Genomic DNA, 46,366 nt, shown 5'->3' on the forward strand with positions numbered 1-46,366 from the left:
CGTCAGCCGGAGCCTCCGAAGAGGCTTCCGTTGCCGTTGCCGTTTCCTCTGTTGCTACCGGTACTGGTCGTCGCCGACGGCGAGGTGGTCACACCGCCGGTGTCCGTACCACCGGTGTCGGTCCCGCCCGTGTCGGTCCCGCCGTTGTCGTTGTTGTTGCACCTGAAGTCGAACTTCCTGCAGGTCTCGGTCGGCGTCGGCGAGGGAGACGTCAGGGTCGCGCTCGGGGTCGGGCTCGGGCTCTCGGTCGCGCTCTCGGTGGCCGAGGGCGTCGGCGTCGGGCTCGGGGCCTCGTTGATGACCGTGCCGATCTCCTCGGGCACCGGGAAGGGTTCTGCCTTCTCCCCCTTGAGGGCCACCTTCATGTAGTCCCGCCAGATCTGGGACGGGAACGAGGCACCGTGGATGGTCTCCTCACCACCCGTGCCGTACATCTCCAGGAACTTCCGGTTCTTCTTGGTCTCGTCGTCGTCCAGGCGGTACATGCCGATCGCCGTGGACAGCTGCGGGGTGTACCCGACGAACCAGGCCGACTTGTTGCCGTCGGTCGTACCGGTCTTGCCGGCCACCTCACGGCCCGGCAACTGGGCGTTGGTGCCGGTGCCCTTCTCGACCACGGTCTTCAGGACGTCGGTGACGTTGTCGGCGACCTTCGGGGTGAAGGCCTCCACGACCTTCGCGATCTTGTCGTGCTGGAAGACGGTGCCGTCCTTGCTGGTCACCTTCTCGACCGAGTACGGGTCCCGCTGCTTGCCGCTGGCCGCGAAGGTGGCGTACGCCCCGGCCATGCGGATCGCGCTCGGGGAGGAGGTGCCCAGGGAGAACGAGGGGAACCTGGAGCTGGCGAGGCTGGACTCCTTGATGCCCGCGCGCAGGACGGAGTCCTTCACCTTGTCCAGGCCCACGTCCATGCCGAGCTGGACATAGGCCGAGTTGACGGACTCGCGCATGGCCTCACGCAGATCGATCTGGTAGGTCGGCGGGTTGAGGGACTGCCCGCCGTCGTTCGTCTGCAGCCACTCCTGTCCCTTGTCGTCCGTCCAGTCGGTTCCGTCGAAGTCCTTGATCTTGAGCTTGTTCTTGCCGCTGTACAGGCTCTTCGGCGAGACGACGGTGCGCTCGTCCTGCGCCTGGGTCGGGTCCCCGTCGGGGTCCCTGACGCCCCAGGACATGGCGGCGGCCAGCACGAAGGGTTTGAACGTCGAACCCACCTGGGCACCGGTCTGGTCGGCGTTGTCGGTGAAGTGCTTGGTCGCGTCCACGCCGCCGTAGATGGCCTCGATCGCACCGCTGTCCGGGTTGACCGACGCCCCGCCGAACTGGACGTACTTGTCGGTCTTCGGCCGCAGCTTGGGCTTGATGTTGGCCTTCTGCACCTTCTGTACCGCAGCCTTGAGCGCGTCGACCTTCTTCCTGTCGAAGGTCGTGTGGATCTGGAGGCCGCCCTGGCGGAGCTTGGTCTCGGTGATCCCGGTCTTGTCGCTGTTGTTGACCAGGTACGAGTTGACCAGGTCGACCAGATAACCGACCTGCCCGCTCAGCGCGGCGTTCGACCGCGGGGACTGGATCGCGGGGAACTTGGTGTACTTGGCCCGCGTGGCCGCGTCCAGACGGCCGTCCTTGACCTCTTCGTCGAGGATCCAGCGCCAGCGCTCCTCGGCGCGCTTGCGGTTCTTGTCCTGCGTGGCGTTGACCGGGTCGATCGACGGGGCGCCGGCGGGGTCGTAGTACGTGGCGCCCTTGAGCACCGCCGCCAGGAAGGCGCACTCGCTCGGGTTCAGCTTCGTGGCGTCCTTGTCGAAATACGCGTGCGCGGCGGCCTGGATTCCGTAGGCGTTGCGCCCGTAGTACGCGGAGTTCAGGTAGCCCGCCATGATGTCTTCCTTGGGCACCTTGGCCCCGACCTTGATCGAGACGAAGAGCTCCTTGAGCTTGCGGGAGACCGTCTGCGACTGGTCCTCGAGCATCGCGTTCTTCACGTACTGCTGGGTGATGGTGGAGCCACCCTGCGTCTGGCCGCCCTTGGCCATGTTCACGAAGGCGCGGGCGATGCCCATCGGGTCGACGCCGCTGTCGGTCTCGAACGTCTTGTTCTCCGCCGACATCACCGCCCACCGCATCTCCTTGGGGATCGCGGCGTAACCGATGATCTGGCGGTTGGTCTCACCGCCCGTGGCGACCATCTCGCTGCCGTCGGCCCAGTAGTAGACGTTGTTCTGCGCCTTGGCGGTCTTGCCGATGTCCGGAATGCCCACGAGCGCGTAGCCGACGCCGGCGGCCACGACCAGGCTGCCGGTGAAGCCGATGAACAGGCCCGTCACGAGCTTCCAGGACGGCACCCAGCGCGCGGCGCCGTACCGGCCCGCGCGCGGGTAGTCGATGATTCGTTTCTTGTCGGGCTCGGGAGCGCGGCCTCGGCCACGTCCGGGACCCCCCGGACCCTGAGGACCACCGCGTCGGCCGCCCCCTCCTCCGGAGCCGCCGTGGCCCGCGCCGTCGGCGGCTCTGCGCCGGCCTCCGGTGTTTCCGCGCTGCGTGGCACGGCGTGCATCGGCACGGCTGCCGAACGGGCTCTCTTCACCTCCCGGACCGTACGGATCGGAAGGAGACCCGGTGACGTCTCGCGGTGCCTCGCGGCGGCCTGCGGACGGGCCTGCCTGCGGCTGGCCGCGCCGGGCCGCGGCACGTCCGCCGCCCTGCGGCTGCGGCGGTTTGCGACGGTGCTCGCTCATCGAACGACTACTCCTCGGGCAGGCGCACCCTTGCGCGCCTGGAAACGGCGGCTGGTTTCCGGTCCCCCCGAAGTACGGATGTGGTCGATTGCGCATTCACCCGTACTGCACCAAAGACGTTGACGTTCTCAGACGTCACTCGGTTCCCGGTGGTGTCCATCCCGCACAGAGTACGCACCGCCAAAACTCACCTAGCACAGAGTTCATACCAAATCAGGCAACTTGCTTCGTATGAATCGGTGATGTGATGCCGTTCACTCTCCTCCCACTTGTCGCATCATCAGGCTCGTTCTATCGTGCTGATGTATCGAGTCGATACATCAGCACGGCATAAGGACCACGCCGACGAGACAGCGACAGGGAGGAGGCGACGATGAGCCGGCGTGCCGGGATCCTCGAGTTCGCCGTACTCGGCCTGCTCCGCGAGTCCCCGATGCACGGTTATGAGCTGCGCAAACGACTCAATACGTCACTGGGTGTGTTCCGTGCCTTCAGTTACGGAACGCTCTACCCCTGCCTCAAGACGCTGGTCACCAACGGCTGGTTGATCGAGGAAACAGGATCCACACCCGAAGACGCCCTGACGGCAACGCTGGCGGGACGTCGCGCCAAGATCGTCTACCGATTGACGGCGGAAGGTAAGGATCACTTCGAGGAGCTTCTCGCGCAGACGGGGCCCGACGCGTACGAGGACGAGCACTTCGCGGCTCGCTTCGCCTTCTTCGGGCAGACGTCACGCGACGTACGCATGCGCGTACTGGAAGGTCGCCGCAGCCGTCTGGAGGAGCGCCTCGAGAAGATGCGCGCCTCGCTGGCGCGCACCCGGGAGCGCCTCGACGACTACACGCTTGAGCTCCAGCGCCACGGAATGGAGTCCGTGGAGCGCGAAGTGCGCTGGCTGAACGAGCTCATCGAGAGCGAGCGGGCCGGACGGGACGTCAAGCGTCCCGGCCTCGAAGGCTCCGCTCAGCAGGACAACACATCTGGAGAGACGGGCGGCCTGCCCCGGCACCGGGACAGCCCCCGGCCGGATCCGTCCGACGACACCGCCACGTGAGACCCCGTTCGGGGTTTCACCGATAGACACAGGGAGCAACCGGAATGGGTTCGGTTCGCGTAGCCATCGTCGGCGTGGGCAACTGCGCCGCCTCGCTGGTTCAGGGCGTCGAGTACTACAAGGACGCCGACCCGGCGACCAAGGTGCCCGGCCTGATGCACGTCCAGTTCGGCGACTACCACGTCGGTGACGTCGAGTTCGTCGCCGCGTTCGACGTCGACGCGAAGAAGGTCGGCCTCGACCTCTCCGACGCCATCGGTGCCAGCGAGAACAACACCATCAAGATCTGCGACGTCCCGAACAAGGGCATCACGGTCCAGCGCGGTCACACCCTGGACGGTCTCGGCAAGTACTACCGCCAGACCATCGAGGAGTCCGCCGAGGCGCCGGTCGACGTCGTCCAGATCCTCAAGGACAAGCAGGTCGACGTCCTCGTCTGCTACCTGCCCGTCGGTTCCGAGGACGCGGCGAAGTTCTACGCCCAGTGCGCCATCGACGCCAAGGTCGCCTTCGTCAACGCCCTCCCGGTCTTCATCGCCGGCACCAAGGAGTGGGCGGACAAGTTCACCGAGGCTGGCGTCCCGATCGTCGGCGACGACATCAAGTCGCAGGTCGGCGCGACCATCACGCACCGTGTGATGGCGAAGCTGTTCGAGGACCGCGGTGTCCGTCTCGAGCGCACCATGCAGCTCAACGTCGGCGGCAACATGGACTTCAAGAACATGCTCGAGCGCGACCGCCTCGAGTCCAAGAAGATCTCGAAGACGCAGGCCGTCACCTCGCAGATCCCCGACCGCGAGCTGGGCGAGAAGAACGTCCACATCGGTCCCTCGGACTACGTGGCCTGGCTCGACGACCGCAAGTGGGCGTACGTCCGCCTCGAGGGCCGCGCCTTCGGCGACGTCCCGCTGAACCTGGAGTACAAGCTCGAGGTCTGGGACTCCCCGAACTCGGCCGGTGTCATCATCGACGCCCTGCGCGCCGCGAAGATCGCCAAGGACCGCGGCATCGGCGGCCCGATCCTCTCCGCGTCGAGCTACTTCATGAAGTCCCCGCCGGTCCAGTACTTCGACGACGAGGCCTTCGCCAACGTCGAGAAGTTCATCAAGGGCGAGGTCGAGCGCTAAAGCACACTTCCGTGCTCGCTGTCGAGGGTCCCCGGGCTTACTGCCCGGGGACCCTCCTCGTATGTGAGGCTGTGCCCCATGGCCGTCATGCGTGACCTGCGCGTTCTCCTGCGCTTCCGGGGATTCAGACGCCTGCTCGGGGTACGGCTGCTGTCCCAGGGTGCCGACGGCGTCTATCAGATCGCGCTGGCCACCTACGTGGTCTTCTCACCGGAGAAGCAGACCTCGGCGGCCTCCATCGCCTCCGCGATGGCGGTGCTGCTCCTCCCGTACTCCCTCGTCGGCCCCTTCGCGGGCGTCCTGCTGGACCGATGGCGGCGGCGGCAGGTCTTTCTGTACGGCAATCTGCTGCGTGCGGTACTGGCGTGCGTGACGGCCGTCCTGATGCTGGGCCAGGCACCCGACTGGCTCTTCTACACCTCCGCTCTCTGTGTCACCGCTGTCAACCGCTTCGTCCTGGCCGGGCTGTCGGCCGCGCTGCCCCGTGTCGTCGACACGGACCGGCTGGTGCTGGCCAACTCGCTCTCCCCGACCGCCGGAACCCTCGCGGCCACCGTGGGCGCGGCTCTCGCGTTCGCCGTGCGGCTGGTCGTCGCGGACTCCGACGCGGCGGTGGTCCTGGTAGGAGCCGCGCTGTATCTGGGCGCGGCCCTCGCCTCGCTGCGTATCGCCCCGGAGATCCTCGGACCCGACCAGGAGCTGGTCCGCCCGTACCTGGGCACGGCGCTCGCCGGCACCGCACGAGGTCTCGCCGCAGGTGTACGCCATCTCGCGGAGCTCCCACGGCGGGAGGCGGCCTGGGCTCTGATGGCGATGACCCTGATGCGCTTCTGCTACGGCGCCCTGACGGTCATGGTGCTGATGCTCTGCCGGTACGCGTGGGCGTCCGGCTCGAACGGCGGGCTCGCGCTCCTGGGACTGGCCGTGGGTGTCTCGGGAGCCGGCTTCTTCGTCGCGGCCGTGGTGACCCCCGGAGCGGCCGGACGACTGGGCCCGGGCCGGTGGATCGCCGTCTGCGCCGGCGCCGCCGCGGTCCTGGTCCCCGCGCTCTGCCTTCCGTTCACCCCCGGGCCCACACTGGGCGCCGCCTTCATTCTGGGCGTGACCACACAGGGCGCGAAGATCGCCACGGACACCATCGTGCAGTCCGCCGTGGACGACGGTTTTCGCGGCCGGGTCTTCTCCCTCTACGACGTCCTGTTCAACGTCGCCTTCGTCGGAGCGGCCGCAGTGGCCGCCCTGATGCTGCCTCCTGACGGGCGGTCCGTTTCCCTGGTCCTCACCGTGGCGGCGGTCTACGCATCAATTGCGGTTGCTATGACCCGCTTTGAGCTTCAGTAAGTGTCACATCAGGGCTACAGAGCCACTTCTGACTACTGCGTTGTCACAGGGGCCAGATAACTTACGTGCGTCTTACTTTCGTGTCACGCACCTACGTTCCAGGGGGACCCCCAGTGACAACTCCGCCGCCGCCCCAGAGCCAGAACCCCTACGCGCAGGGGCAGCCGCCCCAGGGTGGCAACCCCTTCGCACAGGGTCAGCCCCCGCAGGGATACCCGCAGCAGCCGACCGCAGGTTACGCCCCGGTCCCGCCGGCGCAGCCGAAGCGCAAGATCACCTTCAAGCTGGTCAAGAACGTCGTTACCGTCGTCGTGGTGGCCGTCGCGGTCATCGGTGGCTACATAGCCAGCCGCGACGACGCCAACACGGCGGCGGTCGGCGACTGCATGCACCGTGGCAACAGCAGCAGCACCAATCCCGACCTCGAGGTCGTCGAGTGCAGCTCGTCCAACGCGCAGTACATCGTGCTGGCCAAGGTCGAGGGCTCGTTCACCTCGGCCGCCGCGGACAGCAAGTGCGAGGAGAAGGCCAAGGACTTCCAGTACTCGTACACCGAGAGCGGCGACGGCAGCGACTTCCTGCTCTGCCTGAAGGACTACTCGAAGTAAAGCAGCTGCGGAAAGGGGCGGTGTTTCACGTGAAACACCGCCCCTTCGCATAGCCCCGCACCGGTGTTTCACGTGAAACATCGACGCAGGGCCGACCGCTCAGCCCTGCTCGGTCCACCACTCCTTGAGCGCCGCCACCGCGGCGTCATGTTCCATCGGCCCGTTCTCCAGGCGCAGCTCCAGCAGGAACTTGTAGGCCTGGCCGATCGCGGGACCGGGGCCGATGCCCAGGATCTCCATGATCTCGTTGCCGTCGAGGTCGGGCCGGATCGCGTCGAGCTCTTCCTGCTCCTTGAGCTGGGCGATGCGTTCCTCCAGCCCGTCGTAGGCACGGGAGAGCGCGGTCGCCTTGCGCTTGTTGCGTGTGGTGCAGTCGGAGCGGGTCAGCTTGTGGAGACGGTCGAGGAGCGGCCCCGCGTCGCGCACATAGCGGCGGACGGCGGAGTCCGTCCACTCGCCGGTGCCGTACCCGTGGAAGCGCAGATGCAGTTCGACCAGACGCGAGACGTCCTTGACGAGATCATTCGAGTATTTGAGCGCCGTCATCCGCTTCTTGGTCATCTTGGCGCCCACCATCTCGTGGTGGTGGAAGGAGACCCGCCCGTCCTGCTCGAAGCGGCGCGTCCGCGGCTTGCCGATGTCATGGAGCAGTGCGGCGAGCCTGAGCGTCAGATCGGGCCCGTCCTCCTCCAGCGCCATCGCCTGCTCCAGAACGATCAGCGTGTGTTCGTAGACGTCCTTGTGCCGGTGGTGCTCGTCACGCTCCAGCCGCAGCGCGGGGAGCTCGGGGAGCACGTGCTCGGCGAGCCCCGTCTCCACGAGCAGCGTCAGGCCCTTGCGCGGGTGGGCGGACTTGATCAGCTTGTTCAGTTCGTCCCTCACACGCTCCGCGGAGACGATCTCGATACGCCCGGCCATGTCCGTCATGGCCGCGACGACCTCGGGTGCCACCTCGAAGTCGAGCTGCGCGGCGAACCGCGCGGCGCGCATCATCCGCAGCGGGTCGTCGGAGAAGGACGCCTCCGGGGTGCCAGGAGTACGCAGAACACGGGCGGCCAGGTCGTCCAGGCCGCCGTAGGGGTCGATGAACTCCTTCTCCGGCAGCGCGACGGCCATCGCGTTCACCGTGAAGTCGCGGCGCACGAGGTCTTCCTCGATGGAGTCGCCGTAGGAGACCTCCGGCTTGCGCGAGGTCCGGTCGTACGCCTCGGAGCGGTACGTCGTGATCTCGATCTGGAACGACTGCTCCACGTCGCCCACGCGGGCGTCCTTCTGCGCCCCGACCGTGCCGAAGGCGATCCCGACCTCCCAGAGCGCGTCCGCCCAGGGCCGGACGATCTTCAGTACGTCCTCGGGCCGGGCGTCCGTCGTGAAGTCCAGGTCGTTGCCGAGCCGGCCGAGGAGTGCGTCCCGGACCGAGCCGCCGACCAGGGCGAGAGAGAACCCGGCCTCCTGGAAACGGCGGGCGAGCTCATCGGCGACAGGGGACACCCGCAGCAGTTCGCTCACCGCGCGGCGCTGCACCTGGCTCAGGGCACTGGAATTGTCTTCATTGGCGTTCGGCACAACAGAAAAGGGTACGTGGCCGGGGCGGCGGGGAGCGCCTGGATAAATCCCACACCTGCCCGACATCTTTTCGCAGGGCAGAATACGCGCACATACAGGACAGTCGGCGCTCATGCCCGATCTTGCGGACCACTCCGTGGCACTTACTCTCAGCGCACCTCGTTACCATGCGTGGACGCACATTCCGACGACCACTGACGACGACGAGGGACGGGCGAGCGCGTGGCCGAGGCGGCAGACTTCCAAGGGACCAGTCCCTCACCTGCCCGCCGGTGGCTCCGGCGCGGCGGTGCACTGCTCGCCGGGGCGCCGCTGCTGGCCGGGCTGCTCCAGCTGCCCTTGAGCACGCCCTCCCAGGCCGCCGAGAAGGCTTCCGCGGCCACCGCCGCGGGGTCGTCCGGCCCGGTGGACGTGAACCTCGACTCGCTGAGCCCCAGCGCCCCCACCGACGGCGACACGATCACGGTCTCGGGCTCGGTCACCAACACGGGCAAGCAGACGGTCACGGACGCCCACGTGGGCATCCGCGTGGGTCCGTCCCCCCTGAACACCCGCACCGCCATCGACACCGTCGCCAGGCGCACCGGCTTCCAGCCGGGCCTCGACCCGCTGGAGGTCGGTGGCAAGTACGTCGTGAAGGTCACCAGGCTCGACGCGGGCAGCTCGCAGCGCTTCAGCATCTCGGTGCCCGCCAAGGACCTCGACCTCGGCTCCGCCGGGGTCTACCCGCTCGGTGTGTCGCTCACGGGCCGGACCGCCTCTCAGCAGTGGGACCAGGTCCTCGGCATCGAGCGGACGTTCCTGCCCTGGCAGCCCGAGGCCGCCGAAACGAAGACGCGGACGACGTACCTCTGGCCGCTCGTCTCCACCGTCCACCTCACGGCGGAGACCGGTTCGGACGCCCAGCAGACACCCGTCTTCAAGAACGACGACCTGGCCGAGGAGATCTCCCCGGGCGGGCGCCTGGACCAGCTCCTGTCGCTGGGCAGCCAGCTCGACGTCACCTGGGTGCTCGACCCGGACCTGCTGGCCTCCGTCGACGCGATGAGGGGCGGCTACCGGATCCAGCAGGAGAACGGCACGACCGTCGCCGGGAAGAACCAGGCGGTGGCCAACGCCTGGCTCGACAAGCTGGAGAAGACGGTCCAGGGCCAGAGCGTCGTCGCCCTCCCTTTCGCCGACCCCGACCTCGCATCGCTGGCCCACCACGGCAAGGACGTCACCGGTTCCCTGAGCCACCTCAAGGACGCCACCGACATGGCGGTCCGCACAGTGGACACGATCGTGCACGTGAAACCGAGCACGGAGTTCGCGTGGCCCGCGGACGGCGCGGTGGACCCCTCGATCATCAAGGTGGCGACATCGGCCGGCGCGGACAAGGTGATCGCCCGCAGCGACAGCCTGCGCGAGACGGGCGGTCTGTCCTACACGCCCAGCGCCGCCCGCCCCATCGGCGGCGGAACGACGGCGGTGGTCGCGGACGAACGGCTGTCGACCGCGTTCCAGGGCGACATGCTGAAGGCGGACGACTCGACGCTCGCCGTCCAGAAGTTCCTCGCACAGAGCCTGATGATCAACCTGCAGGAGTCGAAGAACGAGCGCAGCATCGTCGTCGCCCCGCAGCGCACGCCCACGGCGAGCCAGGCACAGTCCATGGCCGAGGGGCTGCGCGCGCTCCAGCAGGGGAACTGGTCGCAGTCCCAGGGGCTGACCGAGGCCGCCAAGGCCAAGCCGGATCCCGGCGCCACCACGACGGTGCCGCCCACGTCCTCGTACCCGTCGGCGCTGCGCCACCGGGAACTGCCGCGATCGGCGTTCGAGAGGATCCAGGCGACCCAGGCCAAGCTCGACAAGTTCCGGATGATCCTCACTGAAGAGTCCCGGGTGGTCACCCCGTTCGGTCTGGCCATAGACCGGGGGATGTCGGCGTCCTGGCGCGGCCGGCCCGCGGAGGCGGCGGACTTCCGGCAGGGGGTGGAGACGTACCTCGACGGGCTCATGGGTCTGGTGCACCTCATCCAGAAGTCGGACGCGAAGCTGTCCGGGCGCAGCGCCACGATCCCCGTGACGGTCCAGAACAACCTCGTGCAGGGTGTCGGCCATCTGGTGCTGCGCCTCACCTCACAGCAGCCCACCCGTCTCAAGATCGGCGATGCCCCCTACGACGAGCAGCGGATCCAGGTCGCGGGCGAGCACAGCCAGTCGGTCAAGTTCACGACATCCACCAAGGCCAACGGTCCGGTGCAGGTGGTCGCCCAGCTCTACACGGAGGACGGACAGCCGTACGGGGACCCTGTTCCCTTCGAGGTGAAGGTCACCGAGATCACCTCGACGGTGATGCTCGTCATCGGCGGCGGCGTCCTGCTTCTCGTACTCGCCGGTTTCCGGATGTACACGCAGCGTAAGCGCGCGGCGGCCCGGCAGGCCGAGGAGGACGCGGAGAACAGCCCCGAGACAGGGGGCGGGAGCAAGGACGCGGAAGGCACCGTGGACACTGACTCCACCGAAGACTCCGAGGCGGGCCCCGAACGGGCTTCCGAACCGGAGTCCGGGGCAGACGACCCGGAGCAGCCGAGTGACCCGTCACCGGACACCGCACCGGAAAACGCCGACCCGTCCGGCACGGGTGAGAGAGTGGACCGTTGAGCGATGTCGTGGCCGGTGGGCCCGGGGACGATGAGGTGGGGTAACCATGAACGCGCCGTACGACGGTGACCGCGGCCAGGGCGCGGGATCCTCGGGCTACCCCGAGGACTACCCGGACCGGGACGCGGGCCGCCCCGGCCACCCCGAGGGCACGCCGGAGACCGCTCAGATGCCGCCGGGATCTCCCGCGGACATGTACCTCCAGGACGCCTACGACCAGGATCCGTACCGGGCTCAGGACCTCTCCGCCCAGGACCCGGTGTCGGAGGCGCTCTACGACCGTGCCGCGCACCCTCCGCCGGCTCCCGGGACGTACGCCCCCCAGCAGCCGCTGTACGCACAGCCGCCCGCGTCGCAGTACGCACCCGACCCGCGGCTGTGGGCCCAGACGCCGCCTCCGGAGCCGTCCGGGCCGACGCGCCACCTGCCGTACGGGGACGACGCCCGGACCACCCAGTACGTGGGTGTGGACGATCTGGTCACCCAGGCCGGCGAGGAACAGCATGAGCCCGACGCCTTCGCCCACCTCTTCCGCGATCAGCAGCAGGGCGGCGTCCGCCAGTCCTACGGCTCCTCCGGCTCTCCGGCGGTCCCGGCACCGGCCCCCGAGCCGGCTCCGGCCGACGCCCAGCCGCCCGCGGCCGCTCCGGCGAAGTCCGGCGGCCGTGCTTCCGGCTTGCTGAAGTCGAGCGCCGTGATGGCGGCGGGCACGCTGGTGTCCCGTCTCACCGGCTTCGTCCGGACCATGATCATCACAGCGGCACTGGGCGCGGCGACACTCGGTGACGCCTGGACCGTCGCGTACACCCTGCCGACGATGATCTACATCCTGACCGTCGGCGGCGGCCTCAACTCGGTCTTCGTGCCCCAGCTGGTGCGCTCCATGAAGGAGGACGACGACGGGGGCGAGGCGTACGCCAACCGCCTGCTGACGCTCGTCATGGTGGCCCTCGGTGTGATCGTCACCGCCGCGGTCTTCATCGCGCCGCTGCTGATCCAGCTGATGTCGTCGTCCATCGCGGACGACCCCGCAGCCAACAACGTGGCGGTCACCTTCGCCCGGTACTGCCTGCCCACGATCTTCTTCATGGGCGTGCACGTGGTCATGGGACAGATCCTCAACGCCCGCGGGAAGTTCGGCGCGATGATGTGGACCCCGGTCCTGAACAACATCGTCATGATCTTCACGTTCGGCATGTTCCTCTGGGTCTACGGCACCGCCCGCCACTCCGGGATGACGGTGACCAACATCCCGCCGGACGGCGTCCGCCTGCTGGGCATCGGCACCCTGCTCGGCCTGGTCGTGCAGGCCATGGCGATGGTCCCGTACCTGCGCGAGGCCGGCTTCCGGTTCCGTCCGCGCTTCGACTGGAGGGGCCACGGCCTCGGCAAGGCCATCAAGCTCGCCAAGTGGACCGTGCTCTTCGTTCTCGCCAACCAGGCCGGCGTCCTCGTCGTCACGCAGCTGGCCACGGCCGCGGGCAAGGCCTCGGGCAAGAACGGCGCGGGCATCATGGCCTACGCCAACGCCCAGCTGATCTGGGGCATGCCGCAGGCGATCATCACGGTCTCCGTCATGGCGGCCATGCTTCCGCGGATCTCGCGGGCGGCCCACGACGGAGACCCGGGAGCCGTCCGTGACGACATCTCGCAGGGCCTGCGGACCTCGGCGGTCGCGATCGTCCCGGTGGCCTTCATGTTCCTCGCCCTGGGCATCCCCATGTGCACCCTGCTCTTCGGCTCCAGCGGCATCCAGTCCGCCGAGTCCCAGGGCTACGTCCTCATGGCCTTCGCCCTCGGCCTGATCCCGTTCTCGGTGCAGTACGTGGTCCTGCGCGGCTTCTACGCCTACGAAGACACCCGCACCCCCTTCTACAACACGGTCATCGTGGCCGCCGTCAACGCGGCCGCCTCGGCCGTCTGCTACCTGGTCCTGCCCGCGCAGTGGGCGGTCGTCGGCATGGCCGGCGCGTACGGACTGGCGTACGCCGTGGGCGTCGGAGTGGCCTGGCAGCGGCTGAGCAAGCGGCTGGGCGGCGATCTGGACGGAGCCCGCGTGCTGCGCACGTACGCGCGTCTCTGCCTGGCCTCCGTCCCTGGCGCCGTGGTGGGCGGCACCGTAGGCTTCGCGATCACCCGGTTCCTCGGCCACGGCGCGATCGGTTCGATCGCGGCGCTCGTCGTCGGGTCGATCGCTCTGCTCGGCGTCTTCTACGTCGCCGCGCGCAAGATGCGCATCGAGGAACTCAACTCAATGGTCGGAATGGTCCGCGGGCGCCTGGGGCGCTGAAGCGGGGGCAGGCGCACAACCATCGTCCGTCGCCGTGTGTCGTGCATAGCGTCGGACTGTGGGCACAATTGGTTTCTGCGTCGGACAGCGCGCAATGGATGGGGAGGCAGGGACGACGGTGGCGGAACGGAGCACGGCTGCCGTCGACGTGGCAGACAACAGCGGTGACGAACCGCTGACCGCCAAGGCGGACCAGACCACGTCCGACGGGGTGGCCCATAACCGGGAGCGGGAAACGGACAGCGAAGAGGCACAGGGGAGCGGCGGGACCGAGAGTCCCGGAAAGGCCTCACCGCCCGAACTGCACAGCGGGCACAAACTCGCCAGGCGTTACCGCCTCGAAGAGTGCGTCACCCGACTGGACGGTTTCAGCAGTTGGCGCGCGATGGACGAGAAACTTCGCCGTGCCGTCGGGGTGCACCTGCTGCCCGCCGATCATCCGCGTGCCCGCTCGGTACTGGCGGCGGCCCGTTCCTCCGCCCTGCTGGGTGATCCCCGGTTCGTCCAGGTCCTGGACGCGGTCGAGGAGAACGACCTCGTCTACGTGGTGCACGAGTGGCTGCCGGACGCCACGGAACTCACCGCCCTGCTCGCTTCGGGTCCCCTCGAGGTGCACGAGGCCTACCAGATGGTCAGTCAGGTGTCGGGGGCCATGGCCGCCGCGCACCGTGAGGGCCTCGCCCATCTCAAGCTGACTCCGGGCGCCGTGCTGCGCACGTCCACCGGTCAGTGGCGCATCCGCGGGCTCGCCGTGAACGCGGCCCTGCGCGGCATCAGTTCGGACACCCCGCAGCGCACCGACACGGAAGCGATCGGCGCACTCCTGTACGCCGCCCTCACTCAGCGCTGGCCGTACGAGAACGACGCCTACGGCCTCTCGGGGCTGCCCAAGGGCGTCGGTCTCATCGCACCCGACCAGGTGCGGGCCGGTGTGCACCGGGGCCTGTCGGAGCTCGCCATGCGCGCGCTCGCCAACGACGGCGCGACCGCCTCCCGCCACGAGTCCCCGTGCACCACGCCGGAGGAGCTCGTGAAGGCGATCGGCGAGATGCCCCGCATCCGCCCGCCGGAGCCCGCGTTCACCGCACCGCCCGAGTACCAGCGCACGACGTACCAGCAGGGCACGTACGGCCGTCAGGCGCCCCGTCCGGGCGCCACCCAGCCCTTGCCGACCCCGCCGCCTCCGCTGCAGAGCCGTACGGGCACAGCCTTGAAGTGGGCCGTCTCGGCTCTCCTCATCGCCGCCCTGGGCCTCGGCAGTTGGCAGCTCGCAGACGCGCTCATGGACCACGACAAGTCCGACGACACCAAGAAGACCCAGACGACGGACGGCAACGAGAAGGGCGACACCAAGCCCGCGCCTGTCAGGCCGATCGCGATCAAGGGCGCCCAGGAGTACGCGGTCGAAGGCTCTCTTCAGGCTGCCGACGACGTGGACAAGACCTTCGACGGCAACAGCACCACGTTCTGGCGAACCAAGACGTACACCGCTGGACCCAAGCTGGCGCCGTACAAGCCCGGTGTGGGCATTGTCTACAACCTGGGTTCGGCCCAGTCGCTCAAGAACGCCTCGATAGGACTTCGCTACGCGGGTGATCACACCACGATCCACCTGTACGCCGCCGGCGCGCTGTCGCCCACGACGTCCGTCGACGGCATGAAGGAGATCGGCACCGCCACCACGAGCGGCACCACCCTGAACCTGAAGGCGTCCAAGTCCGTGAAGACGCAGTACGTGCTGCTGTGGCTCACCGATGTGCCGAACGCTCCCAGCGACGGCTACAGCGGCGCAGGCTGGAAGCAGGCGATCACGGATGTGAAGTTCACCGGCTGACACTCGTCGACGGAGGGGAGGGGGTCCGATGGCCGATGAAGCCGAACAGGGCGAGACAAGCGATCAGGACCTCCTGGCCCGCCACGTCGAGGGCGACCCGGACGCCTTCGGCGAGCTCGTACGGCGCCATCGCGACCGCCTGTGGGCGGTGGCCCTGCGAACGCTGGGAGACCGCGAGGAGGCCGCTGACGCGGTCCAGGACGCGCTCGTCTCGGCTTACCGGGCCGCCCACACCTTCCGGGGCCAGTCGGCCGTCACGACCTGGCTGCACCGCATCACGGTGAACGCCTGCCTGGACCGGGCCCGCAAGGCGGCCTCCAGGAAGACGTCCCCCGTCGATGACACCCAGCGCCTGGAGCAGCTTCTCGAACCGCACGAGTCCGCCGCCGCCCCGGCCGAACGCAATGACCTCCACCGTGAGCTCATCGGCGCGCTGGGCACGCTTCCCGCCGACCAGCGCGCCGCCCTCGTCCTGGTGGACATGCAGGGCTACCCCGTGGCGGAGGCGGCCCGCATCCTCGATGTCCCGACCGGCACCGTGAAGAGCCGCTGCGCACGCGGCAGAGCCAGACTCCTTCCCCTCCTCACCCACCTCCGCGCGAAGAACCCGGGTGATGAAAAGGCGAAGAAGTCGGGCGACGGACGGAACCGGACGCAGGGGACATCCGTCCCACCCGCAGCGGGACCTCACGAGTCAGGACCCCGCGGCGCCGGGCCAAGCGATTCAGCTGCTGTGAAGGGCGGAGGTGGGCGAGCGTGACATCCACGACGGACAAGGCCGGGCACCCGGACGTCGCGGAAATCTCCGACCTCACCGAAGGTCTGCTCTCGCCTTCCCGCACCGAGGACGTCCGACAGCACCTCGACGGCTGCGCGCTCTGCGCCGACGTGTACGACTCCCTGGAGGAGATCCGCGGTCTTCTCGGCACCCTGCCGGGTACCTCACGCATGCCCGACGATGTGGCCGAACGCATCGATGCCGCCCTGGCCGCGGAAGCCCTGCTGAGCGCCACGGCTCCCGATGAGCCGACCGACGCCGCTGCCGACCGTGCTCATGTTTCACGTGAAACATCGACCGCCGTCGGACTCTCGGGACATCCTCGTGGGGCCACCGGCCCCGGTCGTCCCCGTCGAGCACGTCGTGGGCGCCGCAGGACGGCTCTCCTCACCGCCGCCTTCGCGGCTGCGGCTCTGGGGCTGGGTGCGCTTCTCGTCCAGTCCCTGGGGGGCGACGACGGAGCGGGCAAGTCTGCCCAGACGGCGCCCCGGCACGAGTCGGGGGCCCCGGGGACCTTCTCCGAGAAGACACTGCAGGGCGAGGTCTCGGCCCTTCTCGCGAAGAACAAGAAGTCGGATGACAGCTCGGCCAGCGGCAAACCCTGGGGAGTCGAGTCGCAGGACGCCGGAACCGACTCGGGCGGCGTGAAGACGTTGATCACTCCCACCCCCGCTGTTCCTCAGTGCGTCGAGCAGGGAACCGGAGACCCCGGAGCCCTCCTCGCCGCCAAGGAAGGCTCGTTCCAGGGGAAGAGCGTCTATCTCCTCGTGGTGTCCGACAACTCCGACACGACCAAGGTCACGGCCTACATCGTGGACGCGTCCTGTCAGAAGCAGTCCTCTCCGTCGCCTGGCAAGCTGCTGCTGACGCGGTCGTACGCGCGTTCCTGAACCCACCCGCCGCAGGCTTCGGGCACATCGGCCCCGCCGTCCCCCGCGTCTCATCAGAACGCCTGACGGCTCGAAGCGCACTCGAAGCACACTCGAAGTGCAAAGGCTCACCGCCCCGATATCACCAGGTGCCCTTGTCCGCCCCCCGGGTCTTCGTGTGCCCTGACACAGCGGGAATTGAAGCCCCTTAGGATCCGTTGGGTGGGGTGAGAGTACTGAGAGATGCTCCACCAGTACGCAGCAGTCTCCAGAGACGAGGAATCAAGCCGTGAGCGACGTCCGTAACGTGATCATCATCGGGTCTGGTCCCGCCGGCTACACGGCGGCGCTCTACACCGCGCGCGCGTCGCTGAAGCCGCTGGTCTTCGAAGGCGCCGTCACCGCAGGCGGTGCGCTGATGAACACCACCGAGGTCGAGAACTTCCCCGGCTTCCAGGACGGCATCATGGGCCCTGAGCTCATGGACAACATGCGCGCCCAGGCCGAGCGCTTCGGTGCCGAGCTGGTCCCCGACGATGTCGTCGCCGTCGACCTGACGGGCGAGATCAAGACCGTCACGGACACCGCCGGCACGGTGCACCGGGCCAAGGCCGTGATCGTCACGACGGGCTCGCAGCACCGCAAGCTCGGTCTGCCCAACGAGGACACGCTCTCCGGGCGTGGCGTCTCCTGGTGTGCGACCTGTGACGGCTTCTTCTTCAAGGACCACGACATCGCTGTGATCGGCGGCGGCGACACCGCGATGGAGGAAGCCACCTTCCTCTCGCGCTTCGCCAAGTCCGTGACCATCGTTCACCGCCGGGACAGCCTTCGCGCCTCCAAGGCGATGCAGGAGCGGGCCTTCGCCGACCCCAAGATCAAGTTCATCTGGGACAGCGAGGTCGCCGAGATCAAGGGCGACCCGAAGCTGGCCGGTCTGACGCTGCGCAACCTCAAGACCGGCGAGACCTCGGAGCTGCCGGTGACCGGTCTGTTCATCGCGATCGGTCACGACCCGCGCACCGAACTCTTCAAGGGTCAGCTCGACCTGGACGGCGAGGGCTACCTGAAGGTCGCCGCGCCTTCGACCCGCACCAACGTCACGGGTGTCTTCGGTGCCGGTGACGTCGTCGACCACACATACCGTCAGGCGATCACCGCGGCCGGTACCGGCTGCTCCGCCGCCCTCGACGCCGAGCGCTACCTCGCCGCCCTCGCGGACAGCGAGACCGCGGCCGCCACCGTCTGATCACCCCTTCCTCCCCACCGCAGAAACAAGTTAAGGAGCCCGCCGTGGCCGGCACCCTCAAGAACGTGACCGACGCCTCCTTCGAGCAGGACGTCCTCAAGAGCGACAAGCCCGTCCTGGTGGACTTCTGGGCCGCCTGGTGCGGTCCGTGCCGCCAGATCGCCCCGTCGCTCGAGGCCATCGCCGCCGAGCACGGCGACAAGATCCAGATCGTCAAGCTCAACATCGACGAGAACCCGGCGACGGCCGCCAAGTACGGCGTCATGTCGATCCCGACCCTGAACGTCTACCAGGATGGCGAGGTCGCCAAGACCATCGTCGGCGCCAAGCCGAAGGCCGCGATCGTGCGCGACCTCGAGGAATTCATCGCCGAGTAGTCGTCGACGGCCGCACACGCGGCGTGTGTTTCACGTGAAACACGAATGGGCCAGCCCGCTCGGGCTGGCCCATTCGCTTTACCCCAGAGATGCCGGGCTGCCGGAAGGACGTCGGCTACCGATCGCGAATGCCGCGGCCGACCGTCACAGAGGACGGAGCGCGGGCTCCTTCTGGACCGCTCCGAGAAGCCGGTCCAGGGCCAACTCCACATCTTCTTTCCAGGAGAGGGTCGTCCGCAGTTCCAGCCGCAGACGGGGGTATCTGGGGTGAGGGCGCACGGTCTTGAAGCCCACCGCGACAAGGTGGTCGGCGGGGAGCACACAAGCTGGTTCCTTCCACCGGGCGTCTCCGAAAGCCTCGATCGCCTTGAACCCCCGGCGGAGCAGATCCTTGGCCACCGTCTGGACCATCACCCGCCCCAGCCCCTGCCCCTGATAGCCCGGCATGATGAACGAGGTCATGAGCTGAACCGCGTCCGGGGCCACGGGGCTTGTGGGGAACGCAGTGGAGCGGGGGACATAGGCCGGTGGCGCGTAGAGCACATAGCCCACCGGTACATCGTCCACGTAGGCGATCCGGCCGCAGGATCCCCAGTCCAGCAGAACCGAGGAGATCCAAGCTTCCTTCTCCACGGCGCTTGTGCCCGCCTTTACCGCGGCTTCACCGCTGACAGGATCCAGTTCCCAGAAGACGCACGCACGACAGCGGTTGGGAAGGTCCGGAAGGTTGTCCAGCGTGAGCGGTACGAGCCGGCGCCCCATGAAGGATGTTCCTCGCTTCGTTCGCCCGCGGCGTCACGGGCGGCTGTCAGATGGCTCCGCTCTCTGAGCAAGCTGCCGACGAACCCGCCGACCGCTCCCAGGCCCAGAGCTGCGGTCACCAGTCCGGTACGGCTCACGGTCTGCATGACCCCCGCCTCCCCGATGAAGGTGTTGCCAGGTGGATGCGCCATACCCATCGCATCGTATCCACGATGCGATTCCGTCGATACCGCCAGAAAGCAAAGAGCGGGCCGTGTTCCGGCACACGCCGGGCACGACCCGCTCTTCTGGTGGACCGATCGGACACCGATCCACCAGGAAGCCGACTCAGCCTTCCGCGTCGTCGGAGTCGTCGTCCAGAAGGCTCTTCTGAAGGACCGGTCTCTCGCCCGGGGCGAGAGAGCCGAGAATGCGTTCAAGGTCTTCCATCGAAGCGAACTCGACAGTGATCTTGCCCTTCTTCTGCCCCAGGTCGACCTTCACCCGGGTCTCGAAGCGGTCCGAGAGCCGCGTCGCCAGATCACTCAGCGCCGGAGAGAGCCGGCTGCCGGCTCGCGGGCCCTTGGCACGCGGAGTCGTCTGCGGACGCGATCCCATGAGGGTCACGATCTCTTCCACCGCCCGCACCGAGAGACCCTCGGCGACGATGCGATGAGCCAGGCGGTCCTGCTCCTCCGAGTCGTCGACTGCCAGCAGGGCCCGCGCATGCCCCGCGGAGAGAACCCCGGCAGCCACACGGCGCTGAACCGCCGGCGAGAGCTTCAGCAGACGCAGGGTGTTGGAGACCTGGGGACGCGACCGTCCGATACGGTCCGCCAGCTGGTCGTGCGTGCAGTTGAAGTCCTTGAGCAACTGGTCGTAGGCCGCCGCCTCTTCCAGTGGGTTCAGCTGAGCCCTGTGGAGGTTCTCAAGGAGCGCGTCCAGGAGAAGCTTCTCGTCCTCCGTGGCTCGCACGATCGCGGGAATGCTCTCGAGCCCCGCCTCACGGCAGGCGCGGAAGCGGCGCTCGCCCATGATGAGCTCGTAGCGTCCGGAACCCACCTGCCGTACGACGACGGGCTGGAGGAGCCCGACCTCCTTGATGGAGGTGACAAGCTCAGCAAGAGCGTCCTCGTCGAAGATCTCACGCGGCTGACGCGGGTTCGGCGTGATGGCGTCGAGGGGCAGCTCGGCGAAGTGAGCGCCGACAGGAGCCTGAAGCGTCTCCAGTGCTCCGTTCGACGCCACCTCCTCTGTTTCATGTGAAACAGACGTCAGCGTGGTCACCTTGGCCGCCGCCACCCCGCGTTCCGCTGTGAGTATGGGGTTGGCAGTCGGCGAGGAGGGGGTCCCACTCGCCGAAACACCCGGCCGTTCACCTGTCGGAGCCGCAGGGATCAGTGCGCCAAGGCCTCGCCCCAGACCCCGTCGTCGGTCACTCACTGGATCCCCTCCACCATGTTCTGATCGTTCTGTCCGCCCACATGGGCATGGTGCGCGTCGTACACCACTCCGACTCCTCGGAGGGCGATTTCGCGCGCGGCCTCAAGATACGAGAGAGCACCGCTCGAACCCGGATCGTAGGTCAGAACCGTCTGCCCGTAGCTCGGGGCCTCCGAAATACGGACCGAGCGCGGAATGCTGGTCCGCAGTACCTCCTTGCCGAAGTGGCTGCGCACCTCCTCCGCGACCTGGGACGCGAGGCGTGTCCGGCCGTCGTACATGGTGAGCAGAATCGTCGAGACATGGAGGTCGGGGTTGAGGTGCCCTCGTACCAGGTCGACGTTGCGCAGAAGCTGCCCCAGGCCTTCGAGCGCGTAGTACTCGCACTGGATGGGGATGAGCACTTCCGCACCGGCGACCAGCGCGTTGACCGTCAGCAGGCCGAGCGACGGCGGGCAGTCGATGAGGATGTAGTCCAGCGGCTGTTCGTACGCCAGGATCGCCCGTTCCAGTCGGCTCTCACGGGCCACCAGCGACACCAGTTCGATCTCGGCACCGGCGAGATCGATGGTGGCGGGGGCACAGAAGAGACCCTCGACATCAGGGACCGGCTGAACGACTTCGGAGAGCGGCCTGCTGTCGATCAGCACGTCATAGATCGACGGAACCTCGGCATGGTGATCGATCCCCAGCGCCGTGGAGGCATTGCCCTGAGGGTCGAGGTCGACCACCAGGACCCGGCCACCGTGCAGGGCCAGAGAGGCAGCAAGGTTGACCGTGGTCGTGGTCTTACCCACCCCACCCTTCTGGTTGGCGACCACGATGACTCGGGTCTGCTCGGGCCGTGGCAGGCCCTCGCCGGCGCGACCTAGCGCCTCCACGGCCAGTTGGGCAGCACGACCGATGGGAGTGTCGTCCATCGGGGGCGGTGTTTCACGTGAAACACCCTCCCCCATCGACTCGGTACGGGGACCGGGGACCGGATCGGTCATCGGTCCCGCGATGTTGGCGTCGGACCGCAAGGATTCACTCTCCTCGACTTCAGGCTCGCAATGAACAGAGCTTCCCATGCCATTGGAGTCATGAACCAGCGAGGACCGCTGTTCTGTGGAGAAATCCACCTCTGTGGACAACCCCGCACCCCCTCTGAGTGACCCAAGAGGCTTCCGACCACGCGGTTCAGCCGCGGCGCGGCCACGACCGATGATGCCGTGCAACAGTGAGCGACGTTTCACGTGAAACACGATGCCGAGCCGCCCAGATCAACGCGGCACGACACTCCGATATGCACGGGTTTGGCATCTTTTGTCGAATCAATCTCGATGGCGAGGCCTGTTCGATGGGAGTGAGAAACAACTCCTGGCCCCGAACAGAAAACTCCCGGCCCCCGTAGCACGGGGAACCGGGAGTATCGATACTCACATCGACCAGAGTCAGCGCCGACGGCGCGTCCGGCCCGTCCTGGCGGCCTTGGCACGCTTGGCCGCGAAGCGCACACCTCCGGGGCTCTCGCCCACCTCCACCCGCACCACGGTGGACATCGGATCCACGATGCCCTCACCCACCTGCAGGATGGAGGTCTCCACGGCTCCGAGCTTGCTCAGCGCCGTGGCGGAGGCCTTCAGCTCCTCCTCGGCGGTGTCGCCCTTGAGAGCCAGCATCTCGCCGTACGGGCGCAGCAGCGGAACACCCCACGTCGCGAGCCGGTCGAGCGGGGCGACCGCCCTGGCGGTCACCACGTGTACCGGCTGTAGCTTCCCCATGACCTCCTCGGCGCGACCACGCACGACGGTCACATGGTCGAGACCGAGCAGTTCCACGACCTCGGTGAGGAAATTGGTCCGGCGCAGCAAGGGCTCAAGCAGCGTGATCTTGAGGTCCTCCCGGACGAGCGCCAGGGGAATGCCGGGAAGCCCCGCACCGGACCCGACATCGCACACGGTCACGCCCTCGGGCACGACCTCGGAGAGCACCGCGCAGTTCAGCAGGTGCCGCTCCCACAGCCGGGGCACTTCACGCGGGCCGATCAGCCCACGCTGCACTCCCGCCTCGGCCAGCAGTTCCGCGTACCGGACCGCGTCCGCGAAGCGATCACCGAATACCTCACGCGCCTGCTCGGGCGCGGGGGGAAGCTCCGCTGCCTCCGTCACGGGGGACCGTCCTTCCGTACCGCTTGAGCGCACTGAGCGCTGATCACCAGGACTATCAGGCTGACAAAATTCGGCCCCGTCTGCGCAACAGACGGGGCCGAAGGAACGTACGTACCGATCAGGCGGGGAGCACGACGACGAAGCGCTGCGGCTCCTCGCCCTCGGACTCGCTGCGCAGGCCCGCGGCCTTGACCGCGTCGTGCACGACCTTGCGCTCGAAGGGCGTCATCGGGGCCATCTTCACCGGCTCGCCGGAGCTCTTGACCTCGGCGGCCGCCTTGGCGCCCAGCTCGGAGAGCTCCTCGCGCTTCTTGGCCCGGAATCCCGCGATGTCCAGCATCAGCCGGCTGCGGTCCCCGGTCTCCCGGTGCACGGCCAGGCGCGTGAGCTCCTGGAGCGCTTCCAGCACCTCGCCGTCGCGGCCGACCAGCTTCTGCAGGTCTCGGCCACCCGAGTCGCTGATGATCGAGACAGCGGCGCGGTCGGCCTCGACGTCCATGTCGATGTCGCCGTCGAGATCGGCGATGTCGAGCAGACCCTCGAGGTAGTCCGCCGCGATCTCGCCCTCCTGCTCCAGGCGGGTCAGGGTGTCGCCCTCAGCGGCGGCGGAGGTGGTGCCTTCCGTCACGGGATGGACTCCTTCTTACTTCTTGGACGGGGACTTGGGCCGCTGCGGACCCTTGCGCTGTCCGGACTGGGCCTTGCTGCGGGTACCGGTGCCGGGCTTGTTGCCGCTGCCGGCGGCCGGCTTCGCGGCGGAGGGCTTGGTGTCCTGCGGCTCGTCGGACTTGCTCAGCGAGGTCTTCGGCTCCGGCTCGTCCGCCGGTGCGCTGCTGGACGCCCCGCCCGACTGACGCTGCGCCTTGGTCTGGCGCTTCGGCTGCTGGCGCTTGGGGGCGGCAGCAGCGGTGGTCGTGGTGCCGTCCTCGGACTCGACGACCGCGGCGCTCTCGCCGGCCACCACAAGACCGTCGGGCTGGGCCACGAGGCCCGCCTTGGTCAGGCTGTTGATGAACTTGCGCTCGGACTCGTTGCGGTCGCGGCCCTTGATGACGATGGCCTTGACGATCGCCTTCTCACCGCGGCCACGCGTCTTGCCGTGCTGGGTGACGCGCTTCTCCAGGCGCTCCAGGTACGCGGTCTGGGCCTTCGAACCCGGGGTCGGGTTGTTGCGGATGACATACATCTGCTGGCCCATGGTCCACACGTTGGTGGTCAGCCAGTAGACGAGGACACCGACCGGGAAGTTGATGCCGAAGACGGCGAACATGATCGGGAAGACGTACATCAGCATCTTCTGCTGCTGCATGAAGGGCGTCTTCACCGTGGTGTCGACGTTCTTCGTCATCAGCTGACGCTGGGTGTAGAACTGCGAGGCCGACATCAGAACGATCATGATGGCGGTGACGACCCGGACGTCGGTCAGCGTGGCGCCGAGCTTCTCGACCGTCGCGGCGCTGTCGGTGAACTTCGCCGCGAGCGGGGCACCGAAGATGTGGGCCTTACGGGCGCTGGCGAGCAGCTCCTCGTTGATGACGCCGATCGTCGTGCCCGTCGCGATGCCGTTGAGCACGTGGTACAGGGCGAAGAAGAACGGGGACTGCGCCAGGATGGGAAGGCACGAGGAGAGCGGGTTGGTACCCGCGTCCTTGTACAGCTTCATCATCTCTTCGGACTGGCGCTGCTTGTCGTTCTTGTAGCGCTCCTGGATCTTCTTCATCTCGGGCTGCAGCGTCTGCATCGCCCGAGTGGCCTTGATCTGCTTCACGAAGAGCGGGATCAGGCAGATACGGATCAGAATCACCAGGGACACGATCGACAGGCCCCAGGCCCACCCCGTGTCAGGGCCGAAGATGGCGCCGTACACCGTGTGGAACTGGACGATGACCCAGGAAACGGGTGTCGTGATGAAGCTGAAAAGACTGGCAATCGTGTCCACTAATCAAGCTCCTTGAGCATGGGACGGGGTCTCGGCGGCCGGGCCCGGGGCAGTGGCGTCCCCGGTGGCCGGTTCGGCGGCGGAGGTCCCGCCCTTGCGTGCACGCCAGGCGTTACGCAGCAATTCGTGCCACCGCGGACGCTTGCGCTGCGGAACATGGTCCACACCGCCCAGCGACCACGGATTGCACCGGAGGATGCGCCAGGCGGTCAATGCCGTTCCCTTGATCGCACCGTGCCGGTCGATGGCTGTGTAGCCGTAGCGGGAGCACGACGGGTAGTACTTGCAGACCGGCCCGAGCAACGGGCTGATCGTCCACTGGTACAGCTTGATGAGAGCAAGCAGTGGGTACTTCATCGCGCGCCCCCTCCCAGCAGCCGCTGCAGAGCGGCGTCCAGGTCTCGGGCCAGCTGTTCATGGTCGGCGTCACCCGCACCGGGCAGCGCTCGTACGACTACCAGGCTACCGGGGGGCAGCAGGGCGACTCGGTCGCGCATCAGATGGCGAAGTCTGCGCTTCACCTTGTTGCGTACGACCGCTCCGCCCACGGCTTTGCTCACGACGAAACCCGCACGCGTCGAGGGAGCGCTCTCCCCAGGCGCGTGCGGGTCCGGTGCACCGCTGCGTAGATGGACGACGAGAAGCGGGCGTCCGGCCCGGCGTCCTCGGCGTACCGCGGTCGCGAAGTCTTCGCGCCGCCTCAGCCGATGCTCGGTAGGCAGCACGAGATCATGACCTGTGAGTAATCAGGCGGACAGGCTGGCGCGACCCTTGCCACGGCGGTTCGCGAGAATCGCGCGGCCGGCACGGGTGCGCATCCGCAGGCGGAAGCCGTGGGTCTTGGCGCGACGACGGTTGTTCGGCTGGAAGGTGCGCTTGCTCACTAGGGGGCTCCAGAAAGAATCGGTGGTGGCGGGGTGCCGCCCTGGCTGTCACCGTGCGCCCACGAGGAAACTCGCATTACGCCCGAGTGCACCGCTTCCCGATCACTCTTCGCGATCTGTGCCCATCGGAGGCAGGCGGCAGCAGCCATCGACAACTCGACCTGGTTACGGTACGCGCGGCTACGCCATCCGGTCAAACCAACCCTCGGCGGGGGACACTGTCCACAGGCTGGGGACAACAACTTGAACCGCACCGGTCGGCCTGACTACCGTGGCGGAACTCCGATTCGTTCCCTTCTCGCCGCCCCAGCGGTTTTGTTCCTCCCCGCCCCAAGCGACTGACTTCCCAACCTGTTCCCAGAACCACACGTTCGTGGGACCCGTGAGAGAGCGTGCCCCGTGGCTGACGTACCTGCCGATCTTGCCGCAGTGTGGCCACGCGTACTGGAGCAGCTTCTGGGCGAGGGCCGCGGCCAGGGCGTCGAGGTGAAGGACGAGCACTGGATCAAACGCTGCCAGCCCCTGGCGCTGGTCGCGGACACCGCTCTGCTCGCCGTACCCAACGAGTTCGCCAAGAACGTGCTGGAAGGCCGTCTCGCGCCGATCGTCAGCGAGACGCTGAGCCGCGAGTGCGGCCGCCCCATCCGCATCGCCATCACCGTCGACGACTCCGCGGGCGAGCCCTCCGTGCCCGCCCCGCCCCGCTACGAGGAGCCCGAGCTCCCCGCCGGACCGGTCCAGGGCCGCGACCCCTACGAGAACCAGGGCCGCGACGACCGGAACGCGTACGACAGCGGTGCGTACGACGGCGCACAGGCCCGGGACGACCGCAGCCCGTACGAGGGGCCGGGACGGGACGAGCGCGGCCCGTACGAGGGTCAGGCCCGGGACGAGCGCGGCGCCTACGACAGCCAGGGCCGCGACGACCGCGGCGGCTACGACGGCGGCCAGGGTCGCGACGACCGCGGCACGTACGAGCCGCAGGTCCGCGAGGAGCGCACCCCGTACGACTCCCGCCGTGACGGCTACGAGGGGTACGGCCGCCACCGCGCCGAACCTCTGCCCGGTGCCCCGGGCGACCAGCTGCCGACCGCCCGTCCCGCGTACCCGGACTACCAGCGCCCGGAGCCGGGCGCCTGGCCGCGCCACTCCCAGGACGACTACGGCTGGCAGCAGCAGCGTCTCGGTTTCCCCGAGCGGGACCCCTACGCCTCGCCGCCGCAGGACTACCGCCCCCAGCCGATGGACCGCTCGCCCTACGAGCAGCAGCGCCAGGACTACGACCAGCGCTCCGACCGCCGTGATCTGCCGGACCCCTCCGACAGCGGTCAGGGGCGAAGGGGCGGCCCCTCCCTGCCCTCCGCGGGCGGTGCTCCCGGAACGAAGGCCACGCAGTCCGCGCCGACGCCGGGTCCGGGCGAGCCCACGGCACGGCTGAACCCGAAGTACCTCTTCGACACGTTCGTGATCGGCGCCTCGAACCGCTTCGCGCACGCCGCCGCGGTGGCCGTCGCCGAGGCGCCGGCGAAGGCGTACAACCCCCTCTTCATCTATGGGGAGTCGGGACTCGGCAAGACGCACCTGCTGCACGCCATCGGGCACTACGCGCGCAGTCTCTACCCGGGCACACGGGTGCGGTACGTGAGCTCGGAGGAGTTCACGAACGAGTTCATCAACTCCATCCGCGACGGCAAGGGCGACAGCTTCCGCAAGCGGTACCGGGAGATGGACATCCTGCTCGTCGACGACATCCAGTTCCTCGCGGACAAGGAGTCGACGCAGGAGGAGTTCTTCCACACCTTCAACACGCTGCACAACGCGAACAAGCAGATCGTGCTCTCCAGCGACCGGCCGCCCAAGCAGCTGGTCACACTGGAGGACCGGCTGCGCAACCGCTTCGAGTGGGGCCTGATCACCGACGTCCAGCCGCCCGAGCTGGAGACCCGTATCGCCATCCTCCGCAAGAAGGCGGTGCAGGAGCAGCTCAACGCCCCGCCGGAGGTACTGGAGTTCATCGCGTCCCGGATCTCGCGCAACATCCGCGAGCTGGAGGGCGCGCTGATCCGGGTGACGGCGTTCGCCTCGCTCAACCGGCAGCCGGTGGACCTCGGTCTGACGGAGATCGTGCTCAAGGACCTGATCCCGGGCGGCGAGGACTCGGCGCCCGAGATCACCGCGACCGCGATCATGGCGTCCACCGCCGACTACTTCGGCCTCACGGTGGACGATCTGTGCGGTTCCTCGCGCAGCCGCGTCCTGGTGACGGCACGACAGATCGCCATGTACCTGTGCCGCGAGCTCACCGATCTGTCGCTGCCGAAGATCGGCGCGCAGTTCGGCGGCCGCGACCACACCACCGTGATGCACGCCGACCGCAAGATCCGCGCGCTGATGGCCGAGCGCCGCTCCATCTACAACCAGGTCACCGAACTCACGAACCGCATCAAGAACGGCTGACGGGTGCGGCGCCGACCGGCGCCGTTCCCGCCTGAGGGCGCCCCGGGACATCGTCCCGGGGCGCCCTTCGCGCTTCCCGCCCTCGCTCAGGGAACCTCACACGAGCGCCGGGGGCCCGGAACCGGGACAGGAACCGGGGCCGGGACGGCGCGGCGGGAACGGCGCCCGGAGACGGCTCGGCCGGCCCGCTCCGCGGAGTCCGGACGTCCCCGGAGCGGGCCGGCCGCGCGCCCGGCGAGGTCCGAGGAAGGCTCCCGGAGGCTTCGGACACGCTTCCCGACGGCTTCGGGCCCGTGACGCGAGGGCCGGCGCGCCGTTCTCACCGATGCCGACCCGACACCTGCTGTTCGAATCCGGTCCTGGTTACGGCCACTCTCCACAGATGTGGCGACTTTCTGCCGTCCACATCCTGGGGACTGGGAAGTTGTCCAGATCGTTTCCACAGGGAACATTGTTGAAAGACCATCAGGGCAGGTCAGGCACCTGTGGATTCGTGGACGAAGATTCTCCACAGCCTGTGGACAAAGGAAGGATCCACAGGCTGTGCGCAGAGTTGTCCACCGTCGGCCCACAGACCTGAGCCGGTTGTCCCCAGTGATCTCCAGCTTCTCCACACCTCTGTCCACTGTTCGGCAACGCGCCGTGCCATCTCACCGAACAGAGTGAAAGGCGTCACACCGAGGTGCCGGATTGGGCTGTGGGGAACGTGGGTAAAGCTGGGGACGGCGCTGGGGAGAAGTCGCCCCGCGTTGTGGACCGAGTGTGCAGAACTTTTCGTCGTCCACAGAGACCCCGAGTTGTCCACTGCTGTCACCCACAGGGCCGGTGGACAAAAAATCGCCTCTGAGCTGCGAAGACGGGGTTATCCACGGTATCCACAGGCCCTACTACTAAGACCAACTAGAGAGAGCCTGGGAATCGTTTCGAAGAGGGGGCTGTGCACAACTTGCTCCCGGCGGCCCGACTGCCGCTCGGCACGACTTGACCCCGAGAGGCAACGACTGTCAGCGCGGTGCGTCAGACTGGTCCCCGGTGTCCTCCCCCTCAGCGGCCGGAACGACACCGAGTCAGACGACGAAGGCCAGCAGGGCGAGAGCGCCGGCAACAGACGGAGGCGGCAACGGTGAAGATCCGGGTGGAACGCGACGTACTCGCGGAGGCAGTGGCCTGGGCGGCTCGCAGCCTCCCGGCCCGTCCGCCGGCGCCTGTGCTCGCCGGCCTCCTTCTGAAGGCCGAGGAGGGCGCGCTCAGCCTCTCCGGCTTCGACTACGAGGTCTCGGCGAGGGTCTCCGTGGACGCGGAGGTCGACGAGGAGGGCACGGTCCTCGTGTCCGGCCGTCTCCTCGCGGACATCTGCCGCGCCCTCCCCAACCGGCCGGTGGAGATTTCCACAGACGGTGTACGGGCGACCGTGGTCTGTGGTTCCTCGCGGTTCACACTCCACACACTGCCTGTGGAGGAATACCCGGCACTGCCCCAGATGCCGTCGGCGACCGGCACCGTCCCCGGTGAGGTCTTCGCCTCCGCCGCCGCCCAGGTGGCCATCGCCGCCGGACGCGACGACACGCTCCCGGTGCTCACCGGTGTGCGCATCGAGATCGAGGGCGACAAGGTCACCCTGGCGTCCACCGACCGGTACCGCTTCGCGGTCCGCGAGTTCCTGTGGAAGCCGGAGAACCCGGAGGCGTCCGCGGTCGCCCTGGTGCCCGCCAAGACGCTCCTGGACACCGCCAAGGCCCTCACGGGGGGCGACAGCGTGATCCTGGCGCTGTCCGGCTCCGGCGCGGGCGAGGGCCTGATCGGCTTCGAGGGCGCCGGGCGCCGTACGACCACCCGTCTGCTCGAGGGCGACCTCCCGAAGTACCGCTCGTTGTTCCCGACGGAGTTCAACTCCGTCGCCGTCATCGAGACCGCCCCCTTCGTGGAGGCCGTCAAGCGCGTGGCCCTGGTCGCCGAGCGCAACACCCCCGTGCGGCTGAGCTTCGAGCAGGGCGTGCTGATCCTGGAGGCCGGTTCCAGCGACGATGCACAGGCTGTGGAAAGGGTCGACGCCCAGCTGGAGGGCGACGACGTCTCGATCGCCTTCAACCCGACGTTCCTGCTCGACGGCCTGAGCGCCATCGACTCGCCGGTGGCCCAGCTCTCCTTCACGACGTCCACGAAGCCGGCGCTGCTGAGCGGCAAGCCCGCCGTGGACGCCGAGGCGGACGAGGCTTACAAGTACCTGATCATGCCGGTGCGCCTGTCCGGCTGACCCCGGAGCCCGCCGGTCCCCGGGACCGGCGGGCGCACCGAGGACGGGCATACGTCTGAGCGGCTCTGTCCACAGATGTGCATAAGTTCCGCAGGTGCCCGAAAGGCGTGGGTGGTACCCCCCGGTTTAGGCTCGGACCCAGGTACGAGAGTGCCCTCACGCCACGTCGCAACCCCTAAGGAACAACTGATGGAGCTCGGTCTCGTCGGCCTCGGCAAGATGGGCGGCAACATGCGCGAGCGGATCCGCCGCGCAGGTCACACCGTCATCGGATACGACCGCAACCCGGACCTCGCCGATGTCCACAGCCTGGAAGAACTTGTGGGCAAGCTCAAGGGTCCGCGCGTGGTGTGGGTCATGGTCCCCGCGGGCGCCGCGACCCAGTCCACCGTCGACGAGCTGGCCGCCCTGCTGGAGCCGGGCGACGTCGTCGTGGACGGCGGCAACTCGCGCTGGACGGACGACGAGAAGCACGCCGTCGAGCTGGGCATCAAGGGCATCGGCTTCGTCGACTGCGGTGTCTCCGGCGGTGTGTGGGGCCTGGAGAACGGCTACGCGCTGATGTACGGCGGGGACGCCGAGCACGTCGCCAAGGTGCAGCCGGTCTTCGACGCGCTCAAGCCCGAGGGCGACTTCGGCGCGGTGCACGCCGGCAAGGTCGGCGCGGGCCACTTCGCGAAGATGGTCCACAACGGCATCGAGTACGCCATGATGCAGGCCTACGCCGAGGGCTGGGAACTGCTCGAGAAGGTCGACTCCGTCACGGACGTGCGCGAGGTCTTCCGGTCCTGGCAGGAGGGCACGGTCATCCGCTCCTGGCTGCTCGACCTCGCCGTCAACGCGCTGGACGAGGACGAGCACCTGGAGAAGCTCAAGGGGTTCGCGCAGGACTCCGGCGAGGGCCGGTGGACCGTGGAGGCGGCCATCGATCACGCGGTGCCGCTTCCCGCGATCACGGCGTCGCTCTTCGCCCGCTTCGCCTCGCGCCAGGACGACTCGCCGCAGATGAAGATGATCGCGGCGCTGCGCAACCAGTTCGGCGGCCACGCCGTCGAGAAGGCCTGATCGACGCCCGGGGTCTTCGCACTCCGGAGCGCCCCGGTTGTCCACAGCCGGGGAACACCCTGGGGACCGGGTCCGCCCGACCCCGGGGAGGAATCCGCAACACCCGAAACACCACGCTGGGGGAGGTCGGCGAACGACCATGCACGTCACGCATCTGTCGCTGGCCGACTACCGCTCGTACGCCCGGGTCGAGGTCCCGCTCGACCCGGGCGTCACCGCGTTCGTGGGGCCCAACGGACAGGGCAAGACGAACCTGGTCGAGGCCGTCGGCTATCTCGCGACCCTCGGCAGCCACCGCGTCTCCTCGGACGCCCCGCTCGTCCGCATGGGCGCCGACCGGGCGATCATCCGGGCGAGCGTCCGCCAGGGGGAGCGGCAGCAGCTCGTAGAACTGGAGCTGAACCCCGGCAAGGCCAACCGTGCCCGCATCAACAGGTCTTCCCAGGTCAGACCGCGTGACGTCCTGGGCATCGTACGGACCGTCCTGTTCGCGCCCGAGGACCTCGCCCTGATCAAGGGCGATCCCGGGGAGCGGCGCCGGTTCCTCGACGAGCTGATCACCGCCCGCGCCCCGCGCATGGCGGGCGTCCGGTCCGACTACGACCGGGTCCTCAAGCAGCGCAACACCCTCCTCAAGTCGGCCGCACTGGCCCGCCGGCACGGCGGCCGCACCATGGACCTGTCCACACTCGACGTGTGGGACCAGCACCTCGCGCGCGTGGGAGCCGAGCTGATGTCCCAGCGGCTCGACCTGGTCGCCGCGATCCAGCCGCTGGCCGACAAGGCCTACGAGCAGCTGGCGCCCGGCGGCGGGCCCGTCGCCCTGGAGTACAAGGCGTCCTCGCCCGGCACGGTGGGGCACACCCGCGAGGAGCTCTACGCACAGCTGATGGCCGCGATGGAGGAGGCCCGCAAACCGGAGATCGAGCGCGGTGTGACCCTCGTGGGGCCCCATCGGGACGACCTGGTCCTCAAGCTCGGCCGACTGCCCGCCAAGGGGTACGCCTCCCACGGCGAGTCCTGGTCCTACGCGCTGGCCCTGCGCCTGGCCTCGTACGACCTGCTGAGGGCCGAGGGCAACGAGCCGGTGCTGGTCCTCGACGACGTCTTCGCCGAACTGGACAGCCGCCGACGGGAGCGCCTGGCGGAACTCGTCGCCCCCGGTGAGCAGGTGCTCGTGACCGCCGCCGTGGACGACGACGTGCCGGACGTCCTGACCGGGACGCGGTACGCCGTGTCCGAAGGCACGGTGGAGCGACTGTGACGGAGAACACGTCGGGAGCGGGTGCCGAGGGCACCGGGCCCCGCAAGAAGACTCCGGAGCCCTCCGGTGTCGACCTCGCGCGCGTGGCTCTGCGCGCGGCGAAGGAGCAGGCACGCGCGCGTGGGGACGCGGCCCAGCAGAAGAAGCAGGCGCGGCGCGGCGGCGGTCTGCGCTCCGGTTCGGGTGCCGACGGACGTGACCCCATGGCGCTCGGGGCCGCCATCAACCGGCTGCTCACCGAGCGCGGATGGGAGACCCCGGCCGCGGTGGGCGGTGTGATGGGCCGCTGGCCGCAGATCGTCGGCGACGACCTGGCCAAGCACTGTGTTCCGCTGCGTTACGACGACGACCCGGCCGAGCGGGTGCTGACGGTGCAGTGCGACTCGACCGCGTGGGCGACCCAGCTGCGCCTGCTGGCGCCGCAACTGGTCGCACGGCTGAACCAGGACCTCGGGCGCGGCACGGTGCGCCTGATCAAGGTCCAGGGGCCGACGGGCCCCTCACGCCGGTACGGGCCGCTGCGCGCGCCGGGCAGCACGGGTCCCGGCGACACCTACGGGTGACCCGGGCCGGCGTCGGGCACCGGTCCCGCGGGCGGTGCGCCCGCCCGGACACCGCCCGCCCGGCGGTGAGCCGCGTCGCGGTGCCCGCGGACGGCGCCCGGACCGTCGGTGCCCGGACTGTCGGTGCCCGGACCGTCGCCCGTGCCCGTTCCGGTCACGGGCGGTCCTGACGCCCGCGGGCGGCCGTCCCGTCGGACCGCCGGTCGTGGTCGATCCGGGTGGTGCGCCGACCGCCCGCGAACCGGTGATCCCGATGACCGCGGACCGCTGATCCGGGCGATCGGACCGGGCCGGGCCGATGACGAAGGACGATTTCCGGCCGTCGTCCACAGCGGTGCCGGGACGTGTGGAACACGGGTCCGGGGTGTGTGCCGCCGCCGTGGGGCACAGCCGGCGGCCGGCCGCCGCACGCTCGGGCCCCGCATCGCTCCCGCCCGTGGGCGACCGGCCGCGCCCCAGGGTCCGCGCCGGTCGTGGCCCACCGGGCGCGCCGCCCTTCGCCACCCCTCGCCCGGCGATCCGGAAAGCGATGGATATTCGCAGGTCAGAGGCTTGTGGAGGGTTTCCCGGAGCCTGTCTCGGCCGCCCGGCGGGACGTCGTCCGGCGGGTTCCGCAGGACCGCCGAGGGTGACCGTCCGCGGCGGCGGACGGAGCCCCGGCCCGTCGGCGGTCGAGGCTTGACACCCGGAAGGGCTGAGTGCCGCTGTGAGCCTCTTTGGGCCCGGGTCCGTATATGGGGAGTCGGGCGAGACCGGTTCAGGGCGGCACATGCGGACTCAGGTACCGGCAAACCCCCATCACTGTCAGTGCTACCGGTAGACTGGAAGCTAATCCCGCCCCACTAGTGGGACGCACCGAGCAACGCTGACTAAGGCTTACCAACGCAACACGCCGCAGCCGCTCCGGCCACCCGCCGGGAGTTCGGCTCGTGCTGTGCCAGAAAGGGCGCTTCGTGGCCGATTCCGGCAACCCCAACGAGAACATCCCGTCCACCGACGCCGGCGCGAACGGCGAGGTCACATCCTCGTACGACGCCAGTGCCATCACCGTCCTCGAGGGTCTGGACGCGGTCCGCAAGCGACCTGGCATGTACATCGGTTCGACCGGTGAGCGTGGACTCCACCACCTCGTGTACGAGGTGGTGGACAACTCGGTCGACGAGGCGCTGGCAGGCCACGCGGACACGATCGAGGTCACGATCCTTCCGGACGGCGGCGTGCGCGTCGTCGACAACGGCCGTGGCATCCCGGTGGGCATCGTCGCCTCCGAGGGCAAGCCCGCCCTCGAGGTCGTGCTGACCGTGCTGCACGCGGGCGGCAAGTTCGGCGGCGGAGGCTACGCGGTCTCCGGCGGTCTGCACGGCGTCGGCGTCTCCGTCGTCAACGCCCTGTCCAGCAAGGTCTCCGTCGAGGTGAGGACCGACGGCCACCGCTGGACGCAGGACTACAAGATGGGCGTCCCGACCGCACCGCTGGCCCAGCACGAGGAGATCGCCGAGACCGGCACCTCGGTCACCTTCTGGGCCGACCCGGACATCTTCGAGACCACGGAGTACTCCTTCGAGACGCTCTCGCGGCGTTTCCAGGAGATGGCGTTCCTCAACAAGGGCCTGACGATCAAGCTCACCGACGAGCGCGAGTCGGCGAAGGCCACCTCCGGCGCGGACGAGGCGGGCGCCGACGAGAAGGCCGAGGTCAAGACCGTCACGTACCACTACGAGGGCGGCATCGTCGACTTCGTGAAGTACCTCAACTCCCGCAAGGGAGAGGTGGTGCACCCCACCGTCATCGACCTGGAGGCGGAGGACAAGGACAAGAGCCTGTCCCTCGAGGTCGCGATGCAGTGGAACAGCGGCTACAGCGAGGGCGTGTACTCCTTCGCCAACATCATCCACACCCACGAGGGCGGTACGCACGAGGAGGGCTTCCGCGCGGCGCTGACCTCGCTCATCAACAAGTACGCGCGCGACAAGAAGCTGCTGCGGGAGAAGGACGACAACCTCACGGGTGACGACATCCGCGAGGGTCTGACCGCGATCATCTCGGTCAAGCTGAGCGAGCCCCAGTTCGAGGGCCAGACCAAGACCAAGCTGGGCAACACGGAGGCGAAGACCTTCGTCCAGAAGGCGGTCTACGAGCACCTCAACGACTGGCTGGACCGCAACCCGAACGAGGCCGCGGACATCATCCGCAAGTCGATCCAGGCGGCCACCGCGCGCGTGGCGGCCCGCAAGGCGCGCGACCTCACCCGTCGCAAGGGCCTGCTGGAGTCGGCGTCCCTGCCGGGCAAGCTCTCCGACTGCCAGTCGAACGACCCCACCAAGTGCGAGATCTTCATCGTCGAGGGTGACTCCGCCGGCGGCTCGGCCAAGTCCGGCCGCAACCCGCAGTACCAGGCGATCCTCCCGATCCGCGGAAAGATCCTCAACGTCGAGAAGGCGCGGATCGACAAGATCCTGCAGAACCAGGAGATCCAGGCGCTGATCTCCGCCTTCGGCACCGGGGTCCACGAGGACTTCGACATCGAGAAGCTCCGCTACCACAAGATCATTCTGATGGCGGACGCCGACGTCGACGGCCAGCACATCAACACCCTGCTGCTGACCTTCCTGTTCCGCTTCATGCGGCCCCTGGTCGAGGCCGGGCACGTGTTCCTGTCCCGCCCGCCGCTCTACAAGATCAAGTGGGGCCGGGACGACTTCGAGTACGCGTACTCGGACCGCGAGCGCGACGCGCTCATCGAGATCGGCCGCCAGGCGGGCAAGCGCGTCCGCGAGGACTCGATCCAGCGCTTCAAGGGCCTCGGCGAGATGAACGCCGAGGAACTGCGCGTGACCACGATGGACATCGAGCACCGGGTCCTCGGCCAGGTCACGCTCGACGACGCCGCCCAGGCCGACGACCTGTTCTCGGTCCTCATGGGTGAGGACGTCGAGGCGCGCCGCGCGTTCATCCAGCGCAACGCCAAGGACGTCCGCTTCCTCGACATCTGAGTCGGTCTCAGCTGACCGCGTCAGAAAGGATCTTCACCAGCAATGACCGACGAGAACACCCCGAGCACTCCTGAAGAGGGCGAGTCCACCCTGCGCATCGAGCCCGTCGGGCTCGAGACGGAGATGCAGCGCTCGTACCTCGACTACGCGATGTCCGTCATCGTGTCGCGTGCGCTGCCCGACGTGCGGGACGGTCTCAAGCCCGTCCACCGGCGCGTCCTGTACGCCATGTACGACGGCGGCTACCGGCCCGAGAAGGGCTTCTACAAGTGCGCCCGCGTCGTCGGCGACGTCATGGGCAACTACCACCCGCACGGCGACTCCTCGATCTACGACGCGCTGGTCCGCCTCGCGCAGCCGTGGTCGATGCGCATGCCGCTGGTGGACTCCAACGGCAACTTCGGATCTCCCGGCAACGACCCGGCGGCCGCGATGCGGTACACCGAGTGCAAGATGATGCCGCTGTCCATGGAGATGGTCCGCGACATCGACGAGGAGACCGTCGACTTCACGGACAACTACGACGGCCGCTCGCAGGAGCCGACCGTTCTGCCGGCCCGCTTCCCGAACCTGCTGATCAACGGCTCCGCCGGTATCGCGGTCGGCATGGCGACCAACATCCCGCCGCACAACCTGCGCGAGGTCGCGGCCGGTGCCCAGTGGTACCTGGAGAACCCCGACGTCTCCCACGAGGAGCTCCTGGACGCCCTGATCGAGCGCATCAAGGGCCCCGACTTCCCGAGCGGCGCCCTCGTCGTGGGCCGCAAGGGCATCGAGGAGGCGTACCGCACGGGCCGCGGCTCCATCACGATGCGCGCGGTCGTCGAGGTCGAGGAGATCCAGAACCGCCAGTGCCTGGTGGTCACCGAGCTCCCGTACCAGGTCAACCCCGACAACCTCGCCCAGAAGATCGCCGACCTGGTCAAGGACGGCAAGATCGGCGGCATCGCGGACGTCCGGGACGAGACCAGCTCCCGCACCGGCCAGCGGCTCGTGATCGTCCTCAAGCGGGACGCCGTCGCCAAGGTCGTCCTGAACAACCTGTACAAGCACACCGACCTACAGACGAACTTCGGCGCGAACATGCTGGCGCTCGTCGACGGTGTGCCGCGCACCCTCTCCCTGGACGCGTTCATCCGTCACTGGGTGGCGCACCAGATCGAGGTCGTCGTCCGCCGGACGAAGTTCCGGCTGCGCAAGGCCGAGGAGCGCGCGCACATCCTGCGCGGCCTCCTGAAGGCCCTGGACGCCATCGACGAGGTCATCGCGCTCATCCGCCGCAGCGACACGGTGGAGATCGCGCGAGAGGGCCTGATGGGCCTCCTGGAGATCGACGAGATCCAGGCCAACGCGATCCTCGAGATGCAGCTGCGCCGGCTGGCCGCCCTGGAGCGGCAGAAGATCATCTCGGAGCACGACGAACTCCAGGCCAGGATCCGCGAGTACAACGAGATCCTCGCCTCGCCGGTGCGCCAGCGCGGCATCATCAGCGAGGAGCTGGCCGCGATCGTCGAGAAGTTCGGCGACGACCGCCGCTCCAAGCTGGTGCCCTTCGACGGTGACATGTCCATCGAGGACCTGATCGCCGAAGAGGACATCGTCGTCACCATCACGCGCGGCGGCTACATCAAGCGCACCAAGACGGAGGACTACCGCTCGCAGAAGCGGGGCGGCAAGGGTGTCCGCGGCACGAAGCTGAAGCAGGACGACATCGTCGACCACTTCTTCGTGTCGACGACGCACCACTGGCTGCTGTTCTTCACCAACAAGGGCCGGGTCTACCGCGCCAAGGCCTACGAGCTCCCCGACGCGGGCCGTGACGCGCGTGGACAGCACGTCGCCAACCTGCTGGCCTTCCAGCCGGACGAGGCGATCGCCGAGATCCTCGCGATCCGCGACTACGAGGCGGCGCCCTATCTGGTGCTGGCCACCAAGGGCGGACTGGTCAAGAAGACGCCGCTCAAGGATTACGATTCGCCCCGTTCCGGGGGTGTCATCGCGATCAACCTGCGAGAGACGGAGGACGGATCCGACGACGAACTGATCGGTGCCGAACTCGTCTCCGCCGAGGACGATCTGCTTCTGATCAGCAAGAAGGCGCAGTCGATCAGGTTCACCGCGACGGATGACGCTTTGCGACCGATGGGCCGTGCGACCTCGGGCGTCAAGGGCATGAGCTTCCGCGAGAGCGACGAGCTTCTCTCGATGAATGTTGTTCGACCCGGTACGTTCGTGTTCACTGCCACAGACGGTGGGTACGCGAAGCGGACCGCCGTCGACGAGTACCGCGTCCAGGGTCGCGGCGGCCTCGGCATCAAGGCCGCCAAGATCGTCGAGGACCGCGGTTCCCTCGTCGGCGCGCTGGTGGTCGAGGAGACCGATGAGATCCTCGCCATCACACTGTCGGGTGGTGTGATTCGTACGCGAGTCAACGAGGTCAGGGAGACGGGCCGTGACACCATGGGCGTCCAACTGATCAACCTGGGCAAGCGCGATGCCGTGGTCGGCATCGCTCGTAACGCCGAGGCCGGCCGTGAGGCGGAGGAGGTCGACGGCGACGATGCCGTGGACGAGACCGCCGAAGGTGTCGAGGCCGTCGGTACGGAAGAGGGCGAGCCGTCCTCGGCCGAGTAGCGCGAGGAGTGAGTCGTCGTGAGTGGAGCCACGGGCGCCGGATCGACCGGTACGGAGACGGACGGCGGCCGTGGCACCGCCATGGACGGGAGTGACTCCCATGACTCTCATGGATCCCAGGGGGGAACTGTGACGGACACCCGAGGCCAGCAGGCCCAGCAGCACGCGGGCGGGCAGGCGGCCCCGGTCGGGGCGCCGGTCGCCCCCGGCACGCCGCCGGTGGCGCCGTCGCCGCTGCCGGGCGAGCGGCACGGCCAGCAGGCCGCGCAGCCGTACCACCCGCCGCAGGCGTACCCGGCGCAGCAGCAGCCGACGGGTGTGGTCCGCAAGCCGCGCACCGGCGCCCGTACGACGCCGCGCGTGCGCAAGGCGCGGCTGCGGGTGGCCAAGGCCGACCCGTGGTCGGTGATGAAGGTCAGCTTCCTGCTCTCCATCGCGCTCGGCATCTGCACGATCGTGGCGGCCGCGGTGCTGTGGATGGTCATGGACGCCATGGGTGTCTTCTCGACGGTCGGGGGCACGATCTCCGAGGCGACCGGGTCGAACGAGTCCAACGGCTTCGACCTCCAGTCGTTCCTCTCGCTCCCGCACGTCCTGATCTTCGCGTCGGTCATCGCGGTCATCGACGTGGTCCTCGCGACCGCCCTGGCGACCCTCGGGGCGTTCATCTACAACATCTCCGCCGGCTTCGTCGGCGGCGTGGAGCTGACCCTCGCAGAGGACGAGTGAGGGCGGCTCGGAACGCCCCCCGACTATCGATTTTGGGACTGGCCGCGTCGTGCGCTAATCTTCAGAGGTCAGCGCGCGGGACACACACCGCAAAGCGCGGCGGGGCTATAGCTCAGTTGGTTAGAGCGCATCCCTGATAAGGATGAGGCCACAGGTTCAAATCCTGTTAGCCCCACCGGTTCGAAGACCCCCGACCATCATGGTCGGGGGTCTTCGGCGTTCATGGGGACTGATCCCGTTCGGCGCGTTTCTCGTCGGTGAGGGGGCGTGCGGGCCGCGCCGGTGGCGGCGCTCGTCCTCGCTTCCTCGGCCCTCGTCTCCTCGGTCCTCGCTCCCTCGTGTACGTGCTCATGCCCCGTGCTCGTACACGTGGCGCCGGGGCCGGTCCCGGACGGGTGGCGCAATGCCGAAGGCCCGGCGACCCTTCCGGGTCGCCGGGCCTTCGCCCTGAGTGCTTCGTACGCAAGTTCGCCGCTACGTCAGGGGTCCGTGAGGGGGTGCGGGCCGCAAGGGGCCGTGGATCGCGCGCAGGGCCGTGTGGAGGGGCCGGAAGGAACGGGGCGGGGTCGTATCGCCCGGGGCGAGGCGGCCGGGGCCGTGAGGCCGGGCGGCGGTCAGGAGCCGTGGGCCGGAGGAGCGGCCGGGGTGGTGTCCCGTGCCGGACCGTGCCGACGCCCCGAACGGTGCTTCCCGCCCGTCGCGGTGCCTGTCCCGACGTCTTTCCGGTGCCTGGCCGGTGCCTGGTCCGGCGTCCGGATCGGCGTCCGGCTCAGCGCTGGAGCTGCGCTACGGGTGTGAGGGCTCCCAGGGGCTTTGTGCCGGGTGCCGTGAGGGTTTTGGGCCCGGAACAGGCGTCGGGGGCCGTGAGGCCTGCTGCGCCGCCGGGAGCGGCGTGGTCCGCCGTGCCGTCGTCCGCCGGTACGCGGTGGCGGCAGCTCGGCGAGGAGCCGTGCGCCTCGGCATGGATGCGTTGTTTCATCGTGGGAGGCAGTGCCCGGCTGTAGGACCAGGGCCCGGGGGCCGGGACCGGTGCGATCGCCGGGGCCGCCGCCGGGGTCTTGGTGTTGCGGGCCGGGCCGGCCTGCTGTACCGCTGCGGCCGCGGTGGTCGTGACGAGTCCGAGCGTCGTGCACAGCGCCAGGAAGGCGGTGACGATCGCGGCCCACAACTTCATGACCTTGCTCTGAGGCACGGCCCCTCACTTTCGGGTCGGGCGATTTGCGTACTTTCCTCATGATGTGTATGCGGGTCGTGAAGTGGTGGACCTGCGCCCGTGGCGCGTCGATGTTCAGATGAACACCACCCGGATGGTCGTAAACGCTCGGAAAAGTTCGAAGATGCCCTTGAAGGTCATGGTCTGTGGCGTGTGATTCCCCCGAGGCCGAGGTGGCCGTGTTCCGGCCCGCCGCCCTGCGTGGAGCGGCAGTTGAGGGTCGATCCAGGTCACCGATCGATATCGGCCGGTGTGTATAGTCGGGCGCCAGAAGTCCCCTACGCCAACGAAAGACGAGGTCGCGCGGTGAAGAAGCTTCTCCTGGTCGCACTGGCCGCCATCGGCGGGCTCCTCGTGTACCGCCAGATCCAGGCGGATCGCGCCGAGCAGGATCTGTGGACGGAGGCGACCGACTCCGTGCCCACGGGTTCGTGAGTATCGACAACAGTCTCGGAGCAGACCCCGGCCGCCTCGCGGTCGGGGTTTTGTGTTTCCCGGAACCCCGAGGATTCACGAAAGCGATCGGATTGCTTGCACGAGCAAAACCGGCCGTGGTTCGGCCGCTTCCTTTCGGTCGCTCCCACCGATAGCCCGGGTGCGGCGGTTGCCGACGGTGCAGGATGGTCCGCGCCAGGGAGCTTACGACGAGGGGTGGCGCGTGATGGGGCGGCGCACGGAGGGCCGGAGTGCCGGAAGCCGGTGTGCGAGGTCGTGGCACGGCCGGGTGCTCGCGGCCACGGTGGCGGCGGCCGCGCTGTGCGTGATCCCCGCCCCCGCCGGCCGGGCCGCCGCCGCTCCCGGGACCGCCGGTGCGCGGACCGCCGCCGAGGACGCGGGGACGGCCGCCGACGGTACGTCCGGGCCGTACGCCTTCGCCGAGGACGCCGTCACCGTCAAGGGCGCGACCGACACGACCGACTCCGTGCTCCTCCGGCCGGGCCGGACCTACAGGAGCTCCGTCGGAGTCGCGGGAAGGGACGGCAGGCTGTACTACCGTCTCGACCTCGACGCCGACTCCGGCGCGTACGTCTCCGCCACCGCCGTCCCCCGGCCCGGCGCGACGGTCTCCTACTCGGACGGCCTCAAGGTCTCCCTGCAGGACGCCGACGGCCGCAACTGCTCCTTCACCGGAAGCGCCCGCTTCGGCGCCACCGAGAGCCCGCACCCCATCGCCGCCTGGGCGTCCCGCGAGACGAACGGTGGGCAGTACGCCTGTCAGGCGGCGGGAACGTACTACATGGTCGTCGAACGCACCGGAGCTGCGGGTGCGGCGGGCGGCGGGACGGGTCCGGCCGCCACGGAGCCTTCCGCGTCCCGCGCGTGGGACCTGGAACTCGGCTACGTCTCGGAGCCCGCCCTGAAGGCGCCGTCCGGCCCGACGAGCGCTCCGGAGGCCTGGAACTCCGCCTCCCCCCAAGCCCTCGTGGGGGACGCGGAGCACCGCAGCGGCGGCGCCGGGTTCAGCCGGGCCGCCCCGCTCGAGCAGGGAATCTGGAAGGACCGCATCGGCCCGGGACAGACCCGCTTCTACAAGGTGCCGGTCGACTGGGGACAACAGGTCCACGCGACCGCGGAGCTCGGCAGTACGAGCCGGGGAGAAGGCTCCGTCGGCACCGCGCTCGTCATGTCCCTCTACAACCCGGTACGGGGTTTCGTCGACGGTGTCGGCGCCGGGTACGACGGCGGCCAGCGTTCCGCCGCGCTCGCCCCCCTGCCCCCCGTCGCCTACGAGAACCGGTACGCGCTCAGCGACCGTGTGAGCGGGATGCGGTTCGCCGGTTCCTACTACCTCGTGGTCCATCTCGCCGCGCAGGTCGCCGACCGCTTCGGCGAGGGACCGTTCGGGCTGACCCTGCGGGTGGGGGTGACCGGAGCGGCGCAGACGGCGCCCGCCTACGCGGGGAGACCGGTGCCCCGGAACGTGTTCGCCGTTCCGGCGGTCGGCGAGGAGACGGCGGACGGAACGGCGGACGCCGGGGACGGCGGCGGCGGACCAGGCCGCGGTGGAGTCATGAAACTGGTCGCCGCGGGCGGCATCGGCACCGGAAGCCTGCTGATGCTGACGCTCGGGACGTGGACCGTGGCCGCGCGCCGACGCGCGGCGCGGACCGCTCGGCCGGCACCGGAGGACGCGGACACGGCCTCGGCCTCGCTGCCGGTGCCGCCACCGGCGTCCTGGGAGCACGGGGCGACACGGGGCCGGTAGCCCACCGGGCCGCTTCCGCGTCCCTCCCGGACTCAGATCTGGGTCAGTGCCCAGAACCCCACCGCGAAGCAGGCCAGGGCGAGCAGGAACATGGGCACGGCGACCGCGGCGGGCGGCCCCGGACGCGGCCGTGCGCGCCTTCTCCGGCGTCCCGGAAGCGCCGGGGTCCCGGGCGGGTCCTGAACGGACCGGGCGGTGTACGAAGCGGTGGAGGCGTAGGCGTGCTGCGGCATCGCGGCGGGCGGCACCGAGGGCTGGTGGGGGGAGGAGGCGTGCGCGGGAAGGGGCGCGGTCGGGGGAGTCGGGGTCCGGTCGAAAGGCGGAAGGACGGGCGGCGCGGAGGCGGGTGAGGGGAGCGGGACCGAAACGGGGGGAGTGGGCGTCTGCGCGTCCGGCCGGTCCTGCTGGGGCCGCAGATGCAAGGACGGGTGGTGAGGAGGTCCGGTCTGCGGTTGCCGCCGGGGACCGGTGTCGGGCACGGGCCGCGGTGGCGGCAGATGGAAACTTCCGGTGTCCGACATCGAGGACGGTCGGGGAGGGACGCCCGGGGCGGGGTCCTGAGGGGTTTCGTCCGGTGCGGCAGGAGGCACGGCCTCGGGGGCCGGCCGCGCCTGGACGCCGTCGGAGGCGGCCGGAGGACGTACGTGCTCACGGCCGGGCCGAGGCACGGCTTCCCCGCTGCCCGACCGGGTCGGTGTGCCGTCCCCGGAGGGCCGCTGTCCTGAGGCGTTCTCGGCAGGGTCCCGCTCCGCGCCGACGGGACGGGACACCGGGAGCGCGCCCCCGGTGTCGAGGTCGCGGTCCCCGTCCCTGCCCCCGGGGACGGACGGGACGCCCTCCGGAACGCTCCCCCATGATTCCTGCACCTCCCACGACTCCCGCGGCTCCCGCACCTCACTCGGTTCCCTCGGCTCCTGGAGTCCGCTCGGCTCCGATCCGGATTCCTGGTCCGGCCCGGGCGCGGAAACGAGGACGGGAAGAACCCCGGAGCCTGAGCCGGCCCCGGGGGCGGCGGCCGTGGTGTCGGGAAGCCCGGGGGAGGACAGGGTCCGTGAACTTCCCCGCGAGGCGGCCCTCGGCCCCAGGGGCCCCGTGGGGCCGAATCCCTCGGGCAGCGGCCCGAGTTGGTCGAAGACCTCGATCATCTCGTCGTCGGGCCCCGGCTCGGGCAGCAGCTCGACGGCCGCGGCGAGTGCCTTGCGCGCCCCTGTGGCGGTCCGGAAGCGGGCGTACGGGTCCGGCTGGAGGAGCATCGCCACGACCTGCCACAGAGGCTCGGGTATGCCTCGCGGGGCGGACGGCGTGCCGTGCTCGGCGAAATACTCGATCAGCGCCTTGGCGTCGGGCTTGGAGCCTTCCAGGAGGTACAGGGCGACCAGGCCGACGGCGAAAAGGTCGGCGGGGAAATCAGGCTCCGAACCCAGCAACTGCTCGGGAGCGATGTAACCCGGTGTCCCCACCACGTAGTTGGTCTCGGTGAGCCGTGGTTCGCCCAGCCGCATGGCGATGCCGAAGTCGGACAGGCGCAGCCGCGGCCGGCCCGTGCCGGTCGCCTCGAGGAGCACGTTGGCCGGCTTGATGTCGCGGTGCACCACTCCTTCCGCGTGCACGGCGGCGAGACCCGCGAGGAGCTGGTCGGTCAGGGTGCAGACGAACGAGGGGGGCAAGGGGCCGTAGTCGTTGACCAGATGGACCAGGGAGCCCCCGGCGACCAGATCCATCGTGAACAGGACCTTGTCGTCGTCGGCGGCCCAGCTGGCGGGAGCCAGCACATGAGGATGGTCGATCCGCAGCGCCTGTTCCCGCACGAACCGCAGCAGGGCGTGCGCGTCGCTCTGCTGGAGCACCTTGGCGGCCACGTAACGACGCCGCCGGTGGTCCCAGGCGCGCCACACGGCACCGACTCCCCCGTGCCCGATCGGGTCGACCAGTTCGTACCGGCCTGCGAAGACCTCACCCATGGTCGTACGTCGCTCCCCTTCGGCTGTCGGTCCGGAGACCTCTTCCGAGGTGCCCGGCTGCATGACGTGCGGCGGCTGGAAGGTGTCACTGCCTCCAGCGCCGGGCGGTCGGCGGCCGGGCTCGGCTCAGCTCTGGTGGGACTGGTAGTGCGCGACCGCGTCGGACGTACGGCCGGCACCGTAGACCCGGAGGAACTCTGCCAGTTCCGGGTGGGTCGGGGCGAGGGTGTCCGCCGCGTCGATGATGTCCCCGGCGGCGGCCACCGAGCGCAGCAGCGACTGGATCTCACGGACCACCCGCTTGACCGTCGGGGCTCCCGAACTGGTCGTGGACTGCGTGGTGTTGCTGAGCACCGATCCCCCCTGGGACTTCTTGATCTCGTCCATCCGCTCGGTCGCCTCGGCGGCGCTGACGCTCCCGTCGGCGACCTGCCCCGCCAGATCCTGCAGGAGCTGGACGCGCTGGACCACCGCGGGATTGCCGATCTTGGCCCGCTGACCGCTCATCAGCTGCGACAACATGGGTGCGGACAGCCCGAGTACCCCGGCAAGACGCGCCTGGTTCAGGCCCAGGTCCTCTATGAGCCTACGGAAGAGCGCCCCCAGCGGCTCCCCGTACCAGTTCCGCTGCAGCTCCCGGGCTCTCGCGGTTGCTTCCTGCTGTGCGGCGTCCATTGCGTCTCCCCATCGCTTCCCCAAGTACCGCGGTTCGCGACAGCGAACCACGTCGAGCATCTTACGGAGAGTGGTCGTCCACGGGGACCCCCAATATTTTGCGAGATCCCCTGGGTGACCCGGTACTCTGGTCTGCGGCGCCCGTCGACAGATGGTTCCTGTGGTCGGACGCTCCTCTTACGGGGCCTTAGCTCAGTTGGTAGAGCGCTGTCTTTGCATGGCAGATGTCAGGGGTTCGACTCCCCTAGGCTCCACACACCGGACCGGCCAGACGCCCACAGCGGCGGCTGGCCGGTTTTCGTATGTCCGCCTTCCGTCCGTGTGCGCCCCTGATGAAGCCGTGTGCGCCCCTGATGAAGCGACTCATGGACCAGAGGGGGCCCCGCGCGAGGGGCTCCGGTGACGTGAGTCACAGGAGTTGCTTTGCTGTCGTTGCAGTTCTTTGCGCAAACGGAATGACCGGCGGGTGGCCGGTGGTCCCGCCGTGAGGGCGGCCGATGCGGCGCGGAGGCGCCGAAGAGGCTGTCGGGACCCTTGTGTGAGCTGCCGAGCGGGTCGGCGCGTGACCGGTTCGACGCATTCCGTCAACAACATCTTCATGGATGCTGCACATGAGGACCGTTGCAAACGTCATCGCGTACCGTCCGGGTAAATCCTCCGTGGAGAGCTCGCGGCCCGTGCCGTTGTTCCACGTGAAACATCGCCGCGGGGGAGGAGAACC

General features: G+C 68.8%; 35 protein-coding genes and 2 tRNA genes. 23 read left to right on the forward strand and 14 right to left on the reverse strand.

Going from position 1 to position 46,366, the window contains the following annotated elements; genetic code table 11:
- Window positions 1-2: 2 nt before the first annotated feature.
- A complete protein-coding gene (locus CW362_RS27900; RefSeq protein ID WP_103552368.1) occupies window positions 3-2,732 on the reverse strand; it encodes a transglycosylase domain-containing protein in 2,730 nt (909 codons plus the stop codon).
- A 373-nt stretch (window positions 2,733-3,105) separates the two neighbouring features.
- Between CW362_RS27900 and CW362_RS27905 the strand changes: the two genes are divergently transcribed.
- From CW362_RS27905 to CW362_RS27920, 4 genes are all read left to right on the forward strand, one after another.
- The gene (locus CW362_RS27905) at window positions 3,106-3,789 is read left to right on the forward strand and encodes a PadR family transcriptional regulator (protein WP_103552369.1); all 684 of its coding nucleotides are present in this window, start codon (window positions 3,106-3,108) and stop codon (window positions 3,787-3,789) included.
- Between the two features lie 44 nt (window positions 3,790-3,833).
- A complete protein-coding gene (locus tag CW362_RS27910; protein ID WP_103552370.1) occupies window positions 3,834-4,916 on the forward strand; it encodes an inositol-3-phosphate synthase in 1,083 nt (360 codons plus the stop codon).
- Window positions 4,917-4,994: 78 nt separating this feature from the next.
- Window positions 4,995-6,257 (forward strand): MFS transporter, encoded by a 1,263-nt coding sequence (locus CW362_RS27915; RefSeq protein ID WP_103552371.1) that lies wholly within the window; start codon window positions 4,995-4,997, stop codon window positions 6,255-6,257.
- Window positions 6,258-6,370: 113 nt separating this feature from the next.
- Entirely contained in the window at window positions 6,371-6,865 is a 495-nt protein-coding gene (locus CW362_RS27920) for an LppU/SCO3897 family protein (protein WP_103552372.1), read from the forward strand.
- A gap of 99 nt (window positions 6,866-6,964) precedes the next feature.
- On the opposite strand, the gene CW362_RS27925 is transcribed toward CW362_RS27920, so the two are convergent.
- Complete coding sequence (locus CW362_RS27925) at window positions 6,965-8,431, reverse strand: CCA tRNA nucleotidyltransferase (protein ID WP_103552373.1); 1,467 nt, start codon at window positions 8,429-8,431, stop codon at window positions 6,965-6,967.
- 222 nt (window positions 8,432-8,653) lie between these two features.
- Between CW362_RS27925 and CW362_RS27930 the strand changes: the two genes are divergently transcribed.
- The 7 genes from CW362_RS27930 to trxA all read left to right on the forward strand — a co-directional run bounded on the left by CW362_RS27930 (window position 8,654) and on the right by trxA (window position 18,474).
- The gene (locus tag CW362_RS27930) at window positions 8,654-11,077 is read left to right on the forward strand and encodes a DUF6049 family protein (protein ID WP_103552374.1); all 2,424 of its coding nucleotides are present in this window, start codon (window positions 8,654-8,656) and stop codon (window positions 11,075-11,077) included.
- 46 nt (window positions 11,078-11,123) lie between these two features.
- The gene (gene murJ / locus CW362_RS27935) at window positions 11,124-13,367 is read left to right on the forward strand and encodes a murein biosynthesis integral membrane protein MurJ (RefSeq protein ID WP_103552375.1); all 2,244 of its coding nucleotides are present in this window, start codon (window positions 11,124-11,126) and stop codon (window positions 13,365-13,367) included.
- Window positions 13,368-13,485: 118 nt separating this feature from the next.
- Window positions 13,486-15,201, forward strand: a complete 1,716-nt coding sequence (locus tag CW362_RS27940; RefSeq protein ID WP_103552376.1) for a protein kinase family protein — start codon at window positions 13,486-13,488, stop codon at window positions 15,199-15,201.
- Between the two features lie 28 nt (window positions 15,202-15,229).
- Entirely contained in the window at window positions 15,230-15,961 is a 732-nt protein-coding gene (gene sigM, locus CW362_RS27945) for an RNA polymerase sigma factor SigM (RefSeq protein WP_103552377.1), read from the forward strand.
- A complete protein-coding gene (locus tag CW362_RS27950) occupies window positions 15,958-16,869 on the forward strand; it encodes a hypothetical protein (RefSeq protein ID WP_103552378.1) in 912 nt (303 codons plus the stop codon). The genes sigM and CW362_RS27950 overlap by 4 nt, the downstream gene beginning before the upstream one ends.
- A 268-nt stretch (window positions 16,870-17,137) precedes the next feature.
- Window positions 17,138-18,097, forward strand: coding sequence for a thioredoxin-disulfide reductase (gene trxB / locus CW362_RS27955; RefSeq protein ID WP_103552379.1), 960 nt, complete (start codon window positions 17,138-17,140; stop codon window positions 18,095-18,097).
- A gap of 44 nt (window positions 18,098-18,141) precedes the next feature.
- The gene (gene trxA / locus CW362_RS27960; protein ID WP_103552380.1) at window positions 18,142-18,474 is read left to right on the forward strand and encodes a thioredoxin; all 333 of its coding nucleotides are present in this window, start codon (window positions 18,142-18,144) and stop codon (window positions 18,472-18,474) included.
- 144 nt (window positions 18,475-18,618) lie between these two features.
- Here the strand turns inward: trxA and CW362_RS27965 are convergent, their stop codons facing one another.
- The 9 genes from CW362_RS27965 to rpmH all read right to left on the reverse strand — a co-directional run bounded on the left by CW362_RS27965 (window position 18,619) and on the right by rpmH (window position 25,631).
- A complete protein-coding gene (locus CW362_RS27965) occupies window positions 18,619-19,236 on the reverse strand; it encodes a GNAT family N-acetyltransferase (protein WP_103552381.1) in 618 nt (205 codons plus the stop codon).
- Window positions 19,237-19,563: 327 nt separating this feature from the next.
- A complete protein-coding gene (locus CW362_RS27970; protein WP_103552382.1) occupies window positions 19,564-20,658 on the reverse strand; it encodes a ParB/RepB/Spo0J family partition protein in 1,095 nt (364 codons plus the stop codon).
- Entirely contained in the window at window positions 20,655-21,728 is a 1,074-nt protein-coding gene (locus tag CW362_RS27975) for a ParA family protein (protein ID WP_103552383.1), read from the reverse strand. The genes CW362_RS27970 and CW362_RS27975 overlap by 4 nt, the downstream gene beginning before the upstream one ends.
- Window positions 21,729-22,091: 363 nt before the next feature.
- Window positions 22,092-22,808: a 16S rRNA (guanine(527)-N(7))-methyltransferase RsmG gene (gene rsmG, locus CW362_RS27980; RefSeq protein WP_103552384.1), complete on the reverse strand. Its 717-nt coding sequence runs from the start codon at window positions 22,806-22,808 to the stop codon at window positions 22,092-22,094.
- A gap of 118 nt (window positions 22,809-22,926) precedes the next feature.
- Window positions 22,927-23,436: a Jag family protein gene (locus CW362_RS27985; protein WP_103552385.1), complete on the reverse strand. Its 510-nt coding sequence runs from the start codon at window positions 23,434-23,436 to the stop codon at window positions 22,927-22,929.
- A gap of 15 nt (window positions 23,437-23,451) precedes the next feature.
- Entirely contained in the window at window positions 23,452-24,747 is a 1,296-nt protein-coding gene (yidC, locus tag CW362_RS27990) for a membrane protein insertase YidC (protein ID WP_103552386.1), read from the reverse strand.
- 3 nt (window positions 24,748-24,750) lie between these two features.
- Window positions 24,751-25,104: a membrane protein insertion efficiency factor YidD gene (gene yidD, locus CW362_RS27995; protein WP_103552387.1), complete on the reverse strand. Its 354-nt coding sequence runs from the start codon at window positions 25,102-25,104 to the stop codon at window positions 24,751-24,753.
- The gene (rnpA, locus tag CW362_RS28000) at window positions 25,101-25,472 is read right to left on the reverse strand and encodes a ribonuclease P protein component (protein ID WP_078942937.1); all 372 of its coding nucleotides are present in this window, start codon (window positions 25,470-25,472) and stop codon (window positions 25,101-25,103) included. Before rnpA ends, yidD begins: the two co-directional genes overlap by 4 nt.
- Window positions 25,473-25,493: 21 nt before the next feature.
- Window positions 25,494-25,631: a 50S ribosomal protein L34 gene (rpmH, locus tag CW362_RS28005; RefSeq protein WP_006381191.1), complete on the reverse strand. Its 138-nt coding sequence runs from the start codon at window positions 25,629-25,631 to the stop codon at window positions 25,494-25,496.
- A gap of 399 nt (window positions 25,632-26,030) precedes the next feature.
- On the opposite strand from rpmH, the gene dnaA reads away from it, so the two are divergent.
- From dnaA to CW362_RS28055, 9 genes are all read left to right on the forward strand, one after another.
- Entirely contained in the window at window positions 26,031-28,088 is a 2,058-nt protein-coding gene (dnaA, locus tag CW362_RS45355) for a chromosomal replication initiator protein DnaA (RefSeq protein WP_103552388.1), read from the forward strand.
- 1,123 nt (window positions 28,089-29,211) lie between these two features.
- A complete protein-coding gene (gene dnaN, locus CW362_RS28020; RefSeq protein ID WP_103552389.1) occupies window positions 29,212-30,342 on the forward strand; it encodes a DNA polymerase III subunit beta in 1,131 nt (376 codons plus the stop codon).
- Between the two features lie 189 nt (window positions 30,343-30,531).
- Window positions 30,532-31,407: a phosphogluconate dehydrogenase (NAD(+)-dependent, decarboxylating) gene (gene gnd / locus CW362_RS28025; protein WP_037614954.1), complete on the forward strand. Its 876-nt coding sequence runs from the start codon at window positions 30,532-30,534 to the stop codon at window positions 31,405-31,407.
- Between the two features lie 139 nt (window positions 31,408-31,546).
- The gene (gene recF, locus CW362_RS28030; protein WP_103552390.1) at window positions 31,547-32,671 is read left to right on the forward strand and encodes a DNA replication/repair protein RecF; all 1,125 of its coding nucleotides are present in this window, start codon (window positions 31,547-31,549) and stop codon (window positions 32,669-32,671) included.
- Complete coding sequence (locus tag CW362_RS28035) at window positions 32,668-33,234, forward strand: DciA family protein (RefSeq protein ID WP_103552391.1); 567 nt, start codon at window positions 32,668-32,670, stop codon at window positions 33,232-33,234. The genes recF and CW362_RS28035 overlap by 4 nt, the downstream gene beginning before the upstream one ends.
- A 929-nt stretch (window positions 33,235-34,163) precedes the next feature.
- Window positions 34,164-36,227, forward strand: a complete 2,064-nt coding sequence (gene gyrB, locus CW362_RS28040) for a DNA topoisomerase (ATP-hydrolyzing) subunit B (protein WP_103552392.1) — start codon at window positions 34,164-34,166, stop codon at window positions 36,225-36,227.
- A 42-nt stretch (window positions 36,228-36,269) separates the two neighbouring features.
- Window positions 36,270-38,861: a DNA gyrase subunit A gene (gene gyrA / locus CW362_RS28045; RefSeq protein ID WP_103552393.1), complete on the forward strand. Its 2,592-nt coding sequence runs from the start codon at window positions 36,270-36,272 to the stop codon at window positions 38,859-38,861.
- A gap of 18 nt (window positions 38,862-38,879) precedes the next feature.
- Window positions 38,880-39,590: a DUF3566 domain-containing protein gene (locus CW362_RS28050; protein WP_103552394.1), complete on the forward strand. Its 711-nt coding sequence runs from the start codon at window positions 38,880-38,882 to the stop codon at window positions 39,588-39,590.
- A gap of 101 nt (window positions 39,591-39,691) precedes the next feature.
- Window positions 39,692-39,765, forward strand: a tRNA-Ile gene (locus CW362_RS28055).
- 594 nt (window positions 39,766-40,359) lie between these two features.
- Here CW362_RS28055 and CW362_RS28060 read toward each other — a convergent pair.
- Window positions 40,360-40,782, reverse strand: coding sequence for a DUF6344 domain-containing protein (locus CW362_RS28060; RefSeq protein ID WP_103552395.1), 423 nt, complete (start codon window positions 40,780-40,782; stop codon window positions 40,360-40,362).
- Window positions 40,783-41,109: 327 nt separating this feature from the next.
- Between CW362_RS28060 and CW362_RS44830 the strand changes: the two genes are divergently transcribed.
- Window positions 41,110-41,238: a DLW-39 family protein gene (locus tag CW362_RS44830; protein ID WP_003999697.1), complete on the forward strand. Its 129-nt coding sequence runs from the start codon at window positions 41,110-41,112 to the stop codon at window positions 41,236-41,238.
- Window positions 41,239-41,464: 226 nt separating this feature from the next.
- Window positions 41,465-43,009, forward strand: coding sequence for a hypothetical protein (locus tag CW362_RS28070; protein ID WP_240658070.1), 1,545 nt, complete (start codon window positions 41,465-41,467; stop codon window positions 43,007-43,009).
- A 32-nt stretch (window positions 43,010-43,041) separates the two neighbouring features.
- Here the strand turns inward: CW362_RS28070 and CW362_RS28075 are convergent, their stop codons facing one another.
- Together CW362_RS28075 and CW362_RS28080 are read right to left on the reverse strand one after the other, a co-directional pair.
- A complete protein-coding gene (locus CW362_RS28075) occupies window positions 43,042-44,970 on the reverse strand; it encodes a serine/threonine-protein kinase (RefSeq protein ID WP_103552396.1) in 1,929 nt (642 codons plus the stop codon).
- Window positions 44,971-45,096: 126 nt separating this feature from the next.
- Window positions 45,097-45,645 carry a helix-turn-helix domain-containing protein gene (locus CW362_RS28080; protein WP_037614940.1) on the reverse strand — a complete coding sequence of 183 codons (549 nt, stop codon included), beginning with the start codon at window positions 45,643-45,645 and terminating at the stop codon, window positions 45,097-45,099.
- A gap of 181 nt (window positions 45,646-45,826) precedes the next feature.
- On the opposite strand from CW362_RS28080, the gene CW362_RS28085 reads away from it, so the two are divergent.
- Window positions 45,827-45,899 (forward strand) — tRNA-Ala (locus CW362_RS28085).
- The last annotated feature ends 467 nt before the right edge of the window (window positions 45,900-46,366 follow it).

The organism is Streptomyces populi, from assembly GCF_002911015.1.
Classification (GTDB): Bacteria; Actinomycetota; Actinomycetes; order Streptomycetales; family Streptomycetaceae; genus Streptomyces; species Streptomyces populi.

What these genes read in the sequence shown, in the direction of transcription:
- gyrA (WP_103552393.1), top strand. Translation starts at nt 36,270, where the DNA reads ATGACCGACGAGAACACCCCGAGCACTCCTGAAGAGGGCGAGTCCACC.
- sigM (WP_103552377.1), top strand. Translation starts at nt 15,230, where the DNA reads ATGGCCGATGAAGCCGAACAGGGCGAGACAAGCGATCAGGACCTCCTG.
- yidD (WP_103552387.1), bottom strand. Translation starts at nt 25,104, where the DNA reads ATGAAGTACCCACTGCTTGCTCTCATCAAGCTGTACCAGTGGACGATC.
- recF (WP_103552390.1), top strand. Translation starts at nt 31,547, where the DNA reads ATGCACGTCACGCATCTGTCGCTGGCCGACTACCGCTCGTACGCCCGG.
- CW362_RS27965 (WP_103552381.1), bottom strand. Translation starts at nt 19,236, where the DNA reads ATGGGGCGCCGGCTCGTACCGCTCACGCTGGACAACCTTCCGGACCTT.
- CW362_RS28080 (WP_037614940.1), bottom strand. Translation starts at nt 45,645, where the DNA reads ATGGACGCCGCACAGCAGGAAGCAACCGCGAGAGCCCGGGAGCTGCAG.
- CW362_RS27975 (WP_103552383.1), bottom strand. Translation starts at nt 21,728, where the DNA reads ATGGGAAGCTCTGTTCATTGCGAGCCTGAAGTCGAGGAGAGTGAATCC.
- gnd (WP_037614954.1), top strand. Translation starts at nt 30,532, where the DNA reads ATGGAGCTCGGTCTCGTCGGCCTCGGCAAGATGGGCGGCAACATGCGC.
- CW362_RS27915 (WP_103552371.1), top strand. Translation starts at nt 4,995, where the DNA reads ATGGCCGTCATGCGTGACCTGCGCGTTCTCCTGCGCTTCCGGGGATTC.
- CW362_RS28075 (WP_103552396.1), bottom strand. Translation starts at nt 44,970, where the DNA reads ATGGGTGAGGTCTTCGCAGGCCGGTACGAACTGGTCGACCCGATCGGG.
- CW362_RS28070 (WP_240658070.1), top strand. Translation starts at nt 41,465, where the DNA reads ATGGGGCGGCGCACGGAGGGCCGGAGTGCCGGAAGCCGGTGTGCGAGG.
- murJ (WP_103552375.1), top strand. Translation starts at nt 11,124, where the DNA reads ATGAACGCGCCGTACGACGGTGACCGCGGCCAGGGCGCGGGATCCTCG.
- CW362_RS27905 (WP_103552369.1), top strand. Translation starts at nt 3,106, where the DNA reads ATGAGCCGGCGTGCCGGGATCCTCGAGTTCGCCGTACTCGGCCTGCTC.
- CW362_RS27900 (WP_103552368.1), bottom strand. Translation starts at nt 2,732, where the DNA reads ATGAGCGAGCACCGTCGCAAACCGCCGCAGCCGCAGGGCGGCGGACGT.
- CW362_RS27910 (WP_103552370.1), top strand. Translation starts at nt 3,834, where the DNA reads ATGGGTTCGGTTCGCGTAGCCATCGTCGGCGTGGGCAACTGCGCCGCC.